This is a genomic window from Anabaena azotica FACHB-119, from assembly GCF_014697625.1.
GTDB lineage: Bacteria > Cyanobacteriota > Cyanobacteriia > Cyanobacteriales > Nostocaceae > Trichormus > Trichormus azoticus_A.
Genome location: NZ_JACJSG010000040.1, coordinates 1 through 57,671, shown reverse-complemented (window position 1 = coordinate 57,671; position 57,671 = coordinate 1). Strand labels below are relative to the sequence as shown.

Here is a 57,671-nt window from a genome sequence, read left to right as displayed (position 1 = left end):
TGATGACTTTACCATCCTCAGCCAATAACTCATCAAATCGAGGTAAATAAATAATCGCATTGTGATGTTGCGCTTCCCGAAACAGCAGTTGCAGTAGATATTCCCAATCAACTTTTAAATCTAGGGCTAAAAGCAAGTCTGCCGTGATGAGGGGAACTCCTAAATAGTTTGCTAACGCCTCAGCCGTTTTTTCTTTACCCAAACCAGGGAAACCATGAAAATACAAATGTAATGATGATCGAGTTTGCCATGCTTGTACTGTTAATGCTTTCAGACCCTGTTTGATGTCAGCAGTTAATGGCAAATCGTCCAGCAAATATTTTGAGTGACGCAAATAGCAAAATCTGACCAAACGCTGGTCTAGTCCTGGTTCACCCAGCAAGATGCGAGTAATTTGCTCATCTAACTTGAGGTAATGGGCTAGTAGTGAGGGTTGGATTTGATTTGGGTCTGGTATGACATGGAGTAAGCCTTGGTGAATCAAAGGTGCATCAGCCGCAAAATGAATTCGCTTTGCTAGTTTTTCTTGTGCAGAATTGCATAGCAGATTTAGAGCTAAATCGACCGTGGGACGCTTACGAGTCACATCATCCTGCAAATAAGCGTATATACGTTCGTAACGCAGGTCAATGTCTGGTGCTAGAACGATGAGAATTAGAGCAATATCGAAATCAGATAAACCAAAAGTTTGTTGTAGCCATTTGAAACTAGAATAGCTGCTGATATTTGCCAAAAATTTGCCTAAATCGACAGTGGGGGAACGCAAGGGAGACGTAACTGGTTCACGCTGTAAAATACGTTCCACATCGTTCTGATTAATATAAAGCCCTCGGTAAGAATCAACTACTGACTCTGCACCATAGGCAGTTTCGGCTGCTATACCCGCTTGTTCCAGCAGTTTGTCTAGTTCCTGTAATGCTTGTAGGAGGTCACTTAAACATGGTTTGAGTGATCCGATGTTACCAATCATATCGTTTCCATCTGTGTACTATTATAGGAATCCTATTTGATTTTTGACAGTCCACGGCCCTATGAGGACCGTGGACTGTCAAAAATTTTCGATGAAAAAGTCAGCTGGTGAACTACACCCAAAGTCACAGAAAAAAGCTAATAATTGTAAATTGGTATACATGAATTCACAGATTTAGTTGATAGGATTTTGAGGGTAAATCCTGGGAATGCCTTTAAATAAAGCTTTTTCAAAAGCGGGCGATGGGACTCGAACCCACGACGTTCACCTTGGGAAGGTGACATTCTACCACTGAATTACGCCCGCGCATAGTATAACTGGTATTATAACATTATTTTTGCAGTGTATATAATATCTGCATCCTCATCATAAGTTAGTATTCTCATCAGTAGAGGCGTTGGTGTACTCACCTGCCATAAACCATCGCTCATACTTGAGTCACATAGCTTTTGTATTCAGATCACCGCCATACAGTGAAAAAATATGGAAAATGGATAGTAGTGATTACATACTTTACTAAGTACACAAAATAGCCAATCGGCTAGCACACACCCTGACACCTGAGTTAAAAAGGATGAATCTAAATTGCGTTAGATCCTAATCAGGTCTGCCCTGATTATGTATTTTTGCAAACCTACTAGCAATAATTGCTACCTAAATTGAGTAATTGATATGTTTAACGCTACAGAAATTTTAATTGATGCTTTTGTCAAACAAATCCGGGAAGGTTACACCAGGACTTATGGCTGTTTAAAGAATGATTACCAAGACATCATCGCTTGGGCTGGTAACATGGCTTTAGAGAACATTGCTAATAGCGATGCTCTCTATCACAATGTGGAACACTCAATTTTGGTTACGCTTGTAGGGCAAGAAATTTTGCGCGGTAAACACATCCGCGAAGGTGGGGTTTCTAGCGAAGACTGGCTACATTTTATTATTTCTTTGGTATGTCATGATATTGGCTACGTCAAAGGAGTCTGCCGACAAGACCAAGAACAAACCAATTTATACGCTACTGGCAAAAATGGCAACATGATTTCTCTACATCCTGGTGCTTCCGATGCTAGTTTGACACCATATCACGTGGATAGAGCTAAACTGTTTATTGACGAACGTTTTGGCGGTCATAAGCTGATAGATGCTGAGGTGATTAAAAGTAATATTGAGTGGACTCGTTTTCCTGTACCCGCAGCAGAAGACCAGCAAAATACACTTTGTTATCCAGGGCTAGTGCGTGCTGCCGATTTGATTGGACAATTAAGTGACCCGCGTTACTTGAAAAAAATCACATCTTTGTACTACGAGTTTGAAGAAACTGGTGTGACTAAAGTGTTAGGTTACGAAACACCAGCCGATTTACGCAAGAATTACGCTAAATTTTACTGGAATAGTGTTCATCCATATATTAAGGATGGATTGCGCTATTTATCTTTGACACAGCAAGGTAAACAAATTTTAGCCAATCTTTATTCCAATGTGTTTGTAGTGGAACATGAAAGAAATCAAGAGGAAGGTCTGCACCTAGTGGAAAAACTTCATGCTTAGATAGTCATTAGTCATTGGTCATTGGTCATTGGTCATTAGTCCATAGTCAACTGACCCTTCCCTACGGGACGCTAACGCGAACGGGTTCGGCAGTTGCTCCAAGTCGGGGAACCCGCCCACCGCACTGCCTCACGACTGACAACTAACAACTGACAAAAGGCAGATAAATTATGAATTGGTGGCAAAGACTTCAGAAAAACCCTTTGGCGCGATTTGGGGCAATTTTACTGATAATTTTCTATGTGGCGGTGATTGCTGCTGATTTTCTTGCCCCTTATGATCCTTATGTGGCGCAGCCAAACGGTTCACTATTACCACCAACGAAAATTTATTGGGTTTCTAAAACATCTGGTCAGTTTATCGGCCCTCACGTTTATCCGACAACTCAAGGAAACACGGATTTAGAAACAGGCGATCGCCAAGTCATTGTAGACTTCAAAAAGCCCTCACCTGTACGTTTGTTTGTCTCTGGCCCTGAGTATCGACTGTTACGGGTGAGTTTACCCCTACCGCCTAATTGGGAAGAAACTACTGTTATCCCTGGTATCCCTTTAAATTGGCATTTATTTGGTGCGGATAACGGGGCAAAAATTAACATCTTAGGTACTGACGAACAAGGACGCGACCAATTTAGCCGTCTCTTACATGGTGGGCGTATTAGTATGTTTATCGGCATTATTGGGGTGGTAATTACTTTCCCCCTCGGTTTGCTGATAGGTGGTATCTCTGGCTATTTCGGCGGTTGGACGGACAGCATTATCATGCGTATTGCCGAGGTGCTAATGACCTTCCCTAGTATTTATCTACTAGTCACCTTGGGGTCGGTTTTACCTGCGGGTTTAACTAGCAGTCAGCGATTTTTACTCATTGTGTTGATTACTTCTGTGATTAGTTGGGCGGGTTTAGCTAGGGTAATTCGCGGACAAGTGCTGTCAATTAAGGAACGTGAGTTTGTCCAAGCCGCCCAGGCTATGGGTGGTCATCCACTATATATTATTCGCCGTCACGTTTTGCCGCAAACTGCTACTTATGTGATTATCTCGGCTACTTTGGCGGTTCCCAGTTTTATCGGTTCGGAAGCGATACTCAGTCTTATCGGTTTGGGTATTCAACAGCCTGACCCATCTTGGGGTAATATGCTATCCCTAGCTAGTAATGCTTCGATTATTGTGTTGCAGCCTTGGTTAATTTGGCCGCCAGCGATATTGATTATTTTGACGGTTTTAGCTTTTAATTTACTCGGTGATGGGTTAAGAGATGCCCTTGACCCTCGGAGTATACGCCGTTAGTTTCATGGTTAAGGGTATAGGGGTGTACATATTGAAAACCCTTACACCCCTATACCCTTACCCCCTTACACCCCTGCTAGCTGTTGATTTCGATATCATACAACTGGCAGAGGGTGAGGAGTTTTTGTTTAAAGCGATCGCGCACATTCTCTGGCGCTATAACTATACAATCTGGTGCATATTGCATGACTTCGCGGCTAAACCAAAAGGTACTCGCTACACGCCTCATAACTCGTCGAACTTTTGGTTTATCTGGTAGCCATTCGATAGTCTCGTCCTCTGGTTTGGCTTGATAGGCAAATACTAAACCTGCAAATAGGTGCATTTCTACTGTGATTTCATCTAATTTATTACGCCATTCCCCACTAATTGAAGTCACGGCTGCATCGGTAATTCGGTCTAACCGTAAACTCCAGTTGTGCATTAGTTCAGGTATGTCAAAGTTTCCTTCTGTCTCTTCACACCAGCAATCTAGGTATTGTCGTTTTTCATGGGGTGCAATTTTGGCATAGCGGACTGTGAAATTAAGTAAGCGTCCGGCTGCATCTTGATAGGTTAGCTGAAACGGCTGCTGGCGAAGGATGAAATTATCTATTTGTAAACGCCAAGGTGGGGGCAAATTTTCTAGGAAACGTTCAATTTCGTTTCTCAGTGGGATTGATAATTCACTGCGTTCTAGTAGTAACTTAGCAATCACTTGGGCTTGTTCAATCTGCCCAATGTCAGTTAATGCACCAATACACCGATGTAAGGCCCTGATGCGGCTTTCTGACCAGTTTTGATTGTTGCCGATGAGTAACTTACGTTGGGCGATCGCTTCTACTAATTTGGATATGTTCGGGCGATCGCCCCATGTTATGCCAAACTCTAGGGCGATCGCTTCTAGTTCGGCTTTATCTCGTTCTTTTAATGAGAGAGTTATCGACTGACCTTTACGACTCATTTATACGGACACTTTTATACTTACACTTCTTGCCAATCTCCATTTTGCGTGGCAATATAGATTTTAACAACCAGTTACGGACACTATTTAAGTGTATGTCCGAAGATTACAAAATTACTCTCAAACCTGTTTATTCGCAAACAGTCCCCACACCTGATGGGGTGCAAATACCGAAAAATTGGTCTTTATCTTGGCATCAAGTCGCTACTTTAGAAGCACTACGTAATCCGAATATTGATGTGGTGTTTAACACTGCGATGACAGGAGATGGTAAAAGTTTAGCTGCATATTTAGAAGTTTTACAAGGTGAATTGTCTGCTATTGGACTTTACCCTACTAATGAATTAGCCCGTGACCAAGAAACGCAAACTCAAGGGTATGTAGAAAAATTTCAACCAAAAAATCAACCGCGTATAGTTAGATTGAGTGGGGCTGATTTAGAAGTTTATGCAGAGAATGAAGGGTTGAAAAAAAGTTCTGCGATCGCAACTCTCACTAGCCAAAGAGAAGCGTTACTAACTAACCCCGATATCTTTCATTATCTGCATCGCGGCGCTTATATAATTCCTGGTGATAGTCCTGATAAACTGTGGGCAAAAATTGACAAGGATTTTGACTTATTTATCTTTGATGAGTTTCATGTTTTCGCTGCGCCACAAATAGCTAGTGTCATTAACACTATGTTGTTAATTCGCTGCACAAATCGCCGGAAGAAATTTCTGTTTCTTTCTGCTACACCAGATAAAAATCTAATTGACAGGTTAAAACTAGCAGGATTTCGTTGCCAAGAAATTAACCCTATTGAACAAAATAAATATCAATTTCCTGACACGCCAGCACAAGAGGAAGAACTTAGAAATCAAGGATGGCGACAAGTTGCGCGGGCAATTTCACTAAATTTTATTCCTTTGGAACCGAGTTTTAAAGCATCGGAAACTTGGCTGAAAGAAAATAGTAATTTAATTTTAGCGCAGTTTCAGCAATATCCAGGGAGTAAAGGAGCAATTATTCTTAACTCCATCGCCGCAGTTAAACGCTTGACTCCATTTTTTCAAGAAATTTTGCAGCCTAATGGTTTAAAAGTTGGAGAAAATACAGGCTTATCAGGAAAGGCGGAAAAAGAAGGTAGTTTGGCGGCTGATTTGGTGCTGGGAACTAGCACAATTGATGTCGGGGTTGATTTTAAAATTAATTTCTTGATTTTTGAATCCTCTGATGCGGGTAACTTTATTCAACGTTTGGGACGCTTAGGTAGACATGATGGTTATGAAAAGGATGGGGAAGAAATTAAGTTTCAAAACTTTACGGCATTTGCGTTAGTACCTAACTTTTTGGTTGAACGTTTATTTCAGGGTGATACACCACCTTTAGAAGTAGATAGGATTTGCGATCGCCCATCTTTTCATAATATTCTTGCTGAGAAATATCGCCAGATAAATGATTTTCGCGGCTATTATAAAAGTTGGGGTGCAGTGCAGTCATTTTACTTGTTCTTTAAGTTAGGCGATCGCACGATTAAAGAACAGTATGCCCAAAGCCGACAAGAGTTTCAAAAACTCTGTGAGGAAGTATTTAGCACTAGCTTAAAATCTGTGGCTGGGCGTGTTTCAGGATGGGCAAAAGATTGGCAAGCACTGTCTGGTAATAAATCGGGAAATCCCATTGCAGATGATGCTGCTAGTTTCCGGGGTGTGAGTTCTCTGCAATGTGGTTTGTATGATTTAACCGAAGAAAATGAAGTAGACAGATTTAAAACCTATGATTTACCGGGTATTTTAGGTAACTTAGAGATTGAAGTTTGGACAGAGGCGGCATTTATACGGACACTTAAGGAAACCGCAGAACGTACAGGAGTGGCGATCGCAAAAGGTAGATTTACTCACTGTATGGCATTTATGAAGTTGCGTTCCTACCGGGAGGAAAGGCTGAACTGGAAGTTTACCTACGCTGGGGATTTGCAGGCGATCGCCGATGCTTGGAAGGTGCAGGTATTAAAGGGTGTGGAAGTTTGGCAACCGGAAAACTACTGGATTGGGGAAATTAACAAACGACTGAAAAAAGAGGGTTTAGTTTGTTATGTAATTCGCCGTCCTGTGGCGGAAGTGCGGATGCGGCTAAGGCTACCGATGCACTTTCAGATTTACCCAATTAGCGATCGGTTCAGTTTCCATGATGCGACAGCGCCCTATTCCATAGCTTTCGGTCACTCTGCGCTGTTGCTTGATACTTTGGCGTACACGTTTAAAAGCAAAGGGGATGAAATATGGATTGGTTGAAGTTTCAATCCCTGATAGGGATTTTGGTTATACAATGTCTAAAGGCAGAAGAACGAACAGTAGTACGTTCACAGGGTATTGTTTCAATCCCTGATAGGGATTTTATAAATTTTCGTGCCTTAGACTTATACTATAACTATAGTACACAAGTGTTATACAGGGTAAAAGAGTTTCCCTGGTTAATAAACTGTGAACTCTATATACTGTTTGTTATTCTATGCAAGACAAATGCGAAAACAGAATGCCGACCCCCACCTGACGAGCCTTATACTTGATGCTGATTTTGATCATCTCGATCAAGCATTGACTTTAAGACTATTTAGAGAAGTTCGTGAAAATCGCTGTCGCATCAGTGCTTTAGAGAGAAAACTAGATGCAATCAATGAAGAATTAAAAAAATTCAGCAATCGGGATGAGCAGATTGAGGAGTGTAAGAATTTAATCCTGAATCGTCTTAGGTATCTAGATGCTGAAATTGAAGAGTTGCAAGGTTTAGTAAATATATATTGCCCACCAGAGTAGGATGCTGTTTACAAGTACATCCGACTTGTAATCGGAAAGTCGTTGTTTCAAGTTCCTGCTTACCAGATTTATAGGGTGTTTGCAGCGTACACAGCATAAAGCAATCTACCCTAGTTCTACTGTTTTTATACAGATATTCTATGAACGAACAAAAACTATTAGAACGAATTACAGTCAACCCGCAAATCTTTGGCGGTAAACCTATTATTCGCGATCGCCGCCTAGCGGTTGAACATATTTTAGGAATGTTAGCGGCGGGAGATACTATCGAAACCTTGTTAGCGGGTTATCCCTGGTTAGAACAAGAAGATGTACAAGCCTGTTTAATCTATGCGTCTCGGTTAGTTAATCATGACTCAATTGAAAGTCCACAGCTATGAGTAAACCAATTCCAGACGAGTATGGAGATTTGCTAGTGGAAGTGAAACAACGCATTCGTTCTGCACAGTATGAAGCGCTGAAGGCTGTTAATAAAGAACTCATTGCCCTGTACTGGGATATTGGGCAGATGATTGTTACCCGACAGCAGCAAGCCGGCTGGGGTAAATCAGTAGTGGAACAGCTAGCAAAAGACTTGCGGAGAGAATTTGCAGGAATTAGCGGTTTTTCGGCTGCTAACCTCTGGCGAATGAGGCTGTTTTATGAAACTTACGCCGCGAATGAAAAACTCGCACCAATGGTGCGAGAAATTGGATGGACACACAATCTAGTCATTTTAGAGAAATGCAAGGATGACCTAGAACGTGAATTTTACATCAGAATGACTCGTAAATTTGGTTGGACAAAGAATGTTTTAATTCATCAAATTGAAAATCAAACCTATGAAAAAACTTTACTCAACCAAACAAATTTTAACCAAACCGTTCCGGTAGAAATCCGTAATCAACTACAACTAGCTGTTAAAGATGAATATACTTTTGATTTTTTGGAATTAGCAGATGAACACAGCGAAAGACAATTAGAACAAGCAATTTTAACGAGAGTTCAACCATTCCTACAAGAAATGGGTGGCAGGTTTACCTTTGTGGGTAGTCAGTATCGCTTAGAAATTGGAGAGCAGGAATTTTTTATTGATTTACTGCTTTATCACCGTCAATTGAAATGTTTAGTTGCTGTTGAGTTAAAAACAGGAGAGTTTTTACCTGAATATGTAGGAAAAATGCAGTTTTATTTAGCTGTCTTAGATGACAAGGTAAGGCTACCGGATGAAAACCTATCAATTGGCATTATTCTTTGTAAATCTAAGAACAAAACTATTGTTGAATATGCACTTAGAGAATCAAATAAACCGATTGGTATAGCAACTTATAAAGTATTTTCAACCTTGCCTCAAGAATTAAAAAATCAGCTTCCAGCACCAGAACAAGTTGCCAAATTACTCGAAGGTATTGAATAAAATTGTAGAGTAATACCAATTTTATATGAGTTGCCAATTATAAAATCAATTGATTTATCTGCGTTTATCTGCGTGCATCTGCGTTCAATTATTCCCGACCTCTAATTATACACAGCTTCATATTAATTTGCCCTAAGCCAATAAATGTTAATCCTTACGGAGAATAATTAAATGCAAATCAATAATCCGACAATAGCCGAGTTACAAGAACTTTCCCTACAAATACAGGAAAAAATTCCTTACTTAAAAATGTTAGTTCTGTTTGGTTCTAGGGCTACTGGTAACACCAACGCCAAGAGTGACTGGGATTTTGCTGTTCTGTATGACAAAGAACAACGTGAGACTTATGTAAAAGATAATAGTTTCCGTTTGTTTGAATTACCAATAGTTATTGGCGAATTATTCAAATTAAATTCAGATCATATTGACGTTGTAGAAGTTAATCATTGTTCAGAATTAATATCACATTTTATAGCTCGTGATGGGATTATGTTATTTGAAAAAGATGATGGGGAATTTCAGAAGTTTAAATTAAAGTCACTTAAATCTGAATCTGAGTTAAAACATTTCCGTAAAGAACAACATAAAATTATTGAAATGGAATTGAAAAAGTGGGGTGCATGAGTAACATAGATTCAGAAATAGTTTTAGTTAGGCTGAGGTTAATTACTAAGTATTACAATACTTTAGAGAAGTTTCGCTCTATTAGCCTAGATGAATTTCTCAATGATTTTGAAAAACAACTGGTTGTAGAAAGACTGCTGCAATTAATGACTCAAGCAGCAATAGATATCAATGAACACATATTATCTAAATTAAATCCTGGCAATTGCGTTACTAACTTTGAAGGTTTCATAGAACTTAGCAAATATCAAGTAATCACGCCAGAACTAGCAAGACAAATAGCACCATCATCAGGATTAAGGAATCGTCTTGTGCATGAGTATGACGAGATAGATCCGCAACAAGTTTTCAAAGCTATCAGTTTTGCATTACAACAATATCCGCTTTACGTGCGCCAAGTGAACTCTTATTTAATTTCTTTGAATCAAAAAAATGGCTAAAAAAAGTAAAAATTCAGATGAATATCAACAATTATCACTTTTAGAAACTGAAGCTGATGATTGGTTATCGGGGGATTTTGGCTTTGATAGTGATGGCGATCGCACTATCGAAACCCCAGATGAATTACTCAGTCTTAAACTACTGCGCGAAGCAATTCAGGCACAAAATCCTGATGACCAAGTAATGACAGATTTCGCTGAGTATGTTTTACCAAATCTCTTACGTATAGCTATTGGTGTAACTGCTAAAGGGGGTAAGTATTTCGATACAATTGACCAGCAGCGAGAAGCAGAAGGGAAAAGCAAAGTTAGGCGAGATAATGCGGCTGATCAATCATTGAATACACATTTATTAAATGGCTTATTTCCAGCTAATTTAATTGAGAGACGGTTACAGCAACTCGATACTACAGTCCAGCGTGTGGTGAAGGAAAGAGAACGACGTTTGGTAATTGCTGGGTTTATTTTACATGACTTTGAAAAGTTCCCTGATGTGCCGAATGATTGCCGGAAGTTACCGTTAGCAGAACATCGCCCAATTATTGATGTGAAAGTTCGGCAATTGGGACTGGATAAGTTTATTAATCCAGAAAATTCAGAGGCTTATCAAGAATATATTGATGATTTATTGTGCATGGCTTATAATGCACAAAGTAGGTGGGATACTAACTGGAATTTTTCGGAATTTGGGTTGAATCCAGTATTGCGCGATCGCACCCTACGTCAACTATCAGCTTTAACTTGTTTAGCTGACTCCCTCGCCTCCATCGTCAAGCATCCCCAAGACGCAGAACACCCCAAACTTAAGGAAATTCTCCACTTATTAAGTGATGGACAATTAAAACTTACCTATCACAGCATTGCTGAAAATAGAGGCGTTTTAACTAATGTCGTCAACAATGCTTTAATTCAAGCTCACACCAGTTTGAATACAGATGAGCATACCTACTATGAACCTTTGTTATATCTGCCCACAGGAGTAATTTATTTAGCTGCGCGTAATGCACCAGCTATTGACATCAAAGATTTACCAGACCTTGTAGTTGAGAATATCAAATCTCTTTGTGCAGGACAACTACGCCTGAGACAAACAGGTTTTGGTAGAGATGGGAAAGGCATGAAATATGCCGAATACTACAACTTATTTTTTGATTCTCCAGGCTTAATGCAGGTGGCTTTGGATGCAACCTTACGCATCTTAAACCCGAATAAAGATTCAGTAGCGAAAAGTCGCAGTGATAATTTAATTAAGTTTCAGCAACAAAGGGTTTTATCGGCTGACTATGACTTTAAATTTGCTGATGATATTCGTATTGATCAAATTGCTGAGTTTGGTGATTTAGTTAGTCGGAAAATTTGGGATGAAACAGTAAATCGCATTGAGGATATTCGCAAGAAAGACAAAAAGCTACCAGAAGTACCAGCTTTAGATTTAACCCATAAGGTTGCACAATTCTGGAATCTTACGTCATACTTACCGCAAATTCGAGAAATTCAACGCATCAATGAAAGCCTGAAAGAAAATAAGTTGAAAGGGAATACGGGAGGCGTACCTTATGAATGGTATTATCTCGCAGCTAAATATTTAGAACATCATCCAGGGATTGAAAATGTCCGCGAAACTTGTCAGCAAGTTATTCAATATCTGACAGGCTTAATTTCACCCATCATTGCACAGTATCAACTACCTGATGGTTGGGATGATTTGCGGCTGTGGGTAGCAAGAGTTGTCATGTTACCAAATACCAATCAAGACGCATCAGTGAAAACTCAAGTAGATACATTTGTAGATGAGTTAAATAACTATAATGCTGCTAAAAAACCAGGACGAGGAAGACAATTAATCTGTTCGATTTCCCATTCTGCCTATACAGTGACAGAACAGATGGAATCGGCAGTTTTATTTACTCCCCAAGTTTATACAAATAAGCAAATGTTAGGAGGTTCTAACGCTAAACGCAACATCTCAAGTATTGCGGGTGTAGAGATGATGCTGAGGCAAATCTTGATGAATCAAACTCAAGCGGTGGGTAAAAGATTTGAAGATGGGAAATATCGCTATCTCTACTTTTATCCGACTTATTATTTCACACCGGAAACCAATAAGTTTTTACAGAAAGCATACAATGGGATTGCACAAACTCGGTTCGATACCAGCGTCCGTAATCACTTTATCAGTAAGGATTTACAGGCAAACTTAGAACGAGAAAATTATCAAAGTGTGGATGCTTTTTTAATTGATGAAAACTTAGAACGAGACAAAGACCGGACATTTAAACTGTCTTATCCTGATGACCAACCTTTAACATTTTACTTCATGGCGCTACCACCTGGTAGAGATAGCACAGATACCGAATCTTGGATTATGCCAAGTTGGTTGGCGTTTGCTTTCCCAATGATTTTAGATGTGAAAACTGTGGTTTCTGAGTCACCAATTCCGCCTTTTAATGATGGTGCAGAATTTGAAGAAAGCGTTTTTCTCGATAGTGCGCCTCATGCTTTCCGTGCATTAGTCAGACGCGATCGCTTCCGTCTAGACTACATCCTTGAGGGTTGGCTTGACAACGGTATTCAATACCCCGCACCTCTCAACGTGCTTACCGCCGCCTATGCAATTCACCTTGATGTCAATGCTAGACAAGGTAAATCTGGTTACGATGCTAACTGGGGGAGATTTACGGAACTTGCAAAGGATTTTGAAACTAGTCCTCTGTACGTTTTTTCTTACCTCAATCGTTGGGTGCGTAACCAAGGAATAGAAACAGCACGCATCGAGAAAATTCGGCTTTATGCCTATCATTTTTACCCTTGTTTTGACCCTTATGTGCAGTATAATATGGATACGAAAACATTGATTGTGCAACCAGAATCGAGTTTAAATCATCCCCAGAATTTAACAGAACTTTATCGCCGTTTTTATCGGGCGAATAAGCGTTATAATCCTAAGTCTAATGCTGTCCTCAAACCTATCGATATTGCAGCAGAAACTATCCTGAAAGCTGAATCAACTGTGTTTCAAGGAGACACTTTAGTTGCAGCCGTCGCCGCAGAAGTTTTTAAACTCATGGATCGGGTTCATGCTTCCACTGCTGAGGGACGTTGGATATTAAGTAAACGGGAAGAAGAAAGACAAGCCGTTTTAGACTTTGCAAAGTATTTTGTCATCGAAGTATTTGAGAAAGCATTTGCAGGCGATCGCGCACGTTTAGCAGGTCGTCAACTCAACTTAATTCGTGACACTTGTGAGTTTCTTTATCGTTTAGCAGATGACAAAGAAAACGCAGGTAAAGATGATAAATCGCCTGAATCTGATGATGATTAATTTGTGATTTTAAGTAAACCGTCGAAAATCAATCAAACTATGTTAACTATTGTCAAGTTATCACGATTGAGTTCGTAGTGAGGACTTCAGTCCTCAAAAAAAGGACTAAAGTCCTTACTACAAACCTTGATTTATTTAGTCCGTTCTACTCACCTCAACCATTACTAAATTATTTGGAGATGAATTATGACATTACTGAAAACTGTTGAATCTAAGTTATTTCAAGCAGAAATTCCCTACAAACCAATGGGTAAATACGCCCATTTTCTCACAATTCGCATCACCGAATCTTACCCCTTATTTCAAACAGATGGAGAATTAAATAAAGCCAGAGTTAGAGCCGGAGTTAAAGATAAGACTACAATTAGTAGGTTATCAATGTTCAAACGTAAACAATCTACCCCAGAACGTTTAGTAGGTAGGGAATTACTACGAAACTATGGTTTAATGACGGATAAAGAATGCGAATATAACGTTAATTTTGCAATGGATAATCCTGATTGCATTATTTATGGTTTTGCAATTGGTGATTCTGGTTCCGAAAAATCTAAGGTTGTAGTCGATACAGCATTTTCAATTACTGCATTTGATGAATCTCACGAAACCTTTACCTTGAATGCTCCCTTTGAAAATGGGACAATGGCTTCTAAAGGTGAAAATGGTTCCAAACCCGGCGAAGTTACTAGCCGAATTAATCAACAAGACCACATTAGACCACAAGTTTTCTTTCCTAGTATTGTTACTCTGAAAGACCCCACAGAAGCCAGCTTCCTTTACGTCTTTAATAACATTTTACGCACACGCCATTATGGAGCGCAAACCACCCGCACAGGTAGAGTAAGAAATGAATTGATTGGAGTTGTATTTGCTGATGGTGAAGTTACTAGTAATCTACGCTGGACTCAAGCAATATATGACCAGATGAAAGCGAATAATTCCTTAAATTCTCCTGACCCTCTAGATGAAGATGAGGTCATGACGGCTGCTAAAAATGCGATTGAAACTTTAATGACTGAAGAATTTATTGTTCACACCGATTTTATTGGTGATGCTTTTGCACCTCTATTACAAGAAGTGAAAAATCTCACTGCAAATGAAGCAGGAATTAAAAGCATTTTACAAAAAGCTGATGCAGAAGCAAAAGCTTACGCCAATAAGCACATTAGTAAAAAGAAAACTGCTGCGAAAGCGGGGAAAGAGTAATGGTATTAATTTACCGTTGTCAATTAGAATTACACGACAGCCTTTATTTTGCTACTCGTGAAATTGGCAGACTATACGAAACAGAGCCAGTAATTCATAATTACGCACTCTGTTATGCACTGGGTTTAGTTGATAGCGCCATCTATTCTACCACCGTAGCTGAGGAACATTCCTATCGCTACTTCTGTCCCGAACAAGTGCCAAAATATGAGGAGCATTTAACACCCCTGAATGAACAGGGAATTTATGTCACTCCCGCACATTCCATCGGACATTCTACTATTCTCAACACTTGGAAGTATGCTAATAATAACTATCATGTGGAGATGGAGAAGACGCAGAAAAATATTCCGAGTTTTGGGAGAGCGAAGGAAGTTGCACCAGAAAGTCAATTTGAGTTTTTTGTCATCACCAAAAACGAAATCAAATTACCAAAATGGATTCGTTTAGGTAAATGGATGAGTAAGGCTGAGGTGACAGTTGAGAAATTACCCCAACCTCAAACTTATGAAGGCATATTTACTTGCAAATTTCCTTTAAATCCCTTGGATGTGATGTTTACTAATCAAGTGATGAGCTACGATGTGGTGAATATGCCTCCAGTTAGTCTAATTCAAAATGTGCAAATGCGGGGGCAATATTACCAATTCAAAGATATTCAAAACCTGCAAATTCCGGCTAGGATAGCATATCATTTTCGTAGTTAATTATTACTGTGCGATCGCCTCCCGTGAAACAATACCAACAACAGCCAAACGCCTTCCCTAGCGACTACCTCAACCACTTGTGGGGAGAAATTCACGCCTGTCCTTATTTTGCAGTCAACAACCTCAACCGTGATTTTGTCGGGACTAAAGGATTTTCTGTGGTATTCAGGCGATCGCACATTCCCACAGTAGAACAAAAGTTTCCCTACTTCAAACCCTACCTAGATTTGGCTCTCCGTCCCAATTGTAACGCCTTTTACCTCAATCCCTTACTCCTGAAAGAAGGCTCCCGCGTCGATCCACATATAGATCGTTCTCTGCGTTCCTACTGCAAAACCATTGAACCGCCGATGTATGTCAGCGTCTTATATGTGCGCGTACCGGAAAATATGCAGGGGGGAGAATTGGTTCTCAAAGCAAACAAACGCCAACTGGGACAAATTAAACCGCAGATGAACAGCTTAGTTTACTTTCAAGGTGATTTAACTCACTCTGTTAATGCTGTGAAAACACCAGGAAATCGTTTGAGTTTGGTATGTGAACAGTATAGTTTAGGCGACGATGAACTAGGGGAAATTCCAGAGTTTACTATTGAGTCTAGAGTTGTTCAAGCTACTGCTAAAAAACGTAAGTAGGTTTTTTTCTCACGCAAAGACGCAAAGGCACAAAGGAAGAAAGAAAAATCAAGGTATTTTCTAAATTTTGAATTGTTATTATGCCTCATAGTTTAGTTCTTAATTTACTACCGCAATCGCCTATTCCTCCACAATATCTTACAGGCAGACATCTACATGCGCTATTTCTCACCCTGGTTAGTTCTGTTGATAGCACATTAGGCGATCGCTTGCACGACTCCACCGCCGATAAAGCTTTCACCCTGTCGCCTTTGCAAACTAGGGGACAGGGGACAGGGGACAGGGGACAGGGTAGATATAAGCCGAAAGTTCCTCATGGTGACTCATTGCAATACTTCCATCAGCAAGCCATCCCCGCCGGAACGCCTTGTTGGTGGCGTATATCTCTACTGGATGACACCCTATTTAGCCAACTAACGCAACTATGGCTCAATCTTAATCCCAGTCATCCTTGGCATCTCGGCCCGGCTAACTTGTATATTACCAGCATTCAAGGCACACCCCAATCTACTCAACCTTGGGCAAATGCTACCACCTACGCGCAATTGTATGAGCAAGCCAGCGATAGCATTCGTACTTTTAACTTTAGCTTCGCCACGCCTACCGCCTTCCGTCAAGGACAATTTGACACGACTCTCCCCACTAGAGAATGTGTGTTTAATTCCCTACTTTCGCGTTGGCATAAATACAGTGGGATAGAATTTACTCAAATTCCCATCGAGTCAATATTTCCTTCGTTTCTTAACATTCATACAGAAATATTAGCTGATTCTCGAAGTAAATTCATCGGCATTTTGGGACAAGTTAATTATCGCATATTAGGTGATGTAGAACCAATACAAATTAAGCAAATCAACACCTTAGCAGACTTTGCTTTATACGCAGGTGTGGGACGGAAAACAACTATGGGTATGGGGATGCTGCGGCGACTTTCTTCTGTGTGAGAGGTTGTTTGGAGAGGTGCAAAGTATATTAGAAACCCCTCTCCAAACCTCTCCCCTACAAGGAGAGAGGCTTTAACTCCCCCATTCCCTTGTAGGGAAGGGGGGTTGGCTTTCAAGGGCAGGTTTTTTACACTTCGACCCAAAAACACTGATTTTAGGGTGTAGGGGTATAAGGGTGTAGGGGTGTAGGGGTAGATGAAAGTCTGATAATTTACTGAATCTTATAGTCCTCACTGATTACTTTATGAAAAACCTGCCCTTAAGAGAGGGGGGTTGGGGGGGTTAGGTTTGACAGATGAAATAGAACAACTAATAAGCAATAACTATGAACACTGAATACATTCCAATTGCGGCATTAAACCAATATGCCTATTGTTCGCATCGCTGTTGGCGGATGTTTTGTGCAGGCGAATTTACTGATAATCAGTATACCATAGAAGGCACAAGTTTACACGATCGCGTCCACACAATTAGCGAAAATATGCGGGATGAAACTTGGCAAGTTCGGGCAATTTGGCTGAAGTCTGAGCAGTATAAACTCATTGGTAAATCTGATTTAATTGAAGCAGCAAATGGTCAATTTTATCCTGTGGAATATAAGCGCGGTAGTAAGGGCGAATGGGATAATGATGAGTTGCAAGTTTGCGCTCAAGCTTTATGTTTGGAGGAGATGACAGGGCAAACTATTACTACTGGATATATCTATTATGCCCAATCTCATCACAGACAATTGGTAGAGATAAATCAAGAGTTACGCGAAACTGCGATCGCTACAATTCATGCAGTCACAAATTTACTGGCTACGGGTATTATGCCTTCACCAGTTTATAGCAAACGTTGTCAAGGATGTAGTCTGAATTTGCAATGTTTACCTAAAGCTTCTGAGAGGGTGAGGAGTTATCAAGAGGTGGGTTAGGTGAGGAATTTTTAAACGCGGAAAGGGATTTTGAGGTTTGCATACTGGCTAAAAATCAACATATCTATTTGAGGTGAATTTATGGGAACAGTTTACATTACACAGGATGATTCTTTTATTAGCAAAGTTGATGAACGTCTTCATGTCAAGTTTGAAAAGAAGACGATTTTAGATGTACCTTTGATAAAAATTGATGGGTTAGTGGTGATGGGGAGGGCTAGTATTTCTCCGGCTGCTATTTCTGAACTCATCGATAAGAAAATTCCTCTGACTTTTCTCACCAATAATGGTAAATATCTCGCGAGTTTGGAACCGGAAATGGGTAAGAATATTTTCGTCCGTTCTGCACAATGGAAAGCGGCTGGTGAGTCAGCACAAGCGATTCATGTTACCCAAGGTTTTGTCAGGGGTAAACTGAAAAATTATCGCTATAGTTTATCGGAAGCACAGCGTAGATATGATGTTGATTTAGGTAATAATATCACTCAATTAACTCAGGCGATCGCCTCCGTAGATAAAGCTGATAAAATTGATAGTATTCGCGGTTTAGAAGGTGCTGGTAGTGCTGCTTATTTTGGTTGTTTTAATCATCTAATTCGTGTAGATAATTTCACTTTCAATACTCGCAACCGTCGCCCACCAATAGACCCAGTAAACTCGCTTTTAAGTTTAGGATATTCTTTACTCCGTCACGATATCCAAGGAGCCTTAAATATTGTCGGCTTCGACCCCTATTTAGGATATCTACATACAGAGCGATATGGTAGACCTTCTTTAGCATTAGATTTAATGGAAGAGTTTCGCCCCTTAATTGTTGATGCTGTGGTTTTGAGTGCAATTAACCGCAAAATGCTAACACCAAAAGACTTTGTAACTGAACCTGTTAGCAATGCAGTTTCACTAACTAAAGAAGGGTTGCACATTTTCTTGAGATTATATCAAGAAAAGAAACAAACTCAATTTAAGCATCCAGTCATGCAGAGGAAATATAGTTATCAAGAAACCTTTGAAATTCAAGCCCGACTCCTCGCTAAATACCTCATGGGTGAAATTGAGAAATACCCACCTTTAGTTATGAGATAAAAATAATTTTCATAAATCCTGTAGAGATGTTACATACAACGTCTCTACAAAACTTTTCATGGTATCTGGAAAACCCCTCTCCAAACCTCTCCCCTAAAAGGAGAGAGGCTTTGATTTCTCCCCCTTCCCTAGTAGGGAAGGGGGCTGGGGGGTTAGGTCTAGCGTTAGCTTTTCCACATAACCTGAAAAGTCAGCTCTACAAAAACAAACCTCCCCTACTCTCTGTCACCATGTATTTAGTCATTTCCTACGACATACCCGAAGATAAGCGGCGGACTAAAATTCACAAAGTTCTCAAATCTTATGGACAATGGATGCAGTATTCAGTTTTTGAGTGTGACTTAACCCAGACTCAATATGCTAAACTGCGATCGCGCCTAGCTAAACTCATCAACCCAGACCAAGACAGCATCCGCTTTTACTACCTCTGTGCTTGCTGTCAGGGAAAAGTTGAGCGCATCGGCGGCGAAATGCCAATGGACACCACCGTATTTTTTGCCTAACTTTGCGTCAACCTATAGGTGTTTGAAATACTCAACCAAATTTTCCGGCTCAAACCCTTACTGCTTCTGCTTTTGAGCCATTTAACACCAAAATGAGGTTGACGCAAACTCCCAAACCCTTACCAGCACTACTTTTGAGCCGTTTTTCTTGGAGCCACTCTTGACAACTCAGCGCCTGAAAAGCTACTTTAATATCAGGTTGACGAAACAGCACCTTGAAAACCAAATACAGCAAGCCTTTCAGATCCGGGCAGTAGCTATTAACATTAATCCCTATTAGGGATTGAAACTTAATGTTTATTGATCTTCAGGAAGCACACTAAGTAGCTATTAACATTAATCCCTATTAGGGATTGAAACTTTCTTCATAATATTCAGCTACTTGAGGCATCCAAGTAGCTATTAACATTAATCCCTATTAGGGATTGAAACTCAAATTTGTAGGAGGGGCGATCTGGTAGTTATATGTAGCTATTAACATTAATCCCTATTAGGGATTGAAACCTCACGCTTGCCATCGTGATGAATCACCACAATGGCGCAACTGGTAGCTATTAACATTAATCCCTATTAGGGATTGAAACTCTGCGACCACACATTGTATATTGGAAATCCGAACAAGTAGCTATTAACATTAATCCCTATTAGGGATTGAAACTTGTGTACAACGACTTTGGTAAAGTAATATCTGATATAAAGTAGCTATTAACATTAATCCCTATTAGGGATTGAAACTCCTAACGTCCCCCCCAGCATTCCTGCTAAAGGTAGCTATTAACATTAATCCCTATTAGGGATTGAAACGCCTCCAGAGAAATATTTGAATCTTCGGCGTAGGGTAGCTATTAACATTAATCCCTATTAGGGATTGAAACTCTCAATCCACCATGCGGGCATAACGCTGATAACAGCATCGTAGCTATTAACATTAATCCCTATTAGGGATTGAAACAACATCAGTGAAGCCGATACTAATATCATCATAGAGTAGCTATTAACATTAATCCCTATTAGGGATTGAAACCTAACTCCCTTAAAAATTGGGCAGTTGCTTTCAGTCTTTCACTGTAGCTATTAACATTAATCCCTATTAGGGATTGAAACCCTGGTGATTCCGGGGGGAAATTAGTTGAAGAAAAGTAGCTATTAACATTAATCCCTATTAGGGATTGAAACCAGATCGGAGTATGATAAACAAAAAGAACTAGAAGTAGCTATTAACATTAATCCCTATTAGGGATTGAAACTAGTCGTGCGAACTCCGGCGACTAAGCCGGCTTGTAGCTATTAACATTAATCCCTATTAGGGATTGAAACAAGATAAAGATTTGATTTTCCCAAACCTAAGCCGAGTAGCTATTAACATTAATCCCTATTAGGGATTGAAACTACTGACAGAGGTTAAGCTGTCGATTAAAACAATGGTAGCTATTAACATTAATCCCTATTAGGGATTGAAACACTTCTCTATTTTGGTTAAAGAAATTAGGCAAACTCCGTAGCTATTAACATTAATCCCTATTAGGGATTGAAACTTTGATTGGCTACTATCCACCTATTAAACTCTTAGCGTAGCTATTAACATTAATCCCTATTAACCCAAGTTGCTAGTTACTCTCTTGGGAAAGATGACATCGGGGTACAGAAAAAAGAAAATCCCTCCAGATAGACAATTAGGAGGGATATATGTTAAATGAAATAGTTACTATCTATTCTGTCATAGATGACCTGTTAAAGGCGATCGCACATGAAGAGGATGTTCGTTGTGAAATGAGTGATGCAGAAATTATCACAACGGCAATCATAGCGGCTATGTACTTTGGTGGTAATCACAGTCAGGCTTGCAGCTATATGAAAGACCATAAATTGATGCCGCGAATGTTAGAAAAATCACGATTTAATCGGCGATTACACAAAGTCTCGATGTTAATCAACGATTTATTTCATCAAGTAGGAATGGGACTCAAAGAGATTAGTGAAGATACGGAATATCTTTTAGACTCGTTTCCTGTACCGATATGTGATAACATTCGCATCTTTAATGCCCATCTCATCCAATCACCAGAATATCGGGGTTATATCGCATCTAAGAAACGTTATTTTTATGGAGTAAGAGTACAGTTATTAACTACCAAAACAGGTATTCCCGTTGAATTTGTGTTCATGCCAGCAAGTGCGACCGATATCCGGGGATTGAGTGCTTTACCCTTGAATTTACCCCCAGGAAGTCAAGTTTATGCTGATTGTGCCTATCTTGATTACACTGTGGAAGATGTCTTGCTCGAAACTGAGCAAATCTCAATGCAAGTCATGCGAAAAAGTAACTCTAAACGCCAAGATGCACCGTGGATTCAATACATTAAACAGTCTATTCGTCATTACATTGAAACCGTGTTTAGCGGCATTACAGGTTATTTCCAAAAATCAATTCATGCGGTAACTTATGAAGGGTTTTTACTGAAACTACAAGCTTTTATTTTTGCCTATACTCTGAAACAAGCTTTTATTGACTAAGTTGTTAATGCTTCTTTCTTTTCAAATATACTGAACATTCCAGCGTGGCATTTTCATGGTGGTTGGAGTTCGCACAACCCCTCATTTACCATGCTTACACTAACCCTATCCTCTTTTATCTTCTATTACCCGCAACTTGGGTTATTAGGGATTGAAACACATTACAGCGTGTCTCCCTGCTAAAATAAATATGAGTAGCTATTAACATTAATCCCTATTTAGGTTTCTTGCCCAGTCAACGAACAAAAACGGGAGACTCTCCTATGACAGCACTTACATTAAACCTCAATTCTGTAATTAAACTGACAAGAGAGCAGTTTTATCAATTGTGTGAAGAAAACCCTGATTTAAAATTAGAACGTAATGCCCAAGGGGAGTTAATTATAATGCCACCGACGGGAGGAGAAACAGGAAAAAGTAATTCCACTACTAACGCTCAAATATGGTTCTGGAACGACCAAAATCAATTGGGCGAAGTTTTTGATTCATCAACTGGATTTACTTTACCAAATGGTGCTGACCGTTCTCCAGATGTTTCGTGGGTAGAAAAATCTCGTTGGGATGCTTTAACTAAAGAACAAAAAGAAAAATTTATTCCTCTATGCCCTGATTTTGTCATTGAGATACTTTGTCTGCGACACGCTGCGCGAACACCTAATGACAGCTTGAAAAAAGCTCAGTTGAAGATGCAAGAGTATATCGAAAATGGGTGTCGTTTGGGTTGGTTGATCAACAGAAAAAAACAGGAAGTAGAAATTTATCGTCCAGAACAGGATGTAGAAGTTTTAAAATTCCCTCAAACTCTTGACGGTGAAAATGTTTTACCTGGTTTGGTACTTAATATGCAACGAATTTGGTAAAATATAATTTTAATAACATCTTAATTATAGCGTATTGCAAGGGAATAGAACACAGATTCATCTGCGTTCATCTGCGTACCCTGCGGGAAGGCTGCGCCAACATCTGCGTTCAATCTTTCTCACCCAGTCCCCAAATAAAAAACCTCCTGAAAAACCAACCAGGAGGCTTATAAAACTACTGCCCATTAATAATAGTAGAAGGCACAACTTGCTCAGACTCAGGCTGAGGCTGAGGCGCAGGATTAAGTAACTGCTGCCACATTCTAATTTGCTCTTGCGCCGTACTATAAGCAGAACTATTGCGAGGAACCAACCGCGCAATTTCAATCGCCCTAGACAAATCACCACCACCCTGAGAACGGGCAATATCTAAGATTTGCTGACCCCATTGGTCAATAGCGATATTTGCATCCATCCGCAACAGACTTTTGTCAGATACCTGATCAGCCAACCGTATCGCCTCCGCCAAAGCTTGCGGAGTCCCAGCCGCCGCCACTTCCCTAGCACGGTTCCAATTATCTGTAGCCCGAAGTTGCGATCGCCAGTCATCAATAGCCGCTTGTGCTTCCCCAGACAGCGCCCTTCCCGAAGACGCTATTGGTTGCGCTACACTAATAGCCGTAGGCAAATCACCCCTTGTAGCCAACTCCCGCGCCTGATCCAAATAAGGTTGGTCTTGGATGCGCTGTACCTTACCTACCCAAGTCCTAATTCTGCGGCGTGCTTCTGGATACAACGCCCGACCTCGGCGAATTTGACTAGCTTCCGCGATCGCCGCTTGCAAAGAGTTAACATCATCTAACAAGGCGATTTGATCAGCCCGTTCCAAATAAGGTCTATCTTCAATCGTCTCAATTTGCGCCTGCCAACGATTAATATTCTCTCTCGCCTCGGAACCACGCGGATTATTCCCCGGAATCATCTGTGCTTCGGCGATCGCAGCTGTTAAATCATTCACCGTTCCTTGACCAGCTAATAGCTGCGCCTTTTCTAAACGGGAAACATCCTCAATTTCCAACTGCCAACGGCTAATTAACTGTTGAGCCTGATCATAGTTTGGTCGAGACGGATCAATTTGTTGCGCCTGGGTAATTGCTGCTTGTAAACCAGCCACATTACCTTGCCAAGCATTTCTTTGGGCATCAGCCAAAGCCATAAAATCTTCAACTTCCGTCCGCAACCCCGTACTTTCAGGAATTTGTCTGGCAATTTCTAAAGCCCCATCTGCATCTCGCGCATCCATTTTCGCCTTTGCCAACTCCAACATTTTGCGCCCAAATGCCGGAATTGATTCTTGCGCCTTGCCATACAGGTAACTCTTCTCCCCAACAGACTCCGCCAGTTTAATAGCTTCTAGTAAATTATCTACCACCTTACTATCAGCCAATCTTTGGGCTTTGTCCAACTTATCTACATCTTCTCTAGATGCAGTAATAATATCATTGAGTTCATCATATTTAGCACTAGCCCAGTATTTATTATCTACCCGCAACAACTTAGAAGCCACCATAAACGCCGATTGCCAACGCTGTTGGCGCAATTCCTCTTCCGCATCTGCGTATATGCCTTGGGCTTGATCCCAAATCGTCTGCCACTTGCCGATTTGCTCATCTACCAACTTATAAGCCGCCAAATCTTGAGGGATTTTTTTGGCTGTAGCGATCGCCACCTCCAAATTCCCCGCCTGAAAACTTTGGTCAGCCAATTTTAACACATCCCGCGACCACTCTTCCAAAAACCTGTCAGCCTCGCCCCGTAGTGGGTGGTCTTTTGGCAATTGCTTGACCAAAGCGATCGCCACCAACAAATCATCAACCGTTTGTTTAGAAGCCGCCAACTGAGCGCAATGTATTCGCACCGAAGCACTCGCCAGGGGCCAGAAAATCGCCGGACAATTGGGTGCAGCCGGCAACTTCAGCAGCATCGCCATCGCCACAAATCCAACACTGCCAGGGATGAGCGTTAATAATAACGCCCAACCCAGCCAACCCCGCATCCAGCGCGGCAACTTCACAAAACTTTTTTTCGTAGTATGAGTTACTTTATCTTGCGGATTTATAGGTAATCCTTCGGAATCAGTAATTACTTGCTGATTTACCGAATTAGCCGCACCAGGAGCCGGCACACCAAATGCTTGGGTATCACCGACTTGTGGCGATCGGTATACACCATCCATCTCATCTGGTTTTCTTCCTCTGGTTGGATGCCAACTTTCTGGGATATCCCGCTCTGTCATCTCTCACACCAAAATAGTTGAATAGCCATCTGTTTTAGAATGATAATGCTATTTTTGCCATAGTAACTTTCTCATAATTAAAAAGCCACTTGTTACATTACCTTTCCCACAAATACCATTAATAATTAACAGAATCAGCGCCCATTTATACCTTAACCCGATACAGAAGACTCAGCCTGCAAATCTACAATCAATTGAGCCAACTGCTCACTACTTGCTTGATAGACCCTGCCACAAAAATCGCAAGTCGCCTCAGCCCCATCATCTTTCACAATCATATCCTGTAATTCCGCTTCTCCCAACATCTTTAATGCTCCCAAAACCCGGTCAAACGAGCAACCGCAATAGAAACGCAGAATTTGGCTTTCCGGGAAAACAGTCAACCCCATATCACCCAACAAATCCTGAAAAATTTCCGGTAGACTCTTCCCAGCTTGCAACAAAGGCGTAAACCCAGATAAAGCCGCCACCCTAGATTCCAACTTCGCCACCAAAGCCTCATCCCTAGCCGCCTTCGGCAACACCTGCACCAGCAACCCACCAGCCGCCGTCACCCCAGTAGCCCCCACAAACACACCCAAAACCAAAGCCGAAGGAGTTTGTTCCGAACTCACCAAATAATGAGCCACATCATCGCCGATTTCCCCCGAAACCAACTCCACCGTACTAGAGTAAGGGTAGCCATAACCAATATCTCTCACAACATAGAGAAAGCCATTACCTACCGCGCCGCCCACATCTAGCTTACCCTTAGCATTAGGAGGCAGTTCCACATGAGGATTGCCCACATAACCGCGTACAGTCCCATCCAAACCAGCATCTACCAGAATGCCAGCCAAAGGCCCATCGCCCTTCACCCGGACATTCACCCTAGAACCAGCACGTTTCATGCTAGAAGCCATCAACAAGCCAGCCGCCATCGTCCGTCCCAGAGCCGCCGTTGCTACATAAGATAGCTGATGACGCTGCCGTGCTTCCTCGGTCAAGCGAGTGGTGATCACACCCACCGCACGAATTCCGCCATCAGCAGCTGTGGCGCGAATTAATTGATCAGCCATGAAGAACCTTACCAAATAATAATGTCTTGACAAATGCCCCGGCTGTAAGCTAGAAGCAAAAAATATTATTATAGTATAACAAAACTTAACTTATACAGAACCTACGCAAGTGTCATATGCCTGTAGTTATCTTTTATCTCTGTGTCTTTGTGCCTCTGTGGTTAAATAATGCAACATTTTCGGCTTGACAATGTTATTACAATAGTATTACTCCTCCAAGGTGGGTAAATTCTTCTATGCAGGTACAAAAAATTCGCAAGATTGGTAACTCTCTCGGAATTACCATCCCCAAAGAAGTTCTCCAAAAGCTGAGAGTAAAAGAAGGGGACAGTGTGTATATTACAAAAACCCCTACTGGCGTTCATATAACTGCTCACGATCCTGATTTTGAAAAAGCAATGGAAGCTTATAGAAAAGTCAGCACAAAATACAGGAACGCATTACGTGAGTTGGCAAAATAGTATTTAAAATTGCAAGACTAGCTAATAAAAAACCTAGCTTTTTAATAACTTTGTTAAAAATAATTTACAAATTGAGTTCTTTTCAAGAGCTATGGAAAGGATGATCAAATATTCTAGGCAAGATTGGTCGCAATGCGAATGTGGCGATCGAGAAGAGCTTCTCAGCATTTTCCTCTATGACCTGCCGAATTTAACTAGTTGTAATGTTTTACCACCGCTACATATTCTTAATATTTTTCTTCTCAGAGGCTGGGTTGGTGGCGGTATGAGTCCCAAATTTATGTGGCAACCCTTTGAGCTATCTGAGCAAGAGTATCAAGAGATTTTGCCCAAACTTCTCAACCCTAATTGGGCAGTACTATGTAACAAGCTGTGGCGCATCAGGCTACCTATGAAACTTGATAAAGAATTTGATACTATTGGCGATCGCTATACATGGATGGCATTGATTAGTGAAAAACACAGGGTTAATTCACTCACAGAAATAAAAAAAGAAATAGAGCAGCTTGGAAAAGAGAATTTTGCCATAATTACAGAATTTCAGTTGAGCCAGTCGCAGCATAATAATTCACAGAGAATTGACTAAATAAACTCCTTATCTTATTGCCAAAGTTGTTTATAATCACTCAACAAAAAGCAGAAAAATATAGACGTAGTAAGTCGTAGGTATAGCTAAAATTTTGATTTATTCCCTAAAATCGCATTAGGATTATTGTATTTATCTAAACAAAAGCCTGTCTTATCCTTTATCAGTGATCTAGTATGGCTATAGAAACTTATATTCCCCCAACTTCTACCAATGCTAGGTAATTTTCAACAAAGCCAACTGCGAATCGAAATTGCAGCATCAGCCAACGCCATTCATGATAGCTTGCTGCGTCCCGCACAACTAGAAAAATGGTTGATAGGACAACGCTTTGCGCCAGGAACACCAGATGAACTACACACAGGCTCACAGTTTACAACCTGGACAGGCCCCGTAGCCGTGCATCATCAGGTAGATGTAGCCAAACCCAACTGTCTGCGCTTACTACTTAATGGCGGTATCGATGGTTTTCATGAATGGTACTGGGGAGACGGTTGGGTGCAGTCTCGCTTAGAAGGGATTTCTCTGTTACCCTTAAACCTGGGACAAACCCTAAGTTTATTAAGTTTGCGCCAATATTTAACAACTCAAGCCAAATAACAACATTTAATCTTCAGCAGATAAAACTTGCTCAACAGTTAATCTCAACTCTGGAAAGGTCGCAGATTGAATAAATTCTGTACCGACAAACTCCACTGGTTCATATAATTCTTCAATCAAGGTGAAAACAGTCACCTTGTTACTTAATATATCAACAATCCAATACTCGGAAATATTGAGAACATTATATTCAACTCGCTTGGCTCGATAATCTACAGTTTTTGTTGATTCGCTGACAACTTCCACCACCAACAAAGGAGGTGCTTCGCTTAGTTCAATTACCGCTTCTCTATTCCGCAAATCTCGCCATTGAGCTAAAGGAATCACAACTACATCGGGGATTCTCAATGTATCCCATTTTCCTGCACGGGGAGAGCGAACACCAACAACCATTTGTTGAGAAGTCCAATCTAAATTTTGGCGACGAATTTCAGCCCGAAAAGAGTTATTGAGAAAACTCACTACAGCCCCATGTTGTCCAGTTCCTAAACTCACAGGAATTAATTCACCATTGACCAGCTCATAACAAATATCAGTCCCATCATCATAAGCAAGATACTCTGCAAGAGTCAGCCTTTTAGTCAATGCTGGTGTTGTAGTCATGGCATTAGTTCACTTTTAACTCTACTTTAACGTGAGTTCGACCAGCGTTGTTTTGACCTCACCCCCAACCCCTCTCCTACCAGGCTATTCATTACCCACATCTTTCTTTACAATCTTAAAACCCTTGCTTAGTAAGCATCTTGTCAACTCAGTTTTTCATGGGGCTTGACAAATTTGCACCTTATCTTCTCGCTAAAACCATGTTTTTATTGAGAATCAACAACGAACAAATCAGGGTTAGAAAAAACGTGAGTGAATACTCTCACAAATGTTGAGATAGATCCGGGTAATGGATAGCCTACCAGGAGAGGGGTTGGGGGTGAGGTATTTTTTCGTTTCTCCTCCCTCTCCTCGTAGGAGAGGGAGGTTGGGAGGGTGAGGTTCATCGAACTCACGTTACTTTAACAGTGAACAGTAACTGTAGGGTGCGTCAGATCCAATCATTTCGTCCACATTCTGTGGATTTTCCGCATCTGACGCACCCTACCCCAAGTGCTGATAACTGATAACTGTTTTAAACTCAATTCGACTTGACTACCAAAACTGAACAATTAGCTTCTTCCACTACTTGATTACTAACCGAACCTAAGACAATTCGCTTGACTCCGGTTAAACCACGGCTACCAATAATAATTAAGTCGGTTTGATAAATATTAGCAAGACGAATAATTTCTTGGGCAGGGTCGCCTGTCACTAGTTCCAATTCCGTTTTAACTGATAAATTTTCTTGGTAAGCTTGCAATTGTTTTTCCACCTGAAAATAAGCAACTGCTGTAGATTCTGGGTGGGGGCGATCGCTTGGTAATTCTATCTCTAAATCGCCTGTAGGGAACACATGACAAAAAACTACTGTGCTATCTGGTGATAATATCAACTCATCCAAAGTGGCAACTACTTTTGAAGCAATTTCCGAAGTATCAAGAGCTACCAAAATATTTTTTATCATTGCTGTTGACTCCTCCAGAGTAGACCACCCAATAATTCGTAATTAACAAAAGCTTAAAGATGATTTATAAAGTAAACCTTAAATTATAGTGGCGTGGCAAGCCTAAACTTGTGCATTAGCGAAAAATCGCTCATCTTAATCATCTGCGTACCCTGCCTTAAGGCTGTGCCAACATCTGCGTTTATCTGCGTTCATCTGCGTTCGATTTTTTTCAAATCTATTGTCACATTTTAGTCAGTAGGGTGCGTTAAAGCAGCGCTTAACCCACCGTATTTGCTGGTGCGTTACGGCTAATTTCTCATTTTGCCAACGCTCAAATCCTGACATAGCCGTAACACACCCTACTTAATATTTACTACAGTTAATTTGATTATGACACTTGCGTAAGTCCTACTAAAGTTTTAGTTTGCAACTGTTAAAAAAATTTTTACCAAAAGTATGGGAAAAATTTAAACATTGCTCATCATTCATCTTGCTGGACTCGTCGTCGCACTGAGTCAGCATGAGAAGGTAAGCCTTCGGCTGTGGCTAAAGCGTCAATTGCGCCAGCTACCTTATTTAGCGCAGTTTGGGAATATTGAATAATGCTGGAATGTTTGAGGAAAGTTTCTACACCCAAGGCAGAAGCATAACGAGCAGCACCCGATGTAGGTAAGGTATGGCTAGGGCCTGCTAGATAATCCCCTACAGCTTCTGGTGTGGAATAACCAAGGAAGATGGCCCCCGCATGGCGAATGTTGGGCAACACCGCCCAAGGGTCTTTAACCTCTAATTCTAAGTGTTCTGGTGCAAATTCATTTGCCAATTCTGCGGCTGCTTCTAAAGACTCCACCAGGACAATTAAACCGTAATGGGCCAGGGCTTTTTCTGTATCTATCCGCCGTGGGTGGTCTACTAACTGTCTTTCTACCGCTAGCTGCACATTCTTAGCCAAAGCTGGGTCTGTAGTTAACAAAATTGCCGCCGCCATTGGGTCATGTTCTGCCTGTGCCAACATATCACTAGCCACATGGACAGGATTAGCCCCTTCATCACCGATAATCAGCACTTCGCTAGGCCCGGCTAAAGCATCGATCCCCACAGTGCCGTAAACTAACTTTTTCGCCAGAGTCACATAGATATTACCAGGCCCCACAATTACATCTACCTTGGGAATCGTCTCTGTACCATAAGCCAAAGCTGCGATCGCCTGCGCCCCCCCTACGCGATAAATCTCTTCCACACCCACTTCTTGGGCTGCTACTAACACCGCCGGATGAATCGCTTTTTTGGCTCCTGGTGGTGTCGCTATCACTACACGCGGTACACCCGCCACCCTCGCCGGAATTGCGTTCATCAGCACTGTGCTGGGATAAGCCGCACGACCGCCTGGAACATACAAACCCGCTCGATCTACAGGATTGTATCGTTTGCCCAGCACAATATCATCATCGCCAAAGTGTACCCAGCTTTTAGGCACACGCTGACGATGAAACGCTTCAATTTGCCGAGAAGCTAGCCTAATTGCCCCCAACAGTTCCTTAGAAACCTGTTGATAGGCTGCGTCCAGTTCCGAGCCTGTAACGCGCAATTCTTCAGCCTTGAGAATCTGATTGTCAAATTCATCTGTGTAGTGCAGAACAGCTTTATCGCCTTGGCGCTTCACTGCTTGCAACACTTCCCGCACCGTTGCTTCCTTGTGAAGCACCTGTTCGTCAAGAGTGCGATCGCAGATCCTTTGCAGTTCTGCTATAACATCTGCCTGCTGAGTAATGATTCGCAGCATGGAGTAAGGACATTGCCAAAATTTAGAATATACCCGCCTGAGAATTATTTCCTCTCTTTACCCCAAAGGATGCCAAGCCTCATCTAATTCTCTTCTCTAGCTTAACCTGGATTTTTTTGATACTCCCAAGCCATCCAGCACCTGAGTTATACCAATTCAAAATTTGCTCATTAACGAAGCCATCCATAACATAGAGTTTAGGTATATGTATCTTTGGCATTCTTGTGGCAAATTGGTATCACTTGTTGGTGTAACATGGGAGAGCGGTAAATTTCTCAGTCCGCGCCTTGACGAGCTACGGCAGGGAGTAGGAGCGCCAATACCTAATTCCCTTAAACCCCTCTTCTGAATTTACTAGGAATACTAGGTTCTGAATATAAGTTTTAATTATGTTTTTGTCTTGGTAACTAGCCTTTGTTGTATATCTACGGTGAATCAGGTTTATAACTTTACTCCAGCCGCTTAACTCTCACTGTATAAAACGAAAGTCAATTCATTTTTGTAAAGAACTAAACAACTGGTACTCTTAGTTTCTGACCTAATTCGGCAGAAGTTAGAGCATAGATATTTTTTGATTAGAGTACCTTATTCTAAACTGTTTTCTTCGGTTTAGCACACACTGATTATCTGATGGTGCTATTGAGAACTGGGGGATGGGGGAAGGGGGAAGGGGGAAGGGGGAAGGGGACTGGGGAAAAGGGGAAAGAGGACTGGGGAAAAGGGGACTGGGGATTGGGATTGGGATTGGGATTGGGAAAATCTGTGCCTTTTCCCCTTTCCCTTTCCCCTTTCCCCAATAAAATTTTTTCCCAAATGCTGATATTGGCAATCTAAATGCTATATTAGTAAGTCTAGTAGTGTGTGTACATATATTTTTCTTTTTGGAATCGACTGTGGCCAATAACAAGTCTGCTCTTAAACGCGCCCAAATCGCAGAACGTAACAGGCTGCGTAACAAAGCCTATAAATCAGCAGTAAAGACGCTGATGAAAAATTACTTGAGTGCTGTACAAACATATGCAGCTAATCCTAGCCCAGAATCAAAACAGGAAGTGCAAACTCGCCTAGCTGCGGCTTACAGCAAAATCGACAAAGCAGTCAAACGGGGCGTACTCCATCCCAACAACGGGGCCAGGAAAAAGTCCAGACTCGCCAGCAAACTCAAGCCCATCGAGCAAACAGCTTAATAGTCCAAGAGTCAATAGTCCACAGTCAACAGTTGCATCAGCAACTATGGACTATGGACTAATGACTAATGACTAATAACTAAAAATGCAGCTAATCGACACCCACGTACACCTAAATTTTGACAGCTTCCAGCCAGATTTGGCAGCCGTGCGATCGCGCTGGCAAGAAGCAGGAGTAGTACGCTTAGTACATTCCTGTGTTGAACCATCAGAATTTACCACCATTCAAGCCATAGCCCACCAATTTCCCGAAGTCAGCTTTGCTGTGGGGCTGCATCCTCTAGATGCAGATAAATGGGAAAGTGATACAGCCGAGCAAATATTATCCTTGGCTCGTTCCGACTCGAAGGTAGTAGCAATTGGGGAAATGGGGCTAGATTTTTATAAAGCCGATAACTATGAGCAGCAGCGCATGGTATTTGAGGCACAATTAGAAATTGCCGCCCAGTTGAATTTACCCGTAATTATCCACTGTCGGGATGCTGCATCTGCGGTGAGAGAGATATTGGAGAAATGGCAACAGCGTGAGCCAATTCGGGGTGTGATGCACTGTTGGGGAGGTACGCCAGAAGAAACCCAATGGTTTGTTGATTTAGGCTTTTATATTAGCTTTAGCGGTACGGTAACATTTAAAAGTGCCAAGGCAATTCAAGCCTCAGCCGCAATGGTAAGTAGCGATCGCCTACTCATTGAAACAGACTGCCCTTTCTTAGCGCCAGTTCCCAAACGGGGCGAAAAGCGGAACGAACCCGCTTATGTCCGCCACGTAGCCGAACAAGTAGCGACTCTGCGGGGAGAAACATTAGAGGCGATTTGTGAGCAAACAACCAAAAATGCCTGCGAATTATTTGGTCTGGTATTATAATTTAGTTCATCTTTGGGGTCACAGGAAAATAAATAAACCGTTAGGAGGACAAAAATATGTTAAGATTAACCCCTCCAAAACATTTTGTGTGCGTCATAATGATAAAGGAAGGAACTAAAAACTCCTAAGCTTGATTTGGGAAAGTGATCAAATTGACCATCCTCACAGCTCTACAAACGGATGATCTCTAATGGTTGACTAAATCTAGTAACCACATAGAGATAGACCTTGACCACGCATCGCCTGTTTCTACTTGAACCTATAGAAAATTCTTAAAAGAAATTGCCTTGTGATTAAAACCCAACAAAATCAGGCCATTTTCACTCAAAACCTCCATAATGCGGCTCATTTCCTCTATGGCGAGATGCCGCCGCGAGTATAAAAGGCTGCGAAAAGCAAGTTAAAGCGCTTTTGGGAGGGGAAGTGAGGAAAGCAAAGAAAATTCAGATATTTATCAAACAGTTGCTGCTGGGGAATTGGCTGTATGGCTGGGTAGGGAAATCCTTGACTGGCTACAAGGGGTTATTGCCCTCTTGTCAAAATTACCCTTTCCAGCTTCAATTGCTCCGTTTGCCCTTGCCTGTAATTGATCAGGCCAGATAGAGGAGAAGTTTCCCAACGGCTAAGGACACTAGCTGTAGTGTCATCTAAAAAATTTAACCAGGTTGACAAAGGTAGAGGCATGATTAGCGAAAATTATATTGAACCAGCCTTTCTGTTGCCCGACTTGATTGAAATCCAGCGAGCAAGCTTTCGCTGGTTTTTAGAAGAAGGGCTGATAGAAGAGCTGAACTCCTTTAGTCCTATTACAGACTATACAGGCAAATTAGAACTGCATTTTTTAGGACATAATTACAAACTTAAGGAACCGAAGTACAGCGTTGAGGAAGCGAAACGTCGTGATAGTACCTATGCTGTACAGATGTATGTTCCCACCCGCCTGTTGAACAAAGAAACTGGGGATATCAAAGAACAAGAAGTATTTATCGGGGATCTGCCTTTGATGACCGATCGCGGTACGTTTATTATTAACGGAGCCGAGCGGGTAATTGTCAACCAGATTGTGCGATCGCCTGGAGTTTACTACAAATCAGAAATCGATAAAAACGGTCGCCGCACCTATTCAGCCAGCCTCATCCCTAACCGGGGTGCATGGTTGAAATTTGAAACAGACCGGAATGATTTGGTGTGGGTACGGATCGACAAAACCCGCAAACTCTCAGCCCAGGTACTGTTGAAGGCTTTAGGCTTATCAGATAACGAAATTTTTGATGCCCTCCGTCACCCTGAGTACTTCCAAAAAACTATTGAGAAAGAAGGGCAATTTTCCGAAGAAGAAGCCCTGATGGAGTTGTACAGAAAACTTCGTCCAGGTGAACCTCCAACCGTATTAGGTGGACAACAGTTACTAGACTCCCGTTTCTTTGACCCCAAACGTTACGACTTGGGTAGAGTTGGGAGATACAAACTCAACAAAAAACTCCGCCTATCTGTCCCTGATACCGTCCGCGTCCTTACCCCTGGCGATATCTTGGCAGCAGTCGATTACTTAATCAACCTGGAATACGATATCGGTAGCGTTGACGACATCGACCACTTAGGCAACCGTCGGGTGCGAAGTGTTGGTGAATTGCTGCAAAACCAAGTTAGAGTTGGGTTAAACCGCCTTGAGCGAATTATTCGAGAACGGATGACCGTATCGGATGCAGAAGTATTGACACCAGCATCCTTGGTCAACCCTAAACCCTTGGTCGCAGCCATCAAGGAATTTTTCGGTTCCAGCCAATTGAGTCAGTTCATGGATCAAACAAATCCCTTAGCAGAACTGACCCACAAACGCCGTCTGTCAGCCCTTGGCCCTGGTGGTTTGACCAGAGAACGGGCAGGTTTTGCCGTGCGCGATATTCACCCCTCCCACTACGGTCGGATCTGTCCCATCGAGACACCAGAAGGCCCCAACGCTGGTTTGATTGGTTCCTTGGCAACCCACGCCCGCGTTAACCAGTACGGCTTCCTCGAAACTCCATTTAGACCTGTGGAAAATGGCAAGGTGTTATTTGACCAACCTGCCGTGTACATGACCGCCGACGAAGAAGACGACCTGCGGGTAGCACCTGGGGATATTCCTGTAGATGAAAACGGACATATCATTGGCCCCCAAGTACCAGTCCGTTACCGCCAAGAGTTCTCCACCACCACACCAGAACAAGTAGACTACGTAGCCGTATCTCCAGTACAAATCGTATCTGTAGCTACAAGTATGATTCCCTTCTTGGAACATGACGACGCGAACCGCGCCCTCATGGGTTCCAATATGCAACGGCAAGCAGTACCCCTACTCAAACCAGAGCGTCCTTTGGTGGGAACAGGCTTAGAAGCCCAAGGTGCGAGAGACTCCGGGATGGTAATTGTCTCCCGTACTGATGGGGATGTTGTCTACGTGGATGCGACAGAAATCCGTGTGCGCGTAAGTGGGCAATTGCCAACCGCCAGTGGTAAATCCACTGACAACGGACAAATGACATCTAGCAAAGGGCAGGAAATTCGTTACACCCTTTCCAAGTACCAACGTTCTAACCAAGATACCTGTCTCAACCAAAAACCCCTGGTGCGAATTGGTGAGCGGGTAGTTGCTGGTCAGGTATTAGCTGATGGTTCCTCTACCGAAGGTGGGGAATTGGCGCTTGGTCAAAATATCGTCGTCGCTTATATGCCTTGGGAAGGCTATAACTACGAAGACGCGATTTTGATTTCGGAAAGATTGGTACAGGATGACATTTATACCTCAATTCACATCGAGAAATATGAAATTGAGGCACGCCAAACCAAACTCGGCCCAGAAGAAATCACTAGAGAAATTCCCAACGTCGGGGAAGATGCTTTGCGTCAACTAGATGAGCAAGGGATTATTCGCATTGGGGCTTGGGTAGAAGCTGGCGATATCTTGGTAGGTAAAGTGACACCCAAAGGTGAATCTGACCAACCACCAGAAGAAAAACTATTACGGGCGATTTTCGGTGAGAAGGCGCGGGATGTGCGCGACAACTCCCTGCGTGTACCCAACGGTGAAAAAGGGCGTGTGGTAGACGTGCGCTTATTTACCCGCGAACAAGGGGATGAATTACCACCAGGGGCGAATATGGTCGTCCGGGTGTACGTAGCCCAGAAGCGGAAAATCCAAGTCGGCGACAAAATGGCGGGTCGTCACGGTAATAAAGGGATTATCTCCCGCATATTACCGATAGAAGATATGCCTTATTTACCAGATGGTTCCCCTGTGGATATTGTACTTAACCCCTTGGGTGTACCCAGCCGGATGAACGTCGGACAGGTATTTGAATGTCTGTTGGGTTGGGCTGGTCATACCTTGGGTGTACGGTTCAAGATTACTCCTTTCGATGAAATGTACGGGGAAGAGTCATCACGCCGTATTGTGCATGGCAAATTGCAAGAAGCCAGGGATGAGACAGGGAAAAATTGGGTGTACAACCCAGATGATCCTGGGAAAATCATGGTGTTCGATGGTCGGACAGGCGAAGCCTTTGACCGTCCGGTAACTATCGGCGTGGCTTATATGCTGAAGCTGGTACACCTAGTAGACGACAAGATTCACGCCCGTTCTACAGGCCCTTACTCTTTGGTAACACAGCAACCCCTGGGTGGAAAAGCCCAACAAGGTGGTCAGCGCTTCGGAGAAATGGAAGTGTGGGCGCTGGAAGCCTTCGGTGCTGCTTATACCTTGCAGGAATTGCTAACGGTGAAATCCGACGATATGCAGGGACGGAACGAAGCATTAAATGCGATCGTCAAAGGTAAGGCTATTCCCCGTCCGGGAACACCAGAATCCTTTAAGGTATTGATGCGAGAACTACAATCCTTGGGCTTAGATATCGCTGTACATAAGGTAGAAACCCAAGCTGATGGTAGTTCCTTGGATGTCGAAGTCGATTTAATGGCAGACCAAGCATCCCGTCGCACGCCACCCAGACCAACCTACGAGTCGCTTTCCCGCGAATCTTTGGATGATGATGAGTAGGGAATAGGGAGTAGGGACTGGGGACTGGGAAAATTCCCAATACCCAATACCCAGTCCCCAATACCCAATCCCCCATAAAATTACGCATTACGAATTACGAATAAAAAAAGATGAGACCCGCCCAAACTAATCAGTTTGACTACGTTAAAATCGGCTTGGCATCACCAGAACGTATTCGCCAATGGGGTGAGCGTACATTACCCAATGGTCAGGTCGTAGGTGAAGTTACCAAACCAGAAACGATAAATTACCGGACTCTCAAGCCAGAAATGGATGGCTTGTTTTGTGAGCGCATCTTTGGCCCGGCGAAAGATTGGGAATGCCACTGTGGTAAGTATAAGAGAGTCCGCCATAGAGGTATTGTCTGTGAGCGTTGCGGCGTGGAAGTTACCGAGTCACGGGTACGCCGTCACCGCATGGGATACATCAAACTGGCTGCACCTGTAGCCCACGTCTGGTATCTCAAAGGGATTCCTAGCTACATCTCCATTCTCTTGGATATGCCTTTGCGGGATGTAGAACAAATTGTCTATTTCAACTCTTACGTTGTTCTCAGCCCCGGTAATGCGGAAACCTTGACCTACAAGCAACTACTGAGCGAAGACCAGTGGCTAGAAATTGAAGACCAAATCTACAGCGAAGATTCTCAATTGCAAGGTGTAGAAGTTGGTATTGGTGCGGAAGCACTGTTGCGCTTACTAGCTGATATTAATTTAGAGGAAGAAGCAGAAAAGCTCCGGGAAGAAATTGGCAGTGCGAAGGGACAAAAACGCGCCAAACTGATCAAGCGCCTGCGGGTAATTGACAACTTCATCGCTACTGGTTCCAAGCCAGAGTGGATGGTGATGTCCGTTATTCCTGTAATTCCTCCAGACTTGCGCCCAATGGTGCAGTTGGACGGTGGACGGTTTGCTACCAGCGACTTGAATGATTTGTATCGCCGGGTAATTAACCGGAATAACCGTTTAGCCAGATTGCAAGAAATTCTCGCACCAGAAATTATTGTGCGGAACGAAAAGCGGATGCTGCAAGAAGCTGTAGACGCTTTAATTGATAACGGTCGTCGGGGACGCACCGTGGTGGGGGCAAATAACCGACCCCTGAAATCTTTGTCCGACATTATTGAAGGTAAGCAAGGACGTTTCCGGCAAAACCTGTTAGGTAAACGGGTTGACTACTCTGGACGTTCGGTAATTGTGGTCGGGCCGAAATTGCAGATTCACCAGTGCGGTTTGCCCAGAGAAATGGCGATCGAGTTATTCCAGCCATTTGTAATTAACCGCCTCATTCGTAGTGGGATGGTGAATAACATCAAGGCTGCGAAAAAGTTAATTTCTCGCAATGACCCTAGTGTTTGGGATGTGTTGGAAGAGGTGATTGAAGGACACCCAGTCATGCTAAACCGTGCGCCTACCCTACACCGTTTGGGTATTCAGGCGTTTGAACCAATTTTGGTGGAAGGTCGCGCCATTCAACTCCATCCTTTGGTCTGTCCAGCTTTTAACGCTGACTTTGACGGCGACCAAATGGCGGTACACGTTCCCCTATCTCTGGAAAGTCAGGCGGAAGCGCGGTTGTTAATGCTGGCTTCTAACAATATTCTCTCACCCGCTACAGGTAGACCAATTATCACACCTAGCCAAGACATGGTATTGGGTGCTTATTACCTGACGGCGGAAAACCCAGGCGCTACCAAAGGTGCAGGTAAATATTTTGCTTCTTTGGACGACGTAATTATGGCATTCCAGCAAGAGCAAATTGACTTGCACGCCTATATTTACGTGCGGTTCGACGGGGAAATGGAATCTGACCAACCAGACACGGAACCTTTGGAAGTTACAAATAACGAAGATGGTAGCCGGACTCTACTCTATAAGTACCGCCGAGTCAGAGAAGACGCTCAGGGAAATTTGATTTCTCAGTATATTCGCACTACTCCAGGTCGCGTTATTTACAATAAAGCGATTCAAGAAGCACTTGCAAGTTAGTCAATAGTCCATAGTCAATAGTCCATAGTTAGCGTGAGTTCGATGAACCTCTCCCTCCCAACCTCCCTCTCCTAAAAGGCGTTCGCGTAGCGTCTCCGTCAGGAGAGGGAGGAGAAACGAAAAAATCACCGTCTTACTCCCCTCTCCTCGAAGGAGAGGGGTTGGGGGAGAGGTCAAAACAACGCTTGTCGAACTCACGTATAGTTAACAGCTACAACTAAGGACTAATGACTAATGACTAATGACTAATGACTAATGACTAAGGACTAATGACTAATGACTAACGAAAAGATGATTTTTCGCAATCGCGTCGTTGATAAAGGTCAACTGAGAAATTTGATTTCTTGGGCGTTCACTCATTATGGAACGGCGCGTACCGCAGTGATGGCGGATAAGTTGAAGGATTTGGGCTTCCGCTATGCTACTAGAGCTGGGGTTTCTATCAGTGTTGATGACTTGATGGTTCCACCCAGTAAGCGGAGTCTTCTGGAAGCAGCCGAGGAGGAAATTCGCGCGACTGAAGCTCGTTACCAACGGGGTGAAATTACGGAAGTTGAACGTTTCCAAAAGGTAATTGATACTTGGAACGGTACTAGTGAAGCCCTGAAGGATGAGGTTGTTACCCACTTTAGACAAACTAACCCCCTCAATTCTGTATACATGATGGCGTTCTCTGGGGCGCGGGGTAATATCTCTCAGGTGCGTCAGTTGGTGGGGATGCGGGGTCTGATGGCAGATCCGCAAGGGGAAATTATCGACTTACCCATCAAAACTAACTTCCGTGAAGGTCTGACTGTAACAGAATACATTATTTCGTCTTACGGTGCGAGAAAAGGTCTGGTGGATACGGCGTTACGTACAGCCGACTCTGGTTATCTGACCCGCCGTCTTGTAGACGTATCCCAGGATGTAATCATTCGGGAAATTGATTGCGGTACTACTAGAGGGATTCCTATCCGGGCGATGACCGAAGGGAATAAAACCCTGATCAAGTTGTCTACACGCTTGTTGGGTCGGGTAATAGGCGAGGATGTCATTCATCCTACTACAAAAGAAGTGATTGCTCCACGCAATACCCCAATTTCTGATGACTTGGCTAAGGACATTGAGAAGGCTGGGGTGAAGGAAGTTGTGGTGCGATCGCCTCTCACCTGTGAAGCCGCCCGTTCTGTGTGTCAGCACTGCTACGGTTGGAGTTTGGCTCACGCTAAGATGGTAGACTTAGGGGAAGCCGTGGGTATTATCGCTGCTCAAAGTATCGGTGAACCTGGAACCCAGCTGACCATGCGGACATTCCACACCGGGGGTGTGTTCACTGGGGAAGTAGCGCAACAAGTACGTTCCAAAGTTGATGGAACTATCAAGTTACCTAAGAAGTTACGCACCAGACCCTACCGGACTCGTCACGGGGAAGATGCTTTATTCGTAGAAAGCAATGGGATCATGATTCTGGAACCTCGTAAGGAAGGTTCGGAAACCCCAGCACCCCAGGAAATTCAAGTTACCCAAGGTTCCACCATCTATATTACTGATGGACAACAGGTAAAACAAGGTCAATTGCTGGCGGAGGTAGCCCTTGGTGGTCGGACTACCCGGACTAATACAGAAAAAGCCGTGAAAGATGTGGCTTCTGACTTAGCTGGGGAAGTGAAGTTTGCTGAGGTCGTCCCGGAACAAAAGACAGACCGTCAAGGTAACACCACAACCACAGCCGCCAGGGGTGGTTTGATTTGGATTCTCTCTGGTGAGGTGTATAACTTGCCACCAGGGGCGGAATTGGTGGTGAAAAATGGCGATCGCGTCGAAACTAACGGTGTCTTAGCAGAAACTAAGTTAACAACTATACATGGTGGGGTAGTACGTTTACCAGAAGCAACTCCTGGTAAGAGTACTAGAGAAATCGAAATCATCACCGCTTCCGTAGTTTTAGACCAAGCAACCGTCACCGTTCAAAGTTCCCAAGGTCGTAACAGCTACTTGGTAACTACTGGCAATAACCAAGTATTTAACCTGCGGGCAACCCCAGGCACAAAAGTACAAAATGGTCAAGTAGTTGCTGAATTAATTGATGACCGCTATCGCACAACCACAGGTGGTTTCCTCAAATTCTCTGGCGTAGAAGTTCAGAAGAAAGGTAAAGCCAAGCTGGGTTATGAAGTGGTACAGGGCGGTACATTGTTATGGATTCCTGAAGAAACCCACGAAGTTAACAAAGACATCTCCCTGCTGTTGGTTGAAGATGGTCAGTTTGTGGAAGCTGGTACAGAAGTCGTCAAAGACATCTTCTGTCAAAACAGTGGTGTGGTAGAAGTCACCCAGAAAAACGACATTCTCCGGGAAGTCGTGATTAAGCCGGGTGAACTGCTGATGGTAGACGACCCAGAAGCCGTTATCGGTAGAGACAACACCTTGCTACAACCAGGCGAAGAACTGTTAGGGCAAGTTGCTACAGAACTGCGTTACATCCAGTATGTAGAATCACCAGAAGGCCCTGCACTGTTAAGCCGTCCAGTTGTAGAGTTTGCTGTTCCCACAACCCCAGATGTACCATCTACTACATCGGTTAGTCAGCAAACCGGACGTTCAATTCAACTACGGGCAGTACAAAGACTTCCCTACAAGGATACAGAACGGGTGAAGTCTGTAGAAGGCGTAGAACTGCTACGTACTCAATTGGTATTAGAAATTGAGCAGGAAGGGGAACAAGAACATAATGCTTCTCCTCTCGCAGCAGACATTGAGTTAATCCCTGACTCTGAGGATGCAGAAGTTCAACGCTTGCAACTGGTAATTCTGGAATCCTTGGTACTACGTCGTGACATTGCGGCTGATGCTACCCAAGGTAGTACACAGACAAGCCTGGAAGTACAAGATGGGCAAACCATCGTTCCTGGTGCTGTCGTCGCCCGTACCCAAATCTTATCGAAAGAAGGTGGGATTGTGCGGGGCGTACAGAAGGGAACCGAAGCGGTACGCCGTTGTTTAGTGCTACGTCACAGTGACATGGCGACAGTGAATACCACCGCCCAACCCAAAGTTAAAGCGGGTGATTTAATCGTCGAGGGTGCAGAAATTGCTCCTGGTGTTTACGCCGAAGAATCTGGACAAGTTGTTTCAGTCAAAAATGCGACTGAAAGTTCTGCCAATCAAGAAGCCGCACTTAGCACTAAGAACTACGCCGTGACTATCCGTGCTGGTCGTCCCTACCGAGTCAGCCCTGGTGCAGTATTGCAGATAGAAGATGGTGATTTGGTACAACGGGGCGATAACTTGGTGTTGCTGGTGTTTGAACGGGCGAAAACTGGAGACATCATCCAAGGTTTGCCTCGGATCGAAGAACTACTAGAAGCCCGGAAGCCCAAGGAAGCTTGTATTCTCGGCAAACGGGGCGGGGAAGTTAAGGTAGTATATGGTGATGGTGATGAAGCGATCGCTATCAAAGTTATAGAATCCAATGGTGTCGTCACCGATTACCCCCTTGGCCCTGGACAAAACCTAGCTGTATTAGATGGTTCTCATGTATCAGCAGGTCAACCATTGAGTGACGGGCCTTCCAACCCCCACGAAATTCTGGAAGTCTTCTTCAGCTTGGGTTCGGAAGATGGCGTTTATGCTTGCGCCAGCCACGCTTTACAGAAGGTGCAAACCTTCCTCGTGAATGAAGTGCAGATGGTGTACCAATCGCAAGGTATTGACATCGCCGACAAACACATCGAAGTGATTGTGCGCCAGATGACCAACAAAGTACGGATAGATGATGGTGGTGATACTACCATGCTTCCCGGTGAGTTGGTAGAACTGCGCCAAGTCGAGCAGGTGAATGAAGCTATGGCGATTACTGGCGGTGCAAGAGCGCAATACACACCAGTATTATTAGGGATTACCAAAGCATCCTTGAATACCGACAGCTTCATTTCTGCCGCATCCTTCCAAGAAACTACCAGGGTTCTCACCGAAGCAGCGATTGAAGGTAAATCTGACTGGTTGCGTGGTTTGAAAGAAAACGTGATTATCGGACGATTGATTCCTGCGGGAACTGGTTACAACACCTATGATGAACCAGGAATGATTGAAGATTATTCCACCCTGGAAACTACCAGTGTGTTGGATGAAACCGATGATCCACTGGATATGGTGTTGGATGACCGCACAGCTCGCGCCTACAATTTAGATGCTCCCACTCTTGGGGATGGTGCATTTAATAGTCGTCGTTCAATTCTCGATGATGAGTTGATTGCTGATGATATGCAGGATCTACAGGATCTAGTAGAGGATGAAGCCGATGATGATTATGAAGATGCTGACGATGACGAAGAAGATGATGATGATTTTTAATAAGTTCTAACGTCAACATCTAAATTGAAAAGGCAAAAGAAGTAATTCTTTTGCCTTTTTCGTTGAGGAAAAATACATTCCATTAACCTATAGCGGTCTTCAAGTCAGCGAGGTACAGAAAGAATAATTAAACGCAGATGAACGCAGATGAACGCAGATGAATGCAGATGAATTTGTATTTTATTCGATTGCAATCCGCTATATTAGCTGTTAATTTCTAATAAATCAAACTATGTAATGTGTTAAAGAAAAAAGGAATATGATTATTTATATTGCCATCTTGCTCAGAGTAAAATTTACCTATTTCTAACATCAACATTTCTCTATATCTATGTTTTGGAAGCTGGAAATCACTTGGAGGATGTATTTTATTCCAATATTTTTTTGCTTTAATAATTGTCAATAAAGCTAGGATTAATTGTTTTTTCTCAACATCATTTTGGCTTTGATTATACTTAGATTTCCAGAGACTTGGAAAGTTAATTATATCATCGCAATTTACACCTAAACAGTAGATTATACGCTTAAATCCTGTTTGCCAGTTGCTTTTTAAATCAGCATCTTGGCAAAGTTCATCAACCATATCTAAATATATTTTTTCTATTTCGATTGCATTACCGTTATAGTTTGGTGTAGTTGCATAATCCTGATACACTGATTGGGTATCAGGATTAAGAAAATATGCCTCTTTATGAATTAAGCCTGTGACCCATATACGATGAACTTTTGAATTGCTTTCATTTATTTTACCTTGCTCATAAAGATGGTAGAAAATGCTTTCAGTGTTATCGAAACGGTAATTATTAATATCTGCTTTTTGAATATCCAAATCAACAAGAGCGAAAAGTTTATTTGGTTCTAAATAAGATTGCTCAGGGCTTTCATTATGTAATTCTGTAAGTTGAAAAAATGTATTCAAAACATCTTGACGACTACCACAATTAATGAATTGTGGTCTATATTCTTTCCACCATTTAGGAATGCAAGCATTGTAAAAATTTGCATCAGGCATTTGTTCCATACGGTGATATGTTTGAGGTGATAATGTACCCTCTATTTTCGGAATAGCACCTTCACAAAGTACAACAATTTTATTTTTTATTCTTCTCGATTTAAGAATATGTTCACAATGCTGCTTTAGCTCTATTTCATTAAGGCTCATTCTGAATATTACTTATTTATTTCGGATTTTTTCTCAGTTTTGGTTCTAGTTCTTTAACATGAGCAGGCGTAACTGCTTGGCAGAGTTCGTAAGAGTGAGTAGCAAGGATATACTGATTAGTAGGCGACCATTCTTCAATATCTCTAACTATCTGATATTGCCAGTCTGGATGAAATGCAATTTCAATTTCGTCCATTAAAACGATTGAATTTTCTATTTGATGATGTTTAATCCACATATAAAGGCATAATCTTTTTAGCTCACCATGACTTAAGTCTTCGGGATATAGTTCTGTATCATCTGTATCTATTTTGAATGTAACTCCAGATAAATCCTTGTTGATATTGATTTTTTTATTGTTTAGAACATGATTCAAATCTTCTAATAACTTTTTGTAATTTTCTCCATATTCTCCTGTTTCTATAGCTTTTAGAAAATCCAGGTCACGAGCTTTTTTAAAAGAATCGATGAGAATATCTACAGCCATGAAATCATATGTAAAAAAACCTGGAAGTTTAGGTTTTTCTTTCCTAAGCTGTGCATAATAGTCATTATCATTCAACTCTTCTTTGTTTTGAGTTTTAAATAATGATTTTCTAGAATCTGGAGGCAGAAATAGAAAAACTTGAGATACGTGTGCTGCTAGGAATGTTTTTTCTGATATTTTTTCTAAAAATAATGTTGCTTCATTTATATCTATGTTCTTAATTTGGCAAATTAATATTTCTCTCTCTTCTAGCTCTTGAATAGCAGGCAAAATTTCACATATATATATCATATTATTTCTTTTTAAAATATTTGAAAAATTTTCCTTATAAAGTTCAATTTCTTTAATTTTTTCATTTGTACTTTCCAGACTTGAGTCAATAATATCTAATATTTCTGTAGTTAAATTTGTTAGTTTACGAATATCCTCATTTGATATATTAACCCAATCTTTCATAGTTCTTATATAAGATGAAAAAATTATCAACTTATCTCCATAACTAGCAACATTCAAGGAAATATATTCTTCTTCTAATTGATTGTTTATACTTCGCAAAATATTGTTCTTTTCTTTATAGTTATCACTTCTATTTAGAGTTCTTAACTGAGAATCTATCTTTCCTATTCTGTTCTCCTCTCTTTTTAAAGAAAAAATTTGTGTATTCAGTTCTTCTAAACGCCTAGATGCAGACACATAAGTTACATAATTTTCTTTATCGAAATTACCATCATTAAATAAATCTTGAAAAAAAGATTCTTTACAAACCAAGAAACTGAGTTGTATTGTTTTATTGTTTTCCCATATATCAATAGTGGCTAATATTCTTCTGTTTGATTTTTGATAAGTTTTGAAACCATTAAGCAAGTTTTTCAAAAAAACTATTCTGTCTGGATGGATAGAACAATGTAGTAATACGAAAATCAGTTGTAAAAGTGTACTTTTTCCACCACCGTTCAGACTTCCTAGCGGAAAAATACTAGGTTTCAATTCTCTTTCAAAACAAATCTCTACGTTTTTTAAAGCACGAAAATCAGGGACACAAACTTTTTCTAAGTACATAAAATACCTTAAATGTAGAGTAAGGTTAACAATTTAAACAACTTGCAAAAATTTATAATACCTTTCTAGTTTTTAATTTATTATGGCTCATGATGAAATTTATTGTCTATTAAATAATTTAGTTATCTTTATCACTTGAAGTTTTGATGAGCCTGACTTCCTGTGCTGGATAATAGCTGACGGTGTTGGTAAAAAGCCCTTATAAAGTCTTTAATCGAACATGAGATGAAATTAGAGAAAATTAATTAAACGCAGATGAACGCCGATGAGTCACGATGTTTAATCTAACTTATCGGCGTTCATCCTCTTCTGTTGGCGGTTAACGCTATAGCAGTTGTTGTATAGATTAGGGTAGCGATTAATTATCTGATATTTTGCCTCATTTCAATAGACCTCTTGCAAGAATAATTAAACAGGCAAAATATATAACTTTAAGACTTATTATTTTGCGTTCTTATTTGCGTCTTAGCGCCTTTGCGTGAGCCTTAAAATAATATTGTCAGCAACGCCAAATTATTTATGCAAGAGGTCTAATAAGCAGGTGGTGGTGGGCAATGCCCACCCTACTGTAGCCTGTCCCCTACTGTACCTTATTGTAGGAAGTGTAATATACTTTCCCGCCTGTATCTGGGACGAAATGGCAAGCTAAAGAAGAACGCCATAAGGCTTTCCAAATTGGTTCTTCAGACTTGCGGTAATACTCACCCATTACTGGTTTAATCGCCTCAGTCGCCTTGAGCAAGTTGTAGTGAGGGATATTCAGGAAAATGTGGTGCGCTACGTGAGTACCGATATCGTGATGGATATGATTTACTAAACCGTAATTGCGATCGATGCTGGAAATTGCACCTTTAAGAAAAGTCCAATCTTCGCCACGATACCAAGGTACATTAGGTTCAGTATGGTGGAGAAATGTTACTAAATCGAGCCAAATTACAAACACTATGTAGGGTGCGGCGTAATATTTCAACAACCACATCCAACCCCATTGATAGGTGAGGAATGCTAACAAACCAACCATGCAAGTCCAGAGAACTGTGCTGGTGATGACATCCCATTTTTCGCTAGGCTTGAAGAGGGAACTGCTAGGTGAAAAATGAGAGCCTTCTTTATTGGGAGAACGCTTGAATAAATATACTGGATATGCCAACAAAAAGGCGTAGTAGCGCCCTATCTTTTGTACCAAAGGCATTTCCTTATATTGGGATTCTGTCACAGGATACCAGCTTTCGTCGTTATCGATATTGCCAGTGTTTTTGTGATGTGTCCTATGACTGATGCGCCAACCGTGATAGGGAACTAATATTGGTGTGTGTGATAGATGCCCAACTAAATCATTCAACCATTTGTGTTTAGAAAATGATTGATGTCCGCAGTCATGTCCAACTACAAACAATGCCCAAAACATAGTTCCTTGCATCAGCCAGAAAATCGGCCAGAAATACCAGGAATCTAGGTAATGGGCAACTGCATACAATGAACCGATGATTAGTACATCACGAAAAAAGTAATATAGTGATTTGCTGACATTGGGTTGAAAACATTCAGCAGGAATAGCGGCTTTTAAATCCTGAAGAGTAAATGGCAGTGTACTATTCTCTGACTGTTCCAAGTTCGGAGAATTATCGGAAGATATGTTTGTTAATTGCACTTGATTCTGTTTTGGAAGATAAATCGGAGTTTTTTGCAGTAGAAAGAATTCACTTCGGCGATATCTGCGAAGTTATTTATTCGGATATCCAGGTATATAATTTCTGGCAATTCATATAATCATAATTAATCAATAATGAATTACCAGAACCTGTTGAATTTACGGAAGATTTAATTTCTCTTAGCAATTTAGTAGCTAGTTAATAGTACTAGCCAAGAGACTTATCGTCCTGCGTAATATTCATTAAAAGTTTTATAGCCAACATCAGTTTTGTAAAGCTGGCATTGGTCTGTAATTTGCTTCATTAAAGACCATGAAAACTTAAATTCATCATGCAGGTAATCTCCCCAATTTTCTTTAATGCTGCTATAAGCTAACCGCAAATTATAGGAAGGAATAGCAGTGGAAAGGTGATGAGGAACATGAACGTTAATATCGTGGCAAAGCACTTCTACCCATTTGGGGTAGTCGCAATGAATAGTGCCATATAACTGTGCCATTGCTTCATGCCATTTGTTCTTTGCTTCAAAGGGAACATCGGCGAATGTATGGTGAACAATGGTGAAGGTACTCATCCAGAAATGATACACCAGCCAAGGCACGAACCAAAACTTGACAAATCCCCAAATTCCTGTTGTAGCGATGAGAGTGGGGAAAACGACTGCGGCAAATAATACAACTACAGCCACAGAAAGCTTGACATCAGCTCGGTCTTTAGCTTTGAAATTATTTGCATCAAAGTGTACTACAGCCCAATGTCCAATGGAACCTACCCACCAGAGGCGCTGACGCATAAACAACTTAAAGGCAGACTGGCGAGTTTTACCCCAACTAGAAAACACTTCTGGTCTAATGGGATGCCAAGCATTATCTTCATCTAATTTGTTTGTATGTTTGTGATGATGATTATGCTTAATTCGCCAACTGTGAAAGGGATAAATTAAGGGCATCATATATAAATGCCCTACTAAATCATTTACCCAACGACGTTTGGCAAATGAACGGTGTCCGCAGTCATGACCAATGACGAAAAAACCTGTTAAAGCAGTACCTGTAAAAATCCAGGCTATGGGTAAGAGAAACCAAGGGCTAACTGCTATAGTCCAATAACCTAAACCTGCCATGACCACACTCAGCAAGGCTTGTGTCCAGGCTTTTCTCTGGTTCTTTTGGAAACATTCCTTGGGCAAAGTTTTGATAATATCTTTCAGCCTTAGTTCGGGATTATTAAGGCGATTATTTATTTCTTGATTTCTAATTATCGATGTAGTCATGAAAACCTAAAGAACGACAAACTCCTCTATCAAGCTACCGCAAAGGTAACTCGCCACAAGTTCCGTATCATAGCAATTCCAGCTACCCAAGCGCACCCGTGTGTAGCTTTTTAAGGCTATTTGAGAAATGACGAGTGGATATTTGGTTGCAAAAAAATTACTAAGTCATTAGTCATTTTTCGGACAAATAACTAATGACACATAATATACTAATTACTGCTTTTTGTCTGCAAGTTTTATGTTAGTTGCTAGACCAAATGTTTGCAGTAATTGAATGGTCATCCAAGTCATATCAATTTCCCACCATTGCAACCCATGACGGGCTGAATATTGAAAGGCATGATGGTTGTTGTGCCAGCCTTCGCCAAACACAAGTACAGCTACCCACCAGCAGTTTGTTGATTTGTCTCCAGATTCGTAGGTGCGATAGCCGAATTTATGGGTAGCACTGTTGACTAACCAGGTGCAGTGGTAAACCCAGACGATGCGAGCGAAAATTCCCCAGACGACAAAAGACCAGCCGCCCAAATATAACAGCAATAAACCCAGTGCAATCTGAATGAAAATGAAATATTTCTGCAAAAACTGATAAACTGGGTCTTCGGCGATATCTTTGGTAAAACGAGGAATATCAGCGTGGGCGGGAGAGTGATAAATCAGCCAGCCAATATGACTCCACCAGAAACCTTTGTTGGAATCATGGGGATCGGGGTCAGTATCGGAATGTAAATGATGAATGCGATGTGTACCAACCCACTCGATTGGTCCTCCTTGACAGGCAAGAGTTCCACAGAACACTAAGATATATTCCAACCACTTGGGGGTCTGGAAACTGCGGTGGGTAACAAGGCGATGAAAGCCTAATGTAATACCCAAGCCACCGGTGATCCAGTAAAGCAGTAAAGCCACACCAACAGCTGCCCAGCTGAAGTTGCCAGGAACAAAGGCGAATAAAGCGCCTATGTGTAGCCCAAGGAAAAATAGGGTATTCACCCAGTTGATTTGAGGTTTAGTTGAAGTAGCAATTGTCATGCAGTAATCCGAAATTAAATTGTCAGCCTAGTTTGTCCGATCGCCTACGGTGAGGCAGAGCATCGTCGCTCCCATTCGCATTTATATAATTTTTTGTTAACGAGGAAGTAATGAACAGCTTGGAACATCTGCGGCAAGCTCAACAGGCTCTGATAGAGATTTTTTCTGGAATTGACGCTCAGGTCAAGCAAAATCTTCAAAGAGTGCTGTCAGCTTTCCGCCATCAGCGCGTAGGGGCGCACCACTTTGCCGGTGTAAGTGGTTACGGTCACGATGATTTAGGTCGAGAAACTTTGGACAAAGTTTTTGCCGAAGTAATGGGGGCTGAAGCTGCGGCGGTGCGAGTGCAGTTTGTTTCAGGAACTCATGCGATCGCTTGCGCCTTATTTGGTGTCCTTCGTCCTGGTGATGAAATGTTAGCAGTGGCTGGTTCCCCCTACGATACGCTCGAAGAAGTTATTGGTTTGCGTGGTCAAGGTCAAGGCTCCCTTATAGAGTTTGGCATAAAATACCGCCAATTAGAGCTAACTTCCGAAGGATATATAAATTGGTCAGATTTAAGCTCTAGCATTACTGATAGCACTCGTTTAGTGCTAATTCAACGCTCTCGCGGCTATTCTTGGCGACCTAGCCTATCAATTGCCGATATTGAAAAAATTGTCACTTTAGTCAAACAGCAAAATCCTCACACTGTTTGCTTTGTTGATAACTGCTACGGCGAATTTATTGAAACCAGAGAACCCACCCATGTGGGTGCGGATTTAATGGCGGGTTCCTTAATTAAAAATCCTGGTGGGACTATTGTAACAGCTGGCGGTTATGTCGCCGGACGCGCTGATTTAGTAGAGGCTGCTGCTTGCCGTCTCACTGCTCCTGGTATTGGTAGTTATGGTGGGGCGACCTTTGACCAAAATCGCCTGTTATATCAGGGTTTATTTTTGTCGCCGCAGATGGTAGGGGAGGCGATGAAGGGGACTCACCTCACTGGTTATGTATTTGACAAACTAGGCTATCCGGTAAATCCAGAACCTTTTGCGCCCCGTGGAGATGTGATTCAAGCGATTAAACTGGGTTCGGCGCAGAAATTGATTGCCTTCTGTAAAGCCATACAACAAAATTCTCCGGTGGGTTCCTACCTAGACCCCGTTCCTGATGCGATGCCGGGGTATGAGAGTCAGGTAGTGATGGCTGGGGGGACGTTTATTGAGGGGAGTACGTTGGAATTTTCGGCGGATGGGCCTTTGCGTGAACCTTATGTGGTGTATTGCCAAGGGGGAACTCATTGGACTCATGTGGCGATCGCATTAGAAGCGGCGATCGCAGCTGTGGGGAGCGGGGACTAGGGACTGGGTAAGAGTAACAACCTTACTCAGCACTTAGCACTTTGCTAGTTATATAGGATTCATACTTGATTTTTGAATGATACGTAGGCCGATGCACTGCTCAGCAAGACCATAATATGGTGGGCAGTGCATCGGCCTACGGGTACTATATCGAGTTCGGCTAATTACTTATAATATCGTCGGCTTTAGTGGTAATAGGTAATTTTTTCCATTACCAATTATCAATTACCAATTACCAATTACCAACCCCATAGATATGATAAGTATTCAAACCAATTTAATATTAATTTCGCTCAATTGCATCTCTTGTGGTTTTATAAGCTTCAATAAAGGTACGGAATGATTCTTCGGATATCTCGTCTGCGATTAATTTTTGGGCAACTTCTCTAAGAGTTGCATCGATTTTTTGTTGCAGTAAATCTTTGTCTTCCATATCATAATTGAGCAATTCGACAACTTCCTTGATAGATTTAGCTGCCAGTTCTCTATTTTTTTGTTCTATTTTCTCTTGCTCAAATTTAGCTTCACGCTCTAAAGTTTCTCTGGTAGTTTTATAAGCTTCATTAAAAGTTCTAAAAGACTCTTGAGAAATTCTCTCGTGAATTAAAGCTTTAGCGGCTGCGTTGAAAGCTTCATCAAGTAGCTGTTGCCTAAAATCTACATCACCTAAACTTTTATTCATCAATTTAATTGTTGATTCAATATATTCATCAGCTTCATTCTTTTTGCGGCTTTCTATCCAGATTTTGATTTGCCGCAGCCAAGAAAATATAAGTAAAGCCAATGTCAACAGCAAAGCTAGATAGTCAGCGTTCTCTTGAATAAAAGAAGGTTCGTTTTGCTGGTAGAAAGCGATCGCGCCTGGATGAAGAGGAGGAAAACCCGGACTAATGGTGGTGTTGGGCTGACTAATGGTAGATACTAAAGGTTTTACTTCTGGATTATTGGGGGAAATAGCGTTAGCTATTTCTCGACGATTTTCAAATATAATTTGCGTAATTTCTCGAATAACATCTATATCTACTTTGTCACTAGCTAATAATAGTCTTGATACTGCCACCGTAGATATATTGGTTTCTGGTATTGGTAGATTACCTCTATATGAGCCTTTAGGAATTGTGGCACTTTCTAGGGCTGGATACAGAATTTTCATCGCTTCTGCTTGTTCAATTGCTACCAATCTGCCACTAGACTTTTGTACAAGTTTCGATATACTTTTATTGCCTAAAGCGCGGACACGAAATAGAGCATCTGCTTTATTGTTTAAAAAATCTTTATCTGCTGACTCATCTGTGTAAGCTGCATTAGGTTTACCATTACTGTCCAAACCTGTAATTTTTAAATCCTTCGCATTCAAACCAAAATGTCTAGCTACTTGTTCAAAAGACTCATATTGTCCGCCTTTAGCTGGTAGAGCAATTGTTTTGCCTTTGAGTTGAACAAATGTCTGAATTTTGGGATCTCTAACAACTAACTGAAATAAGTCTTTATATAATACGACTACACTGCGTTCTGCTACTTGTAAGCGCGGTTCAGATAATTGAGGATTACGGTTTCTGATTGTATTTATTTCCTCTGTAATCACATCAGCTTGAGCTGTTGCTAAATCAGCTTCGCCTTTTTGTAATTTTTCTAGATTTTCTGTTGTCCCACCAGTGGCTATTACTTCAATTTGAATGTTGGATTTGCGTTCAACTACTTCTTCAATCGCTTTACTAATGATGTAGCTTTCCCCTTGTTTGTCACCTGCTACAAGGATGAGTTTAGTTCCGGTAAATCGATTTAATAAGTTAGCTGTAACAAATACTAATAGAGTGGTACTCGCCAGTGCTAAGGAGAGAATACCAAACTTGGATACGGAATCAACATCGCCAAAGAAGCGTGAAGGAAGTTTGAACGCTGCCATATTTGCAAATTAGGTTGCTTTATTAAGGCGTTTTACGGTCAACACTCCATATTTATTAAAAATTTACTAATTTAAGTTTAAGTATAAGTTATTAATGAGTTAATTTTTAATTTTCGGGTAATGTGTTGAAATATACATAAGGCAGGCTTGCCTACGATGATCTAGGAAAAGCTCACGCAAAGGCGCTAAGGCGCGAAGAAGGAAGATAAGATGACGGAGAATGAGATCGCTAAGGAAATTGTTGATGCGGCATACAAGATTCACACAACTTTAGGGCCTGGTTTGTTTGAATCTGTGTATGAAGCGGTACTGGCTTATGAGTTGGAAAGGCGAGGGTTACAGGTGGCGAGGCAGCAAGCTATTCCAGTAGTCTATGAAGCTGTACATTTAGAAGAAGGGTTTCGAGCAGATTTGATTGTTGAAAATAAGGTGATTGTTGAACTTAAGTCAGTCGAAACCGTACACCCCGTACACAAAAAGCAACTGCTAACATACCTTCGCCTTGCTAATAAACGCCTTGGCTTACTCATAAACTTTGGCTCCCTCTTAATCAAAGATGGAATTTCCAGAGTCGCCAATAACTTGTAAACCTTAAAAAATTCTTTTGCGTCTTCGCGCCTTTGCGTGAGGCATTACTCTGGTAATTTATACTGCCCAACGATGCGTTTAGCAAATTCCGGTACATGAGCCTCTAACTTCTCGCCATGATTCCGCTTTACATATAAATAATTGCGCGTAAAGTGGGAATCAATGGAAAACCGTGCATACTCCAAGCCTTTAGGGCCGATTTTGTCAATCACCACACCCATAAGTTTCGCTACCCACATGGGCAGAGTCACACCTTTATCATAGGCGGGTATTCCCTGTTGTACTGCTTCTTGGCGATTTCCTTGGGACATTACAGGCTGGGTATCTAACTGGTCTTTCACCAAGTCTAGCATCTCTTTTCCTGTATCATTTCTGACAACAATCCACTGCCAGCCGAAGGGTGCGCCCATGTAACCCACTACTAAATCGGCTAGGGAGTTGACATAATCAAAGCAACTCATGCAGGAAGGGGCGAAAACATCTTTAAGTTGGTTAGTTTTTAAGCCAAAGAAGGGGACTTTCTCAATTGAGCCATCCTCATGCTTGAAGTGAATGCGGAAGTCCTGCATGAACTCATAGTGTACGACTGTATCAGGCGATCGGCTGGTGGTTTCTAGGAATTTTTGCAGTCCAGCACGACTGACGTTATCTACACAAGGTGTACCCAAAACGTACAATTTTTCTAAGCCTAGTTTCTTCTCGACAGCGCGTAACGCCTGAATTTGACAACCGACTCCAATTACTAACAGTCGCTTCATCCCGGATTTTTCCACTTGTTCGAGTATGGAAAGGTTCGGGGAAAGTGTTGGTTTATTTACACGCGCTGCTAGTATTTCTTCGGGAGTACGCGCAATTACAGGCAGGGGTTGGAAGCGGTCTTCTTTGCTGTTCTGGACGCAGACCACGCCCTCAACTAAGCCACGATTGAGCATTTCTATGGCAATGGTGCTGACTATACCAGTCCATTGTGCGCCTGCGATGGGTTGCTGTTTCTTGGCTGCCATCATGTCTTGATGGACACCAAAGTAAAGCTCATCGGGGTTATCGAGGTCGCGCGATCGCCTGTGGGTTTGTTCTTCCAGTGTGTCTATTTGCTGGGTGATAAAAGCGCAAGCTTCCTTGACATAGTGAATGTAGTATGTATCGCACAGTCCACATTCGCTGCATAGTTCTTTGGCTGGGCGACGGCTACCGGGTTTTAAGGCTTTAGCTTTTTGGTGAGGAGTAAGCGAGGTCATATTAAGCGTAATTTGTTATCTCAAAACTTAAGATAGCTGAAGCCTGCACCTAATACAAAATTGAGAGATAAAAATCTAGATTTTATTGGTTTTGGCTGGGCATTATCTATGTATAGCAGGGGACAGGTGACAGGGGACAGGTGACAGGGCTGAAAGCCTTTGAAATTAAAGGTTTTCAATTTGTATGATGTCCTAACCTATGCTTCGACTGCTATAACAAGAATAAAATTTAAGTATTTTAAAATATCAGTGTTAATTATCAATGGCTGGAAATTATCAAACAGGCGCAGTATTCATTGCTGGGGGAAGTCTAGCCGGTGCAGGTGTTGCGGCTACAGTGGGCGGAATGGGATTAGCGGGAGGATTCGGTGCAGTTGGTGTAGGAACAACTCCTGTAGTTGCGGCTGGTGCTGTAGCTGGTGTGGCTGCTTATGGTCTGTGGAAAGCAGTCACAGAGGTAGATGCTGTAGCTGTTAGTGCAATGGGAATTGGTGCTGTTGGCGGTGCTGCTTGTTCTGGCGTATTCGGTGGTATGGGGTTGGTAGCACCAAAAATTGGGCTGGCGTTTGGGATTGGTACTATACCAATGGCGGGTATTGGTGCAGTGGTGGGGCTTGCATCTTATGGTATCGCTAAACTTTTAGACGAATCTGAAGTTAAAGAAACTCCTGCTCAAGTTTTTGAGCGTATGGAAGAAAAAGTCTTGCAGATGGATTACTATAGTGCCACAGTCAGAGAGTTAGAGCTATTTTTGTCGGGGGAGGATCTCAACCGCAAGTTTGCAGCATTAGAAGTTGAGGATGAGTTAGAAGCGCTTAAGGCTCAAGTTAGTAATAATTCATCTACCAAAACTGAACCAGAAGTAATTTCTCTAAAAACGCAGTCTTCAGGAAGATGGAAATGTATACAAACACTCAAAGGTCATTTAGCCGGAGTGAATGCGATCGCTATTACCCCTGATGGTGAAACTTTAGTCAGTGGTAGTAATGATAGACAAGTTCATCTTTGGCATTTAAAAACAGGAAAATGGCTTTACACTTTTACTGGACAAGCTGAGGCAGTTTTATCGGTTGCTATCAGTCCTGATGGGCAGCAGGTTGTTAGTGGCAGTGTAGATCGAAAAATTAGTTGTTGGCAACTAAATACAAGAAAATTTTTACGGACATTCTTTTACTCAAACTCTCCTTATAGCCATGATGGGTTTGTTAACTCGGTTGCTTTTAGCCCTGATGGAAAATATATTGCTAGTGGAAGCACTGATGGTAGCATCAGAATTTGGGGACGCTATAGTGGGAATTTAAAACAAACTTTAAATGGACACAAAAACTCGGTTTTATCGGTTGCTTTCAGTCCTGACGGTAAAACGCTTGTAAGTTGTGGTGCTGATAAAGTTATCAGAATTTGGGATTTGAATACTTGGAAACAGCGCTACATGATGACTGAACATTTAGGAGTCGTGACTACAGTTGTTATCAGTCAGGATAACCAAACTTTGATTAGTGGTAGTACAGACAATACAATCAAGTTGTGGAATCTTGATACAGGAAAATTGCTTTCTATATTAACAGAACACTCAGCAGCTATATCATGTCTTGCTATCAGCAATGACGAAAGAATCTTAGCTAGTAGTAGCCGAGATGGCATTATTAAACTGTGGGATTTACATAATAAACAAATAATACAGACTCTTGATGGCTTGAGTCCCGTTGCTTTTAGCCCTGATAGTAAAACGTTAGTTAGTGGAGGTAAAAACGGTACTATAAATATTTGGATGCAAACGCAAAATAACGCTAACTTCTCTGGAGAATGGTGGGAAGTTTTGGGCGTAGATCAAAGCGCAAATTCTCAGGAAGTAAGGTTTGCCTACCTGGAATTAGCCAGAAAATATCATCCTGATATTAAAAATTGTGCAACTTCAGAATCTGTCATGCAAGCAATTAATCAGGCTTACGCCGCTTACAATGAGCAAATAAATGCAAGAATATTTGATGTGTAAATTCTGATTTCTATTTTTTATTACGATTTATTCCAAATTCATGAGAGGTTCTTTATACAGTATAGATAAAATTAATTTAGACTTTGTTAGAGGATGTTTGGAAAGTCGAAATATAGCAGAGGACAGGTGACAGGGCTGAAAGCCTTTGAAATTGAAGGTTTTAAAATTGTATGATGTCCTAATACCAATTCAAAAAATATTTGCAACACATCGATTATCTGTAGGGGCGCACAGCTGTGCGCCCCTACCCTCATCTGCGTTTATCTGCGTCCATCTGCGTTCAATTTTCCCCAAACCTATTGCCACATTTTAGTCTAGACACGCCACTACTGGACTGGCAAGCTTAAAATGTTGCATTAATTAACCACAGAGGCACAGAGACACAGAGGTTAGAGAGGAAACTTATTGCACTATTTTAGCCTTGCCACGCTACTACCTTAATATTTACTGTTGGCTTTTATCCCTCTTCTGTCACTTTCCGAGTATTCTGAATAAAAGGATGAAAAGAAAAAACTCTGGAAGGTAAGCAGGGCAATGGATGTAGAATTACAAATCCTCAAACATTTGGCAAGAG

The 57,671-nt window shown here is 41.9% G+C and carries 44 protein-coding genes, 1 tRNA gene and 1 CRISPR repeat array (1 of these 46 running past the window's edge); of the genes, 29 read left to right on the top strand and 16 right to left on the bottom strand.

The window, feature by feature from the left end; all coding sequences use genetic code 11:
- Together H6G83_RS24845 and H6G83_RS24840 are read right to left on the bottom strand one after the other, a co-directional pair.
- A protein-coding gene (locus tag H6G83_RS24845; RefSeq protein WP_190476895.1) for an AAA family ATPase crosses the window boundary here: on the bottom strand, positions 1-970 show its 5' end (the start). Its footprint begins 1,235 nt before the window's first position; the window shows 970 of its 2,205 coding nt (coding positions 1-970); its start codon is at positions 968-970; its stop codon lies beyond the left edge, outside the window.
- A 234-nt stretch (positions 971-1,204) separates the two neighbouring features.
- Positions 1,205-1,276, bottom strand: a tRNA-Gly gene (locus H6G83_RS24840).
- A 366-nt stretch (positions 1,277-1,642) separates the two neighbouring features.
- Here H6G83_RS24840 and H6G83_RS24835 point away from each other — a divergent pair.
- A complete protein-coding gene (locus tag H6G83_RS24835) occupies positions 1,643-2,518 on the top strand; it encodes an Npun_R2479 family HD domain-containing metalloprotein (RefSeq protein WP_190476893.1) in 876 nt (291 codons plus the stop codon).
- Positions 2,519-2,688: 170 nt separating this feature from the next.
- Entirely contained in the window at positions 2,689-3,807 is a 1,119-nt protein-coding gene (locus H6G83_RS24830) for an ABC transporter permease (protein ID WP_190476891.1), read from the top strand.
- 76 nt (positions 3,808-3,883) lie between these two features.
- Here H6G83_RS24830 and H6G83_RS24825 read toward each other — a convergent pair whose 3' ends face one another.
- Complete coding sequence (locus tag H6G83_RS24825) at positions 3,884-4,750, bottom strand: helix-turn-helix transcriptional regulator (protein WP_190476889.1); 867 nt, start codon at positions 4,748-4,750, stop codon at positions 3,884-3,886.
- 95 nt (positions 4,751-4,845) lie between these two features.
- Here H6G83_RS24825 and cas3 point away from each other — a divergent pair, with 95 nt between their 5' ends.
- The 14 genes from cas3 to cas2 all read left to right on the top strand — a co-directional run bounded on the left by cas3 (position 4,846) and on the right by cas2 (position 19,321).
- On the top strand, positions 4,846-7,026 hold the full coding sequence (cas3, locus tag H6G83_RS24820; protein ID WP_190476887.1) for a type I-D CRISPR-associated helicase Cas3': 2,181 nt from the start codon (positions 4,846-4,848) through the stop codon (positions 7,024-7,026).
- A gap of 228 nt (positions 7,027-7,254) precedes the next feature.
- Positions 7,255-7,548, top strand: coding sequence for a hypothetical protein (locus H6G83_RS24815; RefSeq protein ID WP_190476885.1), 294 nt, complete (start codon positions 7,255-7,257; stop codon positions 7,546-7,548).
- A gap of 140 nt (positions 7,549-7,688) precedes the next feature.
- Positions 7,689-7,928, top strand: coding sequence for a DUF433 domain-containing protein (locus H6G83_RS24810; RefSeq protein ID WP_190476883.1), 240 nt, complete (start codon positions 7,689-7,691; stop codon positions 7,926-7,928).
- Positions 7,925-8,944: a PDDEXK nuclease domain-containing protein gene (locus tag H6G83_RS24805; protein WP_190476881.1), complete on the top strand. Its 1,020-nt coding sequence runs from the start codon at positions 7,925-7,927 to the stop codon at positions 8,942-8,944. Before H6G83_RS24810 ends, H6G83_RS24805 begins: the two co-directional genes overlap by 4 nt.
- 171 nt (positions 8,945-9,115) lie before the next feature.
- Positions 9,116-9,568, top strand: a complete 453-nt coding sequence (mntA, locus tag H6G83_RS24800; protein ID WP_190476879.1) for a type VII toxin-antitoxin system MntA family adenylyltransferase antitoxin — start codon at positions 9,116-9,118, stop codon at positions 9,566-9,568.
- Complete coding sequence (gene hepT, locus H6G83_RS24795) at positions 9,565-10,008, top strand: type VII toxin-antitoxin system HepT family RNase toxin (RefSeq protein WP_190476877.1); 444 nt, start codon at positions 9,565-9,567, stop codon at positions 10,006-10,008. Before mntA ends, hepT begins: the two co-directional genes overlap by 4 nt.
- The gene (cas10d, locus tag H6G83_RS24790; RefSeq protein ID WP_190476875.1) at positions 10,001-13,330 is read left to right on the top strand and encodes a type I-D CRISPR-associated protein Cas10d/Csc3; all 3,330 of its coding nucleotides are present in this window, start codon (positions 10,001-10,003) and stop codon (positions 13,328-13,330) included. Before hepT ends, cas10d begins: the two co-directional genes overlap by 8 nt.
- A gap of 186 nt (positions 13,331-13,516) precedes the next feature.
- Positions 13,517-14,533, top strand: coding sequence for a type I-D CRISPR-associated protein Cas7/Csc2 (gene cas7d, locus H6G83_RS24785; protein ID WP_190476873.1), 1,017 nt, complete (start codon positions 13,517-13,519; stop codon positions 14,531-14,533).
- A complete protein-coding gene (cas5d, locus tag H6G83_RS24780; RefSeq protein ID WP_190476871.1) occupies positions 14,533-15,240 on the top strand; it encodes a type I-D CRISPR-associated protein Cas5/Csc1 in 708 nt (235 codons plus the stop codon). The genes cas7d and cas5d overlap by 1 nt, the downstream gene beginning before the upstream one ends.
- A gap of 23 nt (positions 15,241-15,263) precedes the next feature.
- Positions 15,264-15,875 carry a 2OG-Fe(II) oxygenase gene (locus H6G83_RS24775; protein WP_190476944.1) on the top strand — a complete coding sequence of 204 codons (612 nt, stop codon included), beginning with the start codon at positions 15,264-15,266 and terminating at the stop codon, positions 15,873-15,875.
- Positions 15,876-15,955: 80 nt separating this feature from the next.
- Positions 15,956-16,819: a CRISPR-associated endoribonuclease Cas6 gene (cas6, locus tag H6G83_RS24770; protein WP_190476869.1), complete on the top strand. Its 864-nt coding sequence runs from the start codon at positions 15,956-15,958 to the stop codon at positions 16,817-16,819.
- 325 nt (positions 16,820-17,144) lie between these two features.
- On the top strand, positions 17,145-17,735 hold the full coding sequence (gene cas4, locus H6G83_RS24765) for a CRISPR-associated protein Cas4 (RefSeq protein WP_190476867.1): 591 nt from the start codon (positions 17,145-17,147) through the stop codon (positions 17,733-17,735).
- An 81-nt stretch (positions 17,736-17,816) separates the two neighbouring features.
- Entirely contained in the window at positions 17,817-18,818 is a 1,002-nt protein-coding gene (gene cas1d, locus H6G83_RS24760) for a type I-D CRISPR-associated endonuclease Cas1d (RefSeq protein ID WP_190476865.1), read from the top strand.
- A gap of 230 nt (positions 18,819-19,048) precedes the next feature.
- Entirely contained in the window at positions 19,049-19,321 is a 273-nt protein-coding gene (cas2, locus tag H6G83_RS24755) for a CRISPR-associated endonuclease Cas2 (RefSeq protein ID WP_190476942.1), read from the top strand.
- 49 nt (positions 19,322-19,370) lie between these two features.
- Here the strand turns inward: cas2 and H6G83_RS24750 are convergent, their stop codons facing one another.
- Positions 19,371-19,535 (bottom strand): hypothetical protein, encoded by a 165-nt coding sequence (locus H6G83_RS24750; protein ID WP_190476863.1) that lies wholly within the window; start codon positions 19,533-19,535, stop codon positions 19,371-19,373.
- Positions 19,536-19,574: 39 nt separating this feature from the next.
- Positions 19,575-20,856: a CRISPR direct-repeat array (repeat unit 37 nt; unit sequence GTAGCTATTAACATTAATCCCTATTAGGGATTGAAAC).
- 151 nt (positions 20,857-21,007) lie between these two features.
- Here H6G83_RS24750 and H6G83_RS24745 point away from each other — a divergent pair.
- A complete protein-coding gene (locus H6G83_RS24745; protein ID WP_190476862.1) occupies positions 21,008-21,835 on the top strand; it encodes an IS982 family transposase in 828 nt (275 codons plus the stop codon).
- 263 nt (positions 21,836-22,098) lie between these two features.
- Positions 22,099-22,695, top strand: a complete 597-nt coding sequence (locus tag H6G83_RS24740) for a Uma2 family endonuclease (protein ID WP_190476860.1) — start codon at positions 22,099-22,101, stop codon at positions 22,693-22,695.
- Between the two features lie 175 nt (positions 22,696-22,870).
- Here H6G83_RS24740 and H6G83_RS24735 read toward each other — a convergent pair whose 3' ends face one another.
- Both H6G83_RS24735 and hslO read right to left on the bottom strand, forming a co-directional pair.
- Positions 22,871-24,931, bottom strand: coding sequence for a chromosome segregation ATPase (locus tag H6G83_RS24735; protein ID WP_190476858.1), 2,061 nt, complete (start codon positions 24,929-24,931; stop codon positions 22,871-22,873).
- Between the two features lie 152 nt (positions 24,932-25,083).
- On the bottom strand, positions 25,084-25,989 hold the full coding sequence (gene hslO, locus H6G83_RS24730; protein WP_190476856.1) for an Hsp33 family molecular chaperone HslO: 906 nt from the start codon (positions 25,987-25,989) through the stop codon (positions 25,084-25,086).
- Positions 25,990-26,225: 236 nt separating this feature from the next.
- Between hslO and H6G83_RS24725 the strand changes: the two genes are divergently transcribed.
- The 3 genes from H6G83_RS24725 (at position 26,226) to H6G83_RS24715 (ending at position 27,636) form a co-directional block, all read left to right on the top strand.
- On the top strand, positions 26,226-26,450 hold the full coding sequence (locus tag H6G83_RS24725; RefSeq protein ID WP_190476854.1) for an AbrB/MazE/SpoVT family DNA-binding domain-containing protein: 225 nt from the start codon (positions 26,226-26,228) through the stop codon (positions 26,448-26,450).
- Positions 26,451-26,541: 91 nt separating this feature from the next.
- Positions 26,542-27,036: a hypothetical protein gene (locus H6G83_RS24720; RefSeq protein ID WP_190476852.1), complete on the top strand. Its 495-nt coding sequence runs from the start codon at positions 26,542-26,544 to the stop codon at positions 27,034-27,036.
- Between the two features lie 213 nt (positions 27,037-27,249).
- Positions 27,250-27,636, top strand: a complete 387-nt coding sequence (locus H6G83_RS24715; RefSeq protein WP_190476850.1) for a hypothetical protein — start codon at positions 27,250-27,252, stop codon at positions 27,634-27,636.
- 6 nt (positions 27,637-27,642) lie between these two features.
- Here H6G83_RS24715 and H6G83_RS24710 read toward each other — a convergent pair whose 3' ends face one another.
- The 3 genes from H6G83_RS24710 to hisD all read right to left on the bottom strand — a co-directional run bounded on the left by H6G83_RS24710 (position 27,643) and on the right by hisD (position 30,950).
- On the bottom strand, positions 27,643-28,239 hold the full coding sequence (locus tag H6G83_RS24710; RefSeq protein WP_190476848.1) for a Uma2 family endonuclease: 597 nt from the start codon (positions 28,237-28,239) through the stop codon (positions 27,643-27,645).
- 520 nt (positions 28,240-28,759) lie between these two features.
- On the bottom strand, positions 28,760-29,185 hold the full coding sequence (locus H6G83_RS24705) for a universal stress protein (RefSeq protein WP_190476845.1): 426 nt from the start codon (positions 29,183-29,185) through the stop codon (positions 28,760-28,762).
- 463 nt (positions 29,186-29,648) lie between these two features.
- Positions 29,649-30,950, bottom strand: coding sequence for a histidinol dehydrogenase (gene hisD / locus H6G83_RS24700; RefSeq protein ID WP_190476843.1), 1,302 nt, complete (start codon positions 30,948-30,950; stop codon positions 29,649-29,651).
- Between the two features lie 893 nt (positions 30,951-31,843).
- Between hisD and rpsT the strand changes: the two genes are divergently transcribed.
- The 5 genes from rpsT (at position 31,844) to H6G83_RS24675 (ending at position 43,361) form a co-directional block, all read left to right on the top strand.
- Positions 31,844-32,137 (top strand): 30S ribosomal protein S20, encoded by a 294-nt coding sequence (rpsT, locus tag H6G83_RS24695; RefSeq protein WP_190476841.1) that lies wholly within the window; start codon positions 31,844-31,846, stop codon positions 32,135-32,137.
- Between the two features lie 85 nt (positions 32,138-32,222).
- The gene (locus H6G83_RS24690) at positions 32,223-33,002 is read left to right on the top strand and encodes a TatD family hydrolase (RefSeq protein WP_190476838.1); all 780 of its coding nucleotides are present in this window, start codon (positions 32,223-32,225) and stop codon (positions 33,000-33,002) included.
- A 682-nt stretch (positions 33,003-33,684) separates the two neighbouring features.
- Positions 33,685-37,038 (top strand): DNA-directed RNA polymerase subunit beta, encoded by a 3,354-nt coding sequence (gene rpoB / locus H6G83_RS24685; protein WP_190476940.1) that lies wholly within the window; start codon positions 33,685-33,687, stop codon positions 37,036-37,038.
- A gap of 110 nt (positions 37,039-37,148) precedes the next feature.
- Positions 37,149-39,026, top strand: coding sequence for a DNA-directed RNA polymerase subunit gamma (locus H6G83_RS24680; RefSeq protein WP_190476836.1), 1,878 nt, complete (start codon positions 37,149-37,151; stop codon positions 39,024-39,026).
- A 276-nt stretch (positions 39,027-39,302) separates the two neighbouring features.
- The gene (locus H6G83_RS24675; protein ID WP_190476834.1) at positions 39,303-43,361 is read left to right on the top strand and encodes a DNA-directed RNA polymerase subunit beta''; all 4,059 of its coding nucleotides are present in this window, start codon (positions 39,303-39,305) and stop codon (positions 43,359-43,361) included.
- 217 nt (positions 43,362-43,578) lie between these two features.
- On the opposite strand, the gene H6G83_RS24670 is transcribed toward H6G83_RS24675, so the two are convergent.
- From H6G83_RS24670 to H6G83_RS24650, 5 genes are all read right to left on the bottom strand, one after another.
- Positions 43,579-44,523: a hypothetical protein gene (locus tag H6G83_RS24670; protein ID WP_190476832.1), complete on the bottom strand. Its 945-nt coding sequence runs from the start codon at positions 44,521-44,523 to the stop codon at positions 43,579-43,581.
- Positions 44,524-44,539: 16 nt separating this feature from the next.
- The gene (locus tag H6G83_RS24665; protein WP_190476830.1) at positions 44,540-46,069 is read right to left on the bottom strand and encodes an AAA family ATPase; all 1,530 of its coding nucleotides are present in this window, start codon (positions 46,067-46,069) and stop codon (positions 44,540-44,542) included.
- 580 nt (positions 46,070-46,649) lie between these two features.
- Complete coding sequence (locus H6G83_RS24660) at positions 46,650-47,720, bottom strand: fatty acid desaturase (RefSeq protein WP_190476828.1); 1,071 nt, start codon at positions 47,718-47,720, stop codon at positions 46,650-46,652.
- Between the two features lie 221 nt (positions 47,721-47,941).
- Entirely contained in the window at positions 47,942-48,994 is a 1,053-nt protein-coding gene (locus tag H6G83_RS24655) for a fatty acid desaturase (protein WP_190476826.1), read from the bottom strand.
- A 213-nt stretch (positions 48,995-49,207) separates the two neighbouring features.
- Complete coding sequence (locus H6G83_RS24650; RefSeq protein ID WP_190476824.1) at positions 49,208-50,026, bottom strand: acyl-CoA desaturase; 819 nt, start codon at positions 50,024-50,026, stop codon at positions 49,208-49,210.
- A gap of 110 nt (positions 50,027-50,136) precedes the next feature.
- Here H6G83_RS24650 and H6G83_RS24645 point away from each other — a divergent pair, with 110 nt between their 5' ends.
- Complete coding sequence (locus H6G83_RS24645; protein WP_190476822.1) at positions 50,137-51,369, top strand: methionine gamma-lyase family protein; 1,233 nt, start codon at positions 50,137-50,139, stop codon at positions 51,367-51,369.
- 283 nt (positions 51,370-51,652) lie between these two features.
- On the opposite strand, the gene H6G83_RS24640 is transcribed toward H6G83_RS24645, so the two are convergent.
- Positions 51,653-53,275, bottom strand: a complete 1,623-nt coding sequence (locus tag H6G83_RS24640) for a TAXI family TRAP transporter solute-binding subunit (RefSeq protein WP_190476820.1) — start codon at positions 53,273-53,275, stop codon at positions 51,653-51,655.
- A 210-nt stretch (positions 53,276-53,485) separates the two neighbouring features.
- On the opposite strand from H6G83_RS24640, the gene H6G83_RS24635 reads away from it, so the two are divergent.
- Positions 53,486-53,863 carry a GxxExxY protein gene (locus H6G83_RS24635; protein ID WP_190476818.1) on the top strand — a complete coding sequence of 126 codons (378 nt, stop codon included), beginning with the start codon at positions 53,486-53,488 and terminating at the stop codon, positions 53,861-53,863.
- A gap of 44 nt (positions 53,864-53,907) precedes the next feature.
- Here H6G83_RS24635 and H6G83_RS24630 read toward each other — a convergent pair whose 3' ends face one another.
- Positions 53,908-55,101 carry a Coenzyme F420 hydrogenase/dehydrogenase, beta subunit C-terminal domain gene (locus tag H6G83_RS24630; protein WP_190476816.1) on the bottom strand — a complete coding sequence of 398 codons (1,194 nt, stop codon included), beginning with the start codon at positions 55,099-55,101 and terminating at the stop codon, positions 53,908-53,910.
- A gap of 262 nt (positions 55,102-55,363) precedes the next feature.
- On the opposite strand from H6G83_RS24630, the gene H6G83_RS24625 reads away from it, so the two are divergent.
- Complete coding sequence (locus H6G83_RS24625; protein WP_190476814.1) at positions 55,364-57,097, top strand: WD40 domain-containing protein; 1,734 nt, start codon at positions 55,364-55,366, stop codon at positions 57,095-57,097.
- Positions 57,098-57,671: the final 574 nt, after the last annotated feature.

Excerpts from the sequence above, each read along its gene's own strand:
- H6G83_RS24665 (WP_190476830.1), bottom strand. The coding sequence starts at position 46,069 with ATGTACTTAGAAAAAGTTTGTGTCCCTGATTTTCGTGCTTTAAAAAAC.
- H6G83_RS24805 (WP_190476881.1), top strand. The coding sequence starts at position 7,925 with ATGAGTAAACCAATTCCAGACGAGTATGGAGATTTGCTAGTGGAAGTG.
- cas10d (WP_190476875.1), top strand. The coding sequence starts at position 10,001 with ATGGCTAAAAAAAGTAAAAATTCAGATGAATATCAACAATTATCACTT.
- H6G83_RS24625 (WP_190476814.1), top strand. The coding sequence starts at position 55,364 with ATGGCTGGAAATTATCAAACAGGCGCAGTATTCATTGCTGGGGGAAGT.
- H6G83_RS24830 (WP_190476891.1), top strand. The coding sequence starts at position 2,689 with ATGAATTGGTGGCAAAGACTTCAGAAAAACCCTTTGGCGCGATTTGGG.
- H6G83_RS24810 (WP_190476883.1), top strand. The coding sequence starts at position 7,689 with ATGAACGAACAAAAACTATTAGAACGAATTACAGTCAACCCGCAAATC.
- H6G83_RS24720 (WP_190476852.1), top strand. The coding sequence starts at position 26,542 with ATGGAAAGGATGATCAAATATTCTAGGCAAGATTGGTCGCAATGCGAA.
- rpoB (WP_190476940.1), top strand. The coding sequence starts at position 33,685 with ATGATTAGCGAAAATTATATTGAACCAGCCTTTCTGTTGCCCGACTTG.
- H6G83_RS24640 (WP_190476820.1), bottom strand. The coding sequence starts at position 53,275 with ATGGCAGCGTTCAAACTTCCTTCACGCTTCTTTGGCGATGTTGATTCC.
- H6G83_RS24735 (WP_190476858.1), bottom strand. The coding sequence starts at position 24,931 with ATGACAGAGCGGGATATCCCAGAAAGTTGGCATCCAACCAGAGGAAGA.
- H6G83_RS24655 (WP_190476826.1), bottom strand. The coding sequence starts at position 48,994 with ATGACTACATCGATAATTAGAAATCAAGAAATAAATAATCGCCTTAAT.
- H6G83_RS24690 (WP_190476838.1), top strand. The coding sequence starts at position 32,223 with ATGCAGCTAATCGACACCCACGTACACCTAAATTTTGACAGCTTCCAG.
- H6G83_RS24670 (WP_190476832.1), bottom strand. The coding sequence starts at position 44,523 with ATGAGCCTTAATGAAATAGAGCTAAAGCAGCATTGTGAACATATTCTT.
- cas3 (WP_190476887.1), top strand. The coding sequence starts at position 4,846 with ATGTCCGAAGATTACAAAATTACTCTCAAACCTGTTTATTCGCAAACA.
- H6G83_RS24650 (WP_190476824.1), bottom strand. The coding sequence starts at position 50,026 with ATGACAATTGCTACTTCAACTAAACCTCAAATCAACTGGGTGAATACC.
- H6G83_RS24745 (WP_190476862.1), top strand. The coding sequence starts at position 21,008 with ATGTTAAATGAAATAGTTACTATCTATTCTGTCATAGATGACCTGTTA.
- H6G83_RS24630 (WP_190476816.1), bottom strand. The coding sequence starts at position 55,101 with ATGACCTCGCTTACTCCTCACCAAAAAGCTAAAGCCTTAAAACCCGGT.
- cas1d (WP_190476865.1), top strand. The coding sequence starts at position 17,817 with ATGGGAACAGTTTACATTACACAGGATGATTCTTTTATTAGCAAAGTT.
- hepT (WP_190476877.1), top strand. The coding sequence starts at position 9,565 with ATGAGTAACATAGATTCAGAAATAGTTTTAGTTAGGCTGAGGTTAATT.
- cas6 (WP_190476869.1), top strand. The coding sequence starts at position 15,956 with ATGCCTCATAGTTTAGTTCTTAATTTACTACCGCAATCGCCTATTCCT.
- H6G83_RS24715 (WP_190476850.1), top strand. The coding sequence starts at position 27,250 with ATGCTAGGTAATTTTCAACAAAGCCAACTGCGAATCGAAATTGCAGCA.
- H6G83_RS24705 (WP_190476845.1), bottom strand. The coding sequence starts at position 29,185 with ATGATAAAAAATATTTTGGTAGCTCTTGATACTTCGGAAATTGCTTCA.
- H6G83_RS24680 (WP_190476836.1), top strand. The coding sequence starts at position 37,149 with ATGAGACCCGCCCAAACTAATCAGTTTGACTACGTTAAAATCGGCTTG.
- cas7d (WP_190476873.1), top strand. The coding sequence starts at position 13,517 with ATGACATTACTGAAAACTGTTGAATCTAAGTTATTTCAAGCAGAAATT.
- cas4 (WP_190476867.1), top strand. The coding sequence starts at position 17,145 with ATGAACACTGAATACATTCCAATTGCGGCATTAAACCAATATGCCTAT.
- H6G83_RS24825 (WP_190476889.1), bottom strand. The coding sequence starts at position 4,750 with ATGAGTCGTAAAGGTCAGTCGATAACTCTCTCATTAAAAGAACGAGAT.
- H6G83_RS24675 (WP_190476834.1), top strand. The coding sequence starts at position 39,303 with ATGACTAACGAAAAGATGATTTTTCGCAATCGCGTCGTTGATAAAGGT.
- H6G83_RS24815 (WP_190476885.1), top strand. The coding sequence starts at position 7,255 with ATGCGAAAACAGAATGCCGACCCCCACCTGACGAGCCTTATACTTGAT.
- H6G83_RS24740 (WP_190476860.1), top strand. The coding sequence starts at position 22,099 with ATGACAGCACTTACATTAAACCTCAATTCTGTAATTAAACTGACAAGA.
- H6G83_RS24725 (WP_190476854.1), top strand. The coding sequence starts at position 26,226 with ATGCAGGTACAAAAAATTCGCAAGATTGGTAACTCTCTCGGAATTACC.
- H6G83_RS24835 (WP_190476893.1), top strand. The coding sequence starts at position 1,643 with ATGTTTAACGCTACAGAAATTTTAATTGATGCTTTTGTCAAACAAATC.
- hslO (WP_190476856.1), bottom strand. The coding sequence starts at position 25,989 with ATGGCTGATCAATTAATTCGCGCCACAGCTGCTGATGGCGGAATTCGT.
- cas2 (WP_190476942.1), top strand. The coding sequence starts at position 19,049 with ATGTATTTAGTCATTTCCTACGACATACCCGAAGATAAGCGGCGGACT.
- H6G83_RS24645 (WP_190476822.1), top strand. The coding sequence starts at position 50,137 with ATGAACAGCTTGGAACATCTGCGGCAAGCTCAACAGGCTCTGATAGAG.
- H6G83_RS24710 (WP_190476848.1), bottom strand. The coding sequence starts at position 28,239 with ATGACTACAACACCAGCATTGACTAAAAGGCTGACTCTTGCAGAGTAT.
- mntA (WP_190476879.1), top strand. The coding sequence starts at position 9,116 with ATGCAAATCAATAATCCGACAATAGCCGAGTTACAAGAACTTTCCCTA.
- H6G83_RS24635 (WP_190476818.1), top strand. The coding sequence starts at position 53,486 with ATGACGGAGAATGAGATCGCTAAGGAAATTGTTGATGCGGCATACAAG.
- cas5d (WP_190476871.1), top strand. The coding sequence starts at position 14,533 with ATGGTATTAATTTACCGTTGTCAATTAGAATTACACGACAGCCTTTAT.
- hisD (WP_190476843.1), bottom strand. The coding sequence starts at position 30,950 with ATGCTGCGAATCATTACTCAGCAGGCAGATGTTATAGCAGAACTGCAA.